This window comes from Staphylococcus pseudoxylosus (assembly GCF_044794325.1).
Lineage (GTDB): Bacteria > Bacillota > Bacilli > Staphylococcales > Staphylococcaceae > Staphylococcus > Staphylococcus pseudoxylosus.
Window position 1 is genome coordinate 2,249,191 of the sequence record NZ_CP085024.1, and the last position, 57,671, is coordinate 2,306,861.

Annotated in this window: 52 protein-coding genes, 1 pseudogene and 1 riboswitch (2 of these 54 only partly in view); of the genes and pseudogenes, 17 read left to right on the plus strand and 36 right to left on the minus strand. The window is 32.5% G+C overall.

Annotated elements, in window-relative coordinates; genetic code table 11:
* The 3 genes from LG295_RS10825 to LG295_RS10835 form a co-directional block, all read right to left on the minus strand.
* On the minus strand, positions 1–114 hold the beginning of the coding sequence (locus LG295_RS10825) for a glycerate kinase (RefSeq protein WP_107531844.1). 1,011 nt of this gene lie to the left of the window's left edge; only the first 114 of its 1,125 coding nucleotides appear in the window; it begins with the start codon at positions 112–114; its stop codon lies beyond the left edge, outside the window.
* Between the two features lie 277 nt (positions 115–391).
* Positions 392–712 (minus strand): bacillithiol system redox-active protein YtxJ, encoded by a 321-nt coding sequence (gene ytxJ / locus LG295_RS10830; RefSeq protein ID WP_107531843.1) that lies wholly within the window; start codon positions 710–712, stop codon positions 392–394.
* 154 nt (positions 713–866) lie between these two features.
* Entirely contained in the window at positions 867–1,760 is an 894-nt protein-coding gene (locus LG295_RS10835; RefSeq protein WP_107557878.1) for an EMYY motif lipoprotein, read from the minus strand.
* Between the two features lie 127 nt (positions 1,761–1,887).
* Here LG295_RS10835 and LG295_RS10840 point away from each other — a divergent pair, with 127 nt between their 5' ends.
* From LG295_RS10840 to LG295_RS10850, 3 genes are all read left to right on the plus strand, one after another.
* Entirely contained in the window at positions 1,888–2,430 is a 543-nt protein-coding gene (locus LG295_RS10840) for a GrpB family protein (RefSeq protein ID WP_107557879.1), read from the plus strand.
* A 230-nt stretch (positions 2,431–2,660) separates the two neighbouring features.
* The gene (gene murB / locus LG295_RS10845) at positions 2,661–3,581 is read left to right on the plus strand and encodes a UDP-N-acetylmuramate dehydrogenase (RefSeq protein ID WP_318833076.1); all 921 of its coding nucleotides are present in this window, start codon (positions 2,661–2,663) and stop codon (positions 3,579–3,581) included.
* A 14-nt stretch (positions 3,582–3,595) separates the two neighbouring features.
* On the plus strand, positions 3,596–3,910 hold the full coding sequence (locus LG295_RS10850) for a CHY zinc finger protein (RefSeq protein ID WP_107531876.1): 315 nt from the start codon (positions 3,596–3,598) through the stop codon (positions 3,908–3,910).
* A 278-nt stretch (positions 3,911–4,188) separates the two neighbouring features.
* Here the strand turns inward: LG295_RS10850 and LG295_RS10855 are convergent, their stop codons facing one another.
* From LG295_RS10855 to nrdI, 8 genes are all read right to left on the minus strand, one after another.
* Positions 4,189–4,515, minus strand: coding sequence for a PH domain-containing protein (locus LG295_RS10855; protein ID WP_107531877.1), 327 nt, complete (start codon positions 4,513–4,515; stop codon positions 4,189–4,191).
* 318 nt (positions 4,516–4,833) lie between these two features.
* Positions 4,834–5,880, minus strand: coding sequence for an ABC transporter substrate-binding protein (locus tag LG295_RS10860; protein ID WP_318833077.1), 1,047 nt, complete (start codon positions 5,878–5,880; stop codon positions 4,834–4,836).
* A gap of 100 nt (positions 5,881–5,980) precedes the next feature.
* Positions 5,981–6,781, minus strand: coding sequence for an ABC transporter ATP-binding protein (locus LG295_RS10865; protein WP_107531879.1), 801 nt, complete (start codon positions 6,779–6,781; stop codon positions 5,981–5,983).
* Entirely contained in the window at positions 6,778–7,737 is a 960-nt protein-coding gene (locus LG295_RS10870; protein WP_107531880.1) for an iron chelate uptake ABC transporter family permease subunit, read from the minus strand. Before LG295_RS10870 ends, LG295_RS10865 begins: the two co-directional genes overlap by 4 nt.
* Complete coding sequence (locus tag LG295_RS10875; protein ID WP_107557883.1) at positions 7,727–8,695, minus strand: ABC transporter permease; 969 nt, start codon at positions 8,693–8,695, stop codon at positions 7,727–7,729. Before LG295_RS10875 ends, LG295_RS10870 begins: the two co-directional genes overlap by 11 nt.
* Before the next feature lie 396 nt (positions 8,696–9,091).
* Positions 9,092–10,060 (minus strand): class 1b ribonucleoside-diphosphate reductase subunit beta, encoded by a 969-nt coding sequence (nrdF, locus tag LG295_RS10880; RefSeq protein WP_107531939.1) that lies wholly within the window; start codon positions 10,058–10,060, stop codon positions 9,092–9,094.
* Positions 10,061–10,175: 115 nt separating this feature from the next.
* Positions 10,176–12,281, minus strand: a complete 2,106-nt coding sequence (gene nrdE, locus LG295_RS10885; RefSeq protein WP_107557884.1) for a class 1b ribonucleoside-diphosphate reductase subunit alpha — start codon at positions 12,279–12,281, stop codon at positions 10,176–10,178.
* A complete protein-coding gene (nrdI, locus tag LG295_RS10890) occupies positions 12,244–12,642 on the minus strand; it encodes a class Ib ribonucleoside-diphosphate reductase assembly flavoprotein NrdI (RefSeq protein ID WP_017722526.1) in 399 nt (132 codons plus the stop codon). The genes nrdE and nrdI overlap by 38 nt, the downstream gene beginning before the upstream one ends.
* Before the next feature lie 721 nt (positions 12,643–13,363).
* On the opposite strand from nrdI, the gene LG295_RS10895 reads away from it, so the two are divergent.
* From LG295_RS10895 to LG295_RS10915, 5 genes are all read left to right on the plus strand, one after another.
* Entirely contained in the window at positions 13,364–14,245 is an 882-nt protein-coding gene (locus LG295_RS10895; RefSeq protein WP_107530447.1) for a DMT family transporter, read from the plus strand.
* A gap of 20 nt (positions 14,246–14,265) precedes the next feature.
* Positions 14,266–14,766, plus strand: a complete 501-nt coding sequence (queF, locus tag LG295_RS10900) for a preQ(1) synthase (protein ID WP_107557885.1) — start codon at positions 14,266–14,268, stop codon at positions 14,764–14,766.
* A gap of 184 nt (positions 14,767–14,950) precedes the next feature.
* A complete protein-coding gene (locus tag LG295_RS10905; protein WP_107557886.1) occupies positions 14,951–16,465 on the plus strand; it encodes a peptide MFS transporter in 1,515 nt (504 codons plus the stop codon).
* A 498-nt stretch (positions 16,466–16,963) separates the two neighbouring features.
* Positions 16,964–18,472: a peptide MFS transporter gene (locus LG295_RS10910; RefSeq protein ID WP_107530449.1), complete on the plus strand. Its 1,509-nt coding sequence runs from the start codon at positions 16,964–16,966 to the stop codon at positions 18,470–18,472.
* 577 nt (positions 18,473–19,049) lie between these two features.
* A complete protein-coding gene (locus tag LG295_RS10915; protein ID WP_241961571.1) occupies positions 19,050–20,012 on the plus strand; it encodes a diacylglycerol kinase family protein in 963 nt (320 codons plus the stop codon).
* Positions 20,013–20,170: 158 nt separating this feature from the next.
* On the opposite strand, the gene LG295_RS10920 is transcribed toward LG295_RS10915, so the two are convergent.
* From LG295_RS10920 to LG295_RS10945, 6 genes are all read right to left on the minus strand, one after another.
* Positions 20,171–20,719, minus strand: coding sequence for a 5' nucleotidase, NT5C type (locus tag LG295_RS10920; protein ID WP_017722532.1), 549 nt, complete (start codon positions 20,717–20,719; stop codon positions 20,171–20,173).
* A 250-nt stretch (positions 20,720–20,969) separates the two neighbouring features.
* On the minus strand, positions 20,970–22,025 hold the full coding sequence (hisC, locus tag LG295_RS10925; protein ID WP_107530451.1) for a histidinol-phosphate transaminase: 1,056 nt from the start codon (positions 22,023–22,025) through the stop codon (positions 20,970–20,972).
* Between the two features lie 188 nt (positions 22,026–22,213).
* A complete protein-coding gene (locus LG295_RS10930) occupies positions 22,214–23,731 on the minus strand; it encodes an ABC transporter permease/substrate-binding protein (protein WP_107530452.1) in 1,518 nt (505 codons plus the stop codon).
* Positions 23,728–24,690, minus strand: a complete 963-nt coding sequence (locus LG295_RS10935; RefSeq protein WP_107530453.1) for an ABC transporter ATP-binding protein — start codon at positions 24,688–24,690, stop codon at positions 23,728–23,730. The genes LG295_RS10930 and LG295_RS10935 overlap by 4 nt, the downstream gene beginning before the upstream one ends.
* A gap of 433 nt (positions 24,691–25,123) precedes the next feature.
* The gene (gene recQ / locus LG295_RS10940; protein ID WP_107557888.1) at positions 25,124–26,902 is read right to left on the minus strand and encodes a DNA helicase RecQ; all 1,779 of its coding nucleotides are present in this window, start codon (positions 26,900–26,902) and stop codon (positions 25,124–25,126) included.
* A 13-nt stretch (positions 26,903–26,915) separates the two neighbouring features.
* Positions 26,916–28,796, minus strand: a complete 1,881-nt coding sequence (locus LG295_RS10945) for an ABC-F family ATP-binding cassette domain-containing protein (RefSeq protein WP_107557889.1) — start codon at positions 28,794–28,796, stop codon at positions 26,916–26,918.
* A 112-nt stretch (positions 28,797–28,908) separates the two neighbouring features.
* Between LG295_RS10945 and LG295_RS10950 the strand changes: the two genes are divergently transcribed.
* A complete protein-coding gene (locus LG295_RS10950; protein ID WP_039068777.1) occupies positions 28,909–29,727 on the plus strand; it encodes a ZIP family metal transporter in 819 nt (272 codons plus the stop codon).
* A 276-nt stretch (positions 29,728–30,003) separates the two neighbouring features.
* On the opposite strand, the gene ltaS is transcribed toward LG295_RS10950, so the two are convergent.
* From ltaS to LG295_RS10980, 6 genes are all read right to left on the minus strand, one after another.
* Positions 30,004–31,944 carry a polyglycerol-phosphate lipoteichoic acid synthase LtaS gene (gene ltaS / locus LG295_RS10955; RefSeq protein WP_107530456.1) on the minus strand — a complete coding sequence of 647 codons (1,941 nt, stop codon included), beginning with the start codon at positions 31,942–31,944 and terminating at the stop codon, positions 30,004–30,006.
* Positions 31,945–32,644: 700 nt separating this feature from the next.
* The gene (locus LG295_RS10960; RefSeq protein ID WP_107530457.1) at positions 32,645–33,649 is read right to left on the minus strand and encodes a biotin-dependent carboxyltransferase family protein; all 1,005 of its coding nucleotides are present in this window, start codon (positions 33,647–33,649) and stop codon (positions 32,645–32,647) included.
* On the minus strand, positions 33,637–34,344 hold the full coding sequence (gene pxpB, locus LG295_RS10965) for a 5-oxoprolinase subunit PxpB (protein ID WP_107530458.1): 708 nt from the start codon (positions 34,342–34,344) through the stop codon (positions 33,637–33,639). Before pxpB ends, LG295_RS10960 begins: the two co-directional genes overlap by 13 nt.
* 341 nt (positions 34,345–34,685) lie before the next feature.
* The gene (locus LG295_RS10970; RefSeq protein WP_107557892.1) at positions 34,686–35,294 is read right to left on the minus strand and encodes an aminotransferase class IV; all 609 of its coding nucleotides are present in this window, start codon (positions 35,292–35,294) and stop codon (positions 34,686–34,688) included.
* Positions 35,294–36,436: an aminodeoxychorismate synthase component I gene (gene pabB, locus LG295_RS10975; RefSeq protein WP_318833078.1), complete on the minus strand. Its 1,143-nt coding sequence runs from the start codon at positions 36,434–36,436 to the stop codon at positions 35,294–35,296. Before pabB ends, LG295_RS10970 begins: the two co-directional genes overlap by 1 nt.
* Positions 36,420–37,013, minus strand: coding sequence for an aminodeoxychorismate/anthranilate synthase component II (locus LG295_RS10980; protein WP_107530462.1), 594 nt, complete (start codon positions 37,011–37,013; stop codon positions 36,420–36,422). The genes pabB and LG295_RS10980 overlap by 17 nt, the downstream gene beginning before the upstream one ends.
* A 109-nt stretch (positions 37,014–37,122) precedes the next feature.
* A riboswitch (PreQ1 riboswitch) is annotated at positions 37,123–37,169 on the plus strand.
* Between the two features lie 99 nt (positions 37,170–37,268).
* On the opposite strand from LG295_RS10980, the gene queC reads away from it, so the two are divergent.
* The 5 genes from queC (at position 37,269) to LG295_RS11005 (ending at position 40,228) form a co-directional block, all read left to right on the plus strand.
* Entirely contained in the window at positions 37,269–37,940 is a 672-nt protein-coding gene (gene queC / locus LG295_RS10985) for a 7-cyano-7-deazaguanine synthase QueC (RefSeq protein ID WP_107530463.1), read from the plus strand.
* A gap of 2 nt (positions 37,941–37,942) precedes the next feature.
* Complete coding sequence (queD, locus tag LG295_RS10990; protein ID WP_107530464.1) at positions 37,943–38,371, plus strand: 6-carboxytetrahydropterin synthase QueD; 429 nt, start codon at positions 37,943–37,945, stop codon at positions 38,369–38,371.
* The gene (gene queE / locus LG295_RS10995; RefSeq protein WP_107530465.1) at positions 38,364–39,080 is read left to right on the plus strand and encodes a 7-carboxy-7-deazaguanine synthase QueE; all 717 of its coding nucleotides are present in this window, start codon (positions 38,364–38,366) and stop codon (positions 39,078–39,080) included. The genes queD and queE overlap by 8 nt, the downstream gene beginning before the upstream one ends.
* 236 nt (positions 39,081–39,316) lie before the next feature.
* Positions 39,317–39,910, plus strand: coding sequence for a hypothetical protein (locus LG295_RS11000; protein WP_107530466.1), 594 nt, complete (start codon positions 39,317–39,319; stop codon positions 39,908–39,910).
* 63 nt (positions 39,911–39,973) lie between these two features.
* Positions 39,974–40,228: a GlsB/YeaQ/YmgE family stress response membrane protein gene (locus LG295_RS11005; RefSeq protein WP_017722549.1), complete on the plus strand. Its 255-nt coding sequence runs from the start codon at positions 39,974–39,976 to the stop codon at positions 40,226–40,228.
* Positions 40,229–40,407: 179 nt separating this feature from the next.
* Here the strand turns inward: LG295_RS11005 and LG295_RS11010 are convergent, their stop codons facing one another.
* The 11 genes and pseudogenes from LG295_RS11010 to norA form a co-directional block, all read right to left on the minus strand.
* Positions 40,408–41,469 (minus strand): glycosyltransferase family 2 protein, encoded by a 1,062-nt coding sequence (locus tag LG295_RS11010; protein ID WP_107530467.1) that lies wholly within the window; start codon positions 41,467–41,469, stop codon positions 40,408–40,410.
* Between the two features lie 371 nt (positions 41,470–41,840).
* Positions 41,841–42,680, minus strand: coding sequence for an aldo/keto reductase (locus LG295_RS11015; protein WP_107557894.1), 840 nt, complete (start codon positions 42,678–42,680; stop codon positions 41,841–41,843).
* Between the two features lie 328 nt (positions 42,681–43,008).
* The gene (locus LG295_RS11020; protein ID WP_107530469.1) at positions 43,009–44,358 is read right to left on the minus strand and encodes a hemolysin family protein; all 1,350 of its coding nucleotides are present in this window, start codon (positions 44,356–44,358) and stop codon (positions 43,009–43,011) included.
* 268 nt (positions 44,359–44,626) lie between these two features.
* Entirely contained in the window at positions 44,627–45,787 is a 1,161-nt protein-coding gene (gene nagA, locus LG295_RS11025; RefSeq protein ID WP_318833079.1) for an N-acetylglucosamine-6-phosphate deacetylase, read from the minus strand.
* A gap of 189 nt (positions 45,788–45,976) precedes the next feature.
* The gene (locus LG295_RS11030) at positions 45,977–47,926 is read right to left on the minus strand and encodes a fructose-specific PTS transporter subunit EIIC (protein WP_318833080.1); all 1,950 of its coding nucleotides are present in this window, start codon (positions 47,924–47,926) and stop codon (positions 45,977–45,979) included.
* Position 47,927: 1 nt separating this feature from the next.
* Complete coding sequence (gene pfkB, locus LG295_RS11035) at positions 47,928–48,851, minus strand: 1-phosphofructokinase (RefSeq protein ID WP_318833081.1); 924 nt, start codon at positions 48,849–48,851, stop codon at positions 47,928–47,930.
* Entirely contained in the window at positions 48,848–49,606 is a 759-nt protein-coding gene (locus LG295_RS11040) for a DeoR/GlpR family DNA-binding transcription regulator (protein WP_107530473.1), read from the minus strand. The genes pfkB and LG295_RS11040 overlap by 4 nt, the downstream gene beginning before the upstream one ends.
* 636 nt (positions 49,607–50,242) lie before the next feature.
* Positions 50,243–50,730: pseudogene (gene ybaK / locus LG295_RS11045) on the minus strand (Cys-tRNA(Pro) deacylase).
* A gap of 106 nt (positions 50,731–50,836) precedes the next feature.
* Positions 50,837–51,706, minus strand: coding sequence for a UTP--glucose-1-phosphate uridylyltransferase GalU (gene galU / locus LG295_RS11050; RefSeq protein WP_107530475.1), 870 nt, complete (start codon positions 51,704–51,706; stop codon positions 50,837–50,839).
* A gap of 183 nt (positions 51,707–51,889) precedes the next feature.
* Positions 51,890–52,624 carry a hypothetical protein gene (locus LG295_RS11055; RefSeq protein ID WP_318833083.1) on the minus strand — a complete coding sequence of 245 codons (735 nt, stop codon included), beginning with the start codon at positions 52,622–52,624 and terminating at the stop codon, positions 51,890–51,892.
* Positions 52,625–53,000: 376 nt separating this feature from the next.
* A complete protein-coding gene (norA, locus tag LG295_RS11060; RefSeq protein ID WP_318833084.1) occupies positions 53,001–54,161 on the minus strand; it encodes a multidrug efflux MFS transporter NorA in 1,161 nt (386 codons plus the stop codon).
* A gap of 204 nt (positions 54,162–54,365) precedes the next feature.
* Here norA and LG295_RS11065 point away from each other — a divergent pair, with 204 nt between their 5' ends.
* From LG295_RS11065 to LG295_RS11075, 3 genes are all read left to right on the plus strand, one after another.
* Positions 54,366–54,785: a PPC domain-containing DNA-binding protein gene (locus LG295_RS11065; RefSeq protein WP_107530478.1), complete on the plus strand. Its 420-nt coding sequence runs from the start codon at positions 54,366–54,368 to the stop codon at positions 54,783–54,785.
* 387 nt (positions 54,786–55,172) lie between these two features.
* Positions 55,173–55,790, plus strand: coding sequence for a DUF1361 domain-containing protein (locus LG295_RS11070; protein WP_318833085.1), 618 nt, complete (start codon positions 55,173–55,175; stop codon positions 55,788–55,790).
* Positions 55,787–56,062 carry a hypothetical protein gene (locus tag LG295_RS11075; RefSeq protein WP_107530480.1) on the plus strand — a complete coding sequence of 92 codons (276 nt, stop codon included), beginning with the start codon at positions 55,787–55,789 and terminating at the stop codon, positions 56,060–56,062. Before LG295_RS11070 ends, LG295_RS11075 begins: the two co-directional genes overlap by 4 nt.
* Before the next feature lie 383 nt (positions 56,063–56,445).
* Here the strand turns inward: LG295_RS11075 and mdh are convergent, their stop codons facing one another.
* Both mdh and LG295_RS11085 read right to left on the minus strand, forming a co-directional pair.
* Positions 56,446–57,381, minus strand: coding sequence for a malate dehydrogenase (mdh, locus tag LG295_RS11080; RefSeq protein WP_107530481.1), 936 nt, complete (start codon positions 57,379–57,381; stop codon positions 56,446–56,448).
* Positions 57,382–57,481: 100 nt separating this feature from the next.
* A protein-coding gene (locus LG295_RS11085) for a DedA family protein (protein WP_107530482.1) crosses the window boundary here: on the minus strand, positions 57,482–57,671 show its final stretch. 422 nt of this gene lie beyond the right edge of the window; only the last 190 of its 612 coding nucleotides appear in the window; its start codon lies off the right edge, out of view; its stop codon occupies positions 57,482–57,484.

The following is a 57,671-nucleotide window of genomic DNA, read 5'->3' on the forward strand; positions in this document are numbered from 1 at the left end:
TTGTACTATGTCTGCTTTTTCAATTTGGCTAGCTACCGCTTCTTCAACATAACGATTCGCTTGATAACTGGAAATAATTCCATTAAATTCATCCATCGCAACTAAAACTTTCATTTTGTCACCTCTAGTATTTTTATTTAAAATTTGTTAATTAATAAAAGTAAAAATTAGGTACATAATCAGTTTTCAATTTTTATACCTCAGTTTATATATGAATGCCATTTGTTTTGTCCATATATGTGTAAACGATAAAATCGTAGTCTACATTTCTTATTCAATTATTTATTATACATGCCAGGCGAAAATTTTTCACATTATAAGAAACGCTTGTTAAACACCTACCTCAATGATAAGCGCTTAACAAGCGTTTAAATCTGTATTTTTTTGTCGTTTATTCTTCTGCGCTTGCTAATGTTGAAACGTTAATGTCACCGTGACTCGCATTCCAAACCGCTTGTCCCTTAACAAAATAAAATGCTTGTGGTGATTCATGTTTCACACTTGTTTTTTCTTCTATATAATCAGATAATTCTCTTTCTTGTTGTACAATTAAATAGTAACCATCCATATCTCTTTCATATAAAAATTTGTTGAATTGGTCAATTGCATTTGCTGAAATTGGGCATGTTTCACTATGTTTCAGTACAAATACATATTTGTTTTCATTAATAATTTGCTCAAACTGGTCAATCGAACTCAGCTTTATAGCCATTCTATTCACCTCTAAAAATATTTAACACACAGTGATCTTTCAAAAAGTGTGAAATTTACACGATATACTCATATCATTGTTTCCAATTATACACAACTCTCTTTTTGTTGTTAACTGTTTATTTAAAATTTTATAACTTTGGTAAAAAACCTTTTTAATTAAAGTCTTCTTTCACATTATTATATTCTTTGTCAAAATCAGCGTCAAACTTCTCTAGGTCTTCACCTTTTTTCGGTAAATCTTTAGTGTTGATTTTATCTAATTGTTCGCTAATATCTATCGTTTCTTTTCGAGTTTCATAATAATTTTGTAAGCTGTAATACATTTCTATAGCATTTTTACGTGCATCATTAACATAATTATTTGTAATTGCTGTTTTATTCAAATCTTTAATCTGTTTATCAATTAAAGGCATAATTTGTGTTTCTATAGACTGTTTTACTTTGGTAGCATCCGTTGAGTCTGCTTCTTTTTCAGCTGTGTTTCTTAACTCTTTATTATTTTGCTCTAATTTGTGTTTAAAATTATTTACATCTGTTGTCGAGCCAGCGTCACTTGCTTTTTGCATATGTGCTTCAACCTGAGATCTATTTTTTTCAAATAACTTAGTATAGTCTAAGATATCTTCATTTGCCTTAACTGCTTGATTGCATAAATCTATGAAGTTTTTCAAGTCATTAATAGCAGCTTTTTTATCTTTCACTGATTTTAAATAGGTTGATTTTAATTCCTTTGTTTCTTCAGAATCTGCAGGTAACTTTTTTGCAGCCGCTTCATAATTGTCGAGTTTAGGGACCAATTTACTATTTACTTTATTTTGCAATTCGTTAAATTCTTTTTTGTTCTTGTCTGTCATATCTGTCTTGCTTAAATCATCTAAACGCTTTAAGTGAATATCATCTATGACTTTTTTCAGTTCATTTTCCTTGGATTTTACGTCATTAAGCGTGCTATCAAAATCTTTAAATTCGGTAGATCCTTCATTGCCACATGCGCTTAGTGTAATTGAAAAACAAAACAATAAAACAATGCAAATTATTTTTTTCATTTCTGCACTCCTTATCATTCAGTATTATACAGAAACTTATTTAACTTGAAAATGATATATGATATATTGTTTCAGAATTTACAGTTTAACAGTTCTATCATAACATTGAAAGGCGTGGACAACCTACATGTATTCTCATATCCAACCATTAATAACAGAAGACCATAACAACATTTATCGACAACGATACCAAGAACTAAGCAATATCCTCTTCAACTTGCTTGATACACCTGTTAAATCAACGCATCATATCGGTGGGACTTCACACTTTAATTATCCAACCGAGCCTATTCTAGATATATTAGTGGGTGTAAATAATTTACATGATATTACATCCTTAGATGAAAAACGTTTGAATTATGAAGGATTCTACCGCTTGCACCATCCATATAATAAAAAAGTAGTTATGGCACAATTTAATAACTTAATAGAATTAAAACAAGTAGCTCGTTTACATATTATACAAAAGGACTCAAAACTTTATAACGACTACTTGCAAACAAATCTGTTACTCAGTAAAAATGACGCTTTAGTCACAACATTTGGCGAAGCAAAACAATCTGCTACACTTACTGCTACAAATATACGTGACTATGAAAATCAGAAGCAACAACTATTCGACAATGTCACAAAACATTTAAGTGACGGCATAAAAAGTACTGATAAGTAATTCATTATGCTTAAAAACTAAAATGACCATATAGAAATAAATAACTTAATTTTTATATCGTACATATGTAATTTAAGTCATTTTAACTTAATAACTAATTTACACAGGGAATTTCTTTAATATTTCATTAAAGTTAAAAAAATCATACATATTTTCCTAAGATTTTAGCCAAGCACGTAAATCATTGGTATAATAAATAAATGAATTCAACAAGAAAGGATGTTCTATAGTTGCATAAAGATAACATCTTAAAGGAATTAAAAGCAATTGTACCATCAGAAATTATTAAAATTGATGAACCCTTAAAAAAGTATACATATACACAGACTGGTGGTAAGGCTGATTATTATCTTTCTCCTACCAAAAACGAACATGTTCAAGCCATTGTTCACTATGCCTATACTAAAGATATTCCTGTGACCTATTTAGGGAATGGTTCTAATATTATTATTCGCGAAGGTGGTATTCGCGGAATTGTTATTAGCTTACTTTCACTTGATTATATCGATGTATCAGATGATGCAATTATTTCTGGTAGCGGCGCAGCAATCATAGATGTTTCACGTACTGCAAGAGATTATGCGCTAACAGGACTTGAATTTGCATGCGGTATCCCTGGTTCTATAGGTGGCGCTGTATTTATGAATGCAGGTGCTTATGGCGGAGAAGTAAAAGATTGTATTGATTATGCGCTTTGTGTAAATGATAAAGGCGAATTAATTACATTAACGAATAAAGAGTTGGAATTAGATTATCGCAATAGTATTGTGCAACAAAAACACTTAGTAGTCTTAGAAGCTGCATTTACACTTGCACCTGGCAATCTAGACGAAATACAAGCGACTATGGATGATTTGACTGAGAGAAGAGAAACAAAACAGCCATTAGAATATCCGTCATGTGGCAGTGTTTTCCAACGTCCTCCAGGCCATTTTGCAGGCAAATTAATTCAAGACTCTGATTTACAAGGTCATCGTATAGGCGGTGTTGAAGTATCTAAAAAGCATGCTGGTTTTATGGTGAACGTTGATAAAGGTACCGCTACTGACTACGAAGATTTGATTCACTACGTTCAAAAAGTTGTAAAAGAAAAATTTGACGTTGATCTCCATCCTGAAGTGAGAATCATTGGAGACCACCCTGTTGATTAATAGGAGTAAAGATTATGATTAATGTATATGGTTCTACAGTAGATAATGAATCTCGGTGTACACATTACCAAACACCATTAGATATCATTGCGATTAAATTCAAATGTTGTAACAAATACTATCCTTGCTACAAATGTCATAATGAACATGAAAGCCATAGCATACAACGATGGGATTCAGATGAATTTAATGAAAAGGCAATTTTATGTGGCGTTTGCCATCATGAAATGACTATAAATGATTATATGATGGTTGAAGCTTGTCCCGAGTGTGATGCACATTTTAACAATCGTTGTAAGTATCACTATCATTTATATTTTTCAGTTTAATTAACCATTTAACAATACGTGTTACATCTTATTTATTAAACAGAAGATGTAACACGTATTTTTTACAGTTTCTTTGATTTCAAAGTCTTGATTATTACGCTTTGCTTATGATACTTTTCTGTGATTTTGGATAAAAATAAACAGCCCCACAAAAATTGAAGGTGCTGTTTATTTTAAGTATTTATATTTATGTACCAAACTATTTCATTTGTTATAACTTCAATTATTAAATTCACAATTTCACTTTTTAATTGATTGCCAATTTTTTAGATATTCAATTAATGATCTATTTTATCACTAACAAATTGAACGAAGGTCTCTACGTCGCCTTTTTGAATATTTTTCATGGGCATTGGTCCAATATTAAATTTAAAATTAATCTTTTCGCCATCGTAATCAATTGATTCTATTTCGTTATACGCGATGCTTCTATAATAAAATTCACCGTTCATATCTACATTCAAGATAACTCTTTCGCTTGTAGCTATAAAAGCACCTTCAAATTCTGAAGAACCTTGTACAGCATATTCTATTGTACCTAATACATTAGGTCCCTTTTTCTCAGTTGGATATAAATCATTTGGATTAACATTGTCTAATATCATGTATTTCAATCCCCCTACATTCGTTGTTTTGATTTTTACAAGTTGATGTTAGAGGTTTGTTTTCTAAAAATCACCTTGTATTCGTTCCATTATTATAACATTACTACCTTAATGTTTAATAATATATTGATCTCGCTTAAAATCAATATCATACACATATTCAATTATCATTTGCAATATTATTATAAATTTGATTTAACTCAGCGATTTTATTACTTCTTAATAGTGCATTAGACTAGTTTTGCAAATTAAAAAGAGAGTCTGGAATTTACCAGACTCTCTTTTTAGACGTGCCCCCACAAATGACATCCTTTAACTTTATTTTTCTAAAGCTTTCTCAACTTCTTCAATTTGTTTAATTGCTGTTGTTGTAGAACCGCTTGCAAAGTACCAAAGTTTAGGATCTAGCTCATACACTTTGTTATCTTTAATTGCATCTACATCTTTAATTACATCATTACCTAATGCATTTTTAGCTGTTGATTTACCACCAATTGCTTGTCCACGGTCCATCGCAAAGATAATGCTCGGATTTTTCTCTGCTACATATTCATTAGTGACATTTTGACCATGTTTACTATTTTTTATATTATCATCAGCTGGTGTGAAGCCCATTGTGTCGAATATCATTGCACCGAAACGTTCACCTGATCCGAATGTTGATAATTCACCTTCGTTTACTAATAAGAATAAAGCTTTGTTATCTTTTAAATCTTTTGTTTTATCTTTGATGCTAGCAATTTTATCATCTAATTTTTTAGTTAGTGATTTGGCTTTGTCTTCTTTATCATAAATTTTACCTAAAATTTCAGTATTCTTTTTCAATGAATTGATTTCATCTTTATCGTCTACACCAACGTAAACGACTTTTGCATCTGGTGCAGCTTTTTTAAATTCATCTAGATTTTTTTGATTTGCTGTACGTCCAGAAATATAAATAACTTCTGGTTTAGCTTCAGCAACTTTATCAAAATCAACTTCTTTTAGACTTCCAGTATTTAAATATTTTTCATCTTTGAAATCACTTAAGAAATCTGGCAATGATTTATTACCTTCACCTTTAGGAAGTGCTTTAACTTTATCTTCAAGTCCCATTTCTTTCATTGTATCTAATGTTCCATAATCAAAAACAACTGCATTTTTTGGGTTTTTAGGAACTTCTACAGTTTCCTTAACCGCTTTAGCATCACTACCATCACGTTTCTCTCCACTTGCTTGATAGTTATTTTCAACCTTTACAGTTTTATTTGAACTTTCACCTTTTGAATCAGCTTCTGAATTCTTTTTGTCGTCTGATCCGCCATTATTACATGCTACTAATAAAAACATTAACCCTACTACTAATAATAAACCTAATTTTTTCATGTACTTAACTCCTCCTGGATTTCTAAATGATGTATTCCTTTTATGTCCCTAAAAGTTAACAACGTTACAGTTGCATCACTCCCCTCAAAGTCGGCATTAATTACATTGAATGTGCCAATACTAAATTTTGATGTGCTGTTAACTCATCGTAATAAACACATATACGTTGACCTCGAATTTCTTCAATTCTGACATCCATATCATATAATGTTTTTAACACATCTGTTTGGATAACATCATTTTTCGTACTTGCTTTTACAAGTTGACCCTCTTTTAATGCGATGATGTCATCTGAATAGCAAGATGCAAAGTTAATATCATGAATCACAACGACTATCGTTTTGTTCAAGTCTTGTGCCAGCCTACGCAGTGTTTGCATAATCTGTACTGAATGTTTCATATCAAGATTATTCAATGGCTCATCTAACAATATGTATTCCGTATCTTGAGCAATCGTCATAGCTACATAAGCTCGTTGACGTTGACCGCCAGAGAGTGTTTTTAAATAGCGATTTCTTATTTCATTTAATTGTAATAGATCTAAGGCATATTCAACTTGATCTCTATCTTCTTGTTTTAATCGACCTTTTGAATGTGGAAAGCGTCCAAATTTTACAAGTTCTTCAACAGTAATATTTAATTCTGTATGATTAGTTTGTTTTAAAATTGCTATTTTTTTAGCTAAATCATTACTTTTATAATCTGTAATTAATTTTCCTTCAATTTCAATCGTACCTGCTTCAAAATCTATCAACCTTGTTATAGCTGATAGGAGTGTACTCTTCCCTGCACCATTTGGACCTATCATAGTTGTCAATTTCCCTTTGTTGATTTCAACGTTTATATTCTGCAAAATCGCTTTATCTTGTATCGTCTTATTAAGGCCTTGAACTTTAATCAATGCGCATGTCTCCTTTTTATTAACAGATAAATGAAGTAACTTCCACCAACTAAATCAATGATTATGCTAACTTGTGTAGTTGCTTCAAAGAAATTTTCAACGACTGCTTGAGCTAAAATTAAACTTAACCAACTAATACAAATCGTTGCTGGCAAAATATACTTATGTTGATATGTTTTCATTAATTCATGTGCTAAATTGACTGTTAGTAATCCCAAGAATGTGATAGGGCCAACTAAAGCTGTTGATATTGATACCAACACTGACACTAGAATTAATAATAATCGTGTTAACGTTTTATATGATATACCTAAGTTAATTGCTTGGTCTCGACCTAATAACAGTACATCTAAATACGGTATTGCATAAACAGTAATTATAATAAGAATGATCAGTATAATGCCACATAGGATTACGAGCTTACTGTTAGAAGCATCAAAATTTGCAAACATCGCACTTTGAACTGCTAAGAAATCTTCTGGATTTATAATTAATTCTAAAAAACCTGTAATACTTCTAAAGAAAGTTCCTAAAATGATGCCAACCAGTAATATGAAATACACTGATACATCACCAATTCTAAAAATACCTTGAAATAGTAATAAAGAAAATCCAATCATAACTATTAAGGAAATTAAAAAGCTTAAGTATATATCTGTAACGAATACTGATTGTACACCGAATACAAATACAATAAGAACTTTTACAAACATATAAATTGCATCTAATCCCATAATAGAAGGTGTTAATAACCTATTAGTCGTAATTGCTTGGAAAATAACTACAGATGCCGCTATTGCGCCACCTACTAAAACCATAAGTATGAGCTTTCTCAAGCGACTAGTAAATTGATATTGGAATATTTCAAAATCAATACCTATGACAAGGTAAACCGCTGCTACTATGACTGTACATGCAATTAAGATGTACATTTTTGTTTTAGCGCTAATTTGCATAGTTATGTCTTCCTTTCATTAGCAAGATTAAGAAAATAATAGTGCCAAAGACTCCAATTGTTAAACCAATATTAATCTCATATGGATAAACAATCAGTCTGCCGACAATGTCTGAAAACATAACAAAAATTGCACCTAACATCGCTGTATGTGGTAAAGCATTTTTTAAATGATCTCCTCTAAAGATCGAGACAATGTTTGGGACAATAAGTCCTAAGAAAGGTAATGTTCCTACAGTAACAACAACTAAAGCTGTGATTGTGGCTGTAATAAATAATCCAATGTTAATAATTCTTTCATAGTTAACACCCAAATTATTACTGAAATCTTTCCCCATTCCTGCGATTGTAAAATGATTCGCAAAAATATATGTAATTATTAGTAACGGAATACTTAAGTATAAAATTTCGTATCTTCCACTCGTAATAATGGCAAAATTACCATTTAACCAGTTACCGATACTTTGAACGGTGTTCGTTCTAAGCGCTATAAAAGTTGCAAAACTCGAAACAATACCACCGAGCATGATGCCTAATAGCGGAATAAAAATAACATCGGTAAAGCGAATATATTGAACTAATTTTACAAATAAAAAAGTACCCGCAATACTCAAGACTACTGCAAAAACTAATTTAATCATGATATTTTCTTGAGGGAAAAATATCATTGATATTAGGATACCTAGTTTCGCCCATTCCATAGTTCCAGCTGTAGTTGGACTTACAAATTTATTTTGCATCATTTGTTGCATGATCAAGCCAGCAAGTGCTAGCGTACTACCCGATATTAATATACTGACAGTTCTTGGAATTCTACTTGAGACAATAATATTCATTTGCTCTTTAGACAGTGTGAAAATATCAGTAATAGAAACCTTACTCACACCTATAAAAAGAGAAAGGATAGTAAGTAATGATAAAATGATAGCTAAAACTATACCATTTAATAAGAATTTCATAATGATGTACCTCTAATCCTTTCATAATTGCGAATTATTCATGATGTTAACCAATGGTTATGATAATCATTATCAGTGATTATAATAAAATTTTACCATTTTTAAACGTAAATTCAATAGTAATCAGTGATTTAAATAAAAGTATTTAATTGCAAACTATATACAAAAATATTAAATTTACTATTTATCAGTTGTTCGAAATTTTATTCTATTGATATTAGTTGTTTAACTATTTATTTGGATAACTTCCCCTTTAATTTCTTGCTGAAATATTTAATGGGCTAAAAGTAGCTACTCATTACCATATAAAATAAGCCTTCTAAAAGTTAAACTTTTAGAAGGCTTATTGGTTTTATAATCATTATTAGCACACTAGGCTAATCTTATATTTATACTTTAGTCTTCGAAAACAAAGTCTTCGTCTTTTAACGCTTCAACATTTAAAGCTAATGTGTAGCCATCACCTTTTACGGAGAAGAAGTCATGGTTTTTAGTAGTAGTGTCTAAAGCATTTTCAATGATTGGATTAAATTCACGTTCTTCGAAATATGGATCAAATCCTAAGTTGGACAGTGCTTTGTTGCCATTATACCTAACATAGTTCAGTACATCTTCAGATAGACCAATATCATCATAGAGTGAATGTGTGTAAGCAACTTCATTTCTATATAAATCTTCTAATAATTTATACATTTCTTGATCTGCTTGTTGTTTTTCACTTTCTGAAAGTTCATTGCGTAAACTTTGTGCATCCATACCAGTAAATACACCATGAATAGATTCATCTAATAATATTTTGCGGATGATTTCTCCAGATGTAGTCATTTTACCTTGTCCTGCAAGATATAATGGGTAATAGAAACCAGAATAGAATAAGAATGTTTCTAAGAATACGCTTGATACGCGCGCCATATATTGATCATAAATCGAAGCTTCTTTGCCCCATAATTTATGATAATTATCAATAATTTTATCTGATTTATATTTCAAATGAGGTTCTTCAATAACCCATTTGTCTAATAAATAATTTGTTTCACTAGAAGGTAGTAATGTAGTAAAAATATGCGAATAACTTTTAGCGTGAATTTGTTCCATCATCGCCATAAATGAATAAACGGCTTTCTTACGTAAATCTGTCGTGTGTAACATGATAAGTGGCATACCATCATCTGCTTGATGCGTATCTAAGCCTGTTAATCCTGCTAAAGCTTTTTTAAATGCTTCTTTCTCAGGTTCAGATAATGTCTTCCAGCTTGCAATATCTTTAGATACTTTAAATTCTGTTTCTACCCACATTTGTGAAATATTTTGTCGCCAAAACATATTGGTCATGTCTTCTTGTGTATTCCAATTGACTGCTTTCATTTAGATAATGTCCCCTATCTAGTAAAAATTTAATTAACGCAGTGATTTACAGCCTAATCTGATTCTTAGACTAGACTGTTCTATATAATCACTTAACTTGGCTCTTATTGCTAAATTATATTGAACAACTTGTACATTCTTCAACACTCAATAATTTATTTCTAGTGTAATATAAAGATTTTAATCCTTTATGATGGGCATATACATAAAGTCTAGATAGTTCACGTGTAGAAATTTCAGAATTCACGTATAAAATTGTTGAAATACCTTGATCCACGTGAGTTTGAATTGTTGAGATTAAATCTATTAATTTCATTTGATCTGTATTAAATGCAGATTTATAGTACCACATTGTCTCTGGTGATAAGAATGGCATTGGATAGAAAGTTTCTGCATTCCCATAAGTACGGCGTTCAATTTGGTCAACGATTGGCATAACAGAACTAGTTGCATTTTGTACATATGAAATACTTTGTGTAGGTGCAATAGCTAAACGATATGCATGGAATAAACCATGTGTTTCTACTTCTTTTTGTAAAGCTTTCCAATCTTCAGCTGTTGGAACATCAAAACCTTCAAATAATTTACGAACTTTTTCATATTTTGCTTCAAAGTTTTGAGTTGTATAGAATGCGAAGTATTTACCGTTTGCGTAATCAGATTTTTCGAAGTCTTTGTATACTTCTTGTCTTTCTTTAGCAATTTCCATTGAACGTTCAATAGAATAATAGTTCATCATCATAAAGAAAATGTTAGCGAAATCTTTCGCTTCTTCAGATTCGTAACCAATTTTATTTTTAGCTAAGTAACCATGTAGATTCATTACACCTAATCCTACTGAATGTAACTCCCTATTAGCTTTTCTAACGCCAGGCGCATTCTGAATATCCGCTTCATCACTAACAACCGTTAAAGCATCCATACCAGTGTGTACTGAGTCTTTGAATTTACCTGATTCCATCACATTAACAATATTTAATGAACCTAGATTACATGAGATGTCACGCTTAATTTCATCTTCAGTGCCATAATCATTTATTATAGAAGTCTCTTGTAATTGGAAAATTTCAGTACATAAGTTACTCATTTTAATTTGTCCAATATCAGAGTTAGCATGCACTTTGTTTGCGTTATCTTTAAACATTAAATATGGATAGCCTGATTGTAATTGTGTTTGTGCAATCATATTTAACATTTCACGTGCGTCTTTTTTCTTCTTATCAACATTTGGGTTAGCAACAAGTTCATCGTAATATTCATCTAAGTTAATATCATCTAAAGTAACACCGTATTCTTTATAAACTGTATGAGGTCCAAACATATGGAAATCTTTGCCTTCTTTTGCAAGATCAAAGAACTTAGATGGCACAATTAACCCTGTTGAAATTGTAGACAAACGTAAATCTTCATCAGCGTTTACTTTTTTCGTATCTAAAAATTCTTCAACATCGTAGTGGAAAATATTTAAATAAACTGCACCCGCGCCAGGACGTTGTCCAAGTTGATCTGCATAGCTAAAGCCACCTTCAAGTGATTTTGCAACTGGAAGTACACCTTTGGCAACGCCTTTGATACCTTTAATCGCTTCGCCACGTGCGCGTAGCTTAGATAAATTAATAGCAACACCGCCACCAATTTTACTTAATTGTTTAGCTGTTGAATCAATGAAATTAATTGAATTTAAACTGTCATCTGTTTCAAGTAAGAAACAAGATACAAGTTCACCTCGACGAGCACGACCAGCATTTAAGAATGTAGGTGTTGCTGGTTGGTAACGTTGTTCAACCATTGCTGAAATAAATTGTTTAGCTGTTGCTTTATGACCATTTGCTAGATATAATGCTACGATTGCTACGTGTTGCTTATAATCTTCTAAATATTGACTTTTATCGTTTGTTTTTAAAGCATAATCTTTGAAAAACTTACTTGCAGACATGTAACTCGCAAATTTAAAGGGAATACTTTTAGCGTAATCTGTTATTTCTATCAAATCTGCTTCTGAATATTTTGCAAATAAGTCAAAATAGAAATCATTATCAACGAGATAGTGAAGGCGTTCGATTTCAGTATCAAAGTATATCGTTTTGTCTTCTATTTCTTCTAAATATACTGCTAATGCTTCTTGATCCTTTTCTAAATTGAAAAAGCCATTATCTTTACGTTTAGTAACCTCGTTATTTAACTCAATATGATTGTATTTCTTCTCGTCCATAATCTTCATTGAAATGCCCCACCTTATCTTTAAATTCGCTAATATCATTTTGTGTTCCTTGTACTTCAAATTTCATTAATAAAGGAACTTGATATTTTTCTGAGATAGACCGTCCAGCTTTCGCAAAGTTTTGACCCCAATTGCGATTTCCGCTCGCTGCAACGCCTTTTAATAAATTTTTATTTACATCTAAAAATGACTGAACTGGTTGTGGTACCTCGCCAAATCCTATCGTTCCAGTGACCAATATGAATGGTTCTTCAATTTTCTCAGAACAATTACTTTGTGTAATTTCCATCACATTCGTAAGCTCAGTTTTTTTGATGAATCTGCGCACATTACCGGAAAATGAAAAATAGACAACCTTCATAGGACCACCTTCTTTCTTAATTTAACTCATATTTTATTAATGAAAAATCACAACTATAAAATCTCACTATTACAATTCATACTTAAGAAATGATAACTAGTATTAACTTTTTGGAGTGAACCACTATATATAGTAAACTTGTTATCTATATGTTGGTATGTAAAAAATCATTAATTAAGTATTTATGCTTGATTTGTCATTATTAAACGCTCTCAATGGTGTTATTTTACTTAAAATTTGGTTTATTATAAATAAAGTGACTACGTATATAAAACACAATATATTGTGTTTTATCTTGGTCATCAATACTATATTATGTGTTTCATTATACATAATTCAGAACCTTATTTAAAGACCTTTGTTTTTGACAAAATGTTGAAGATGAGAGATAAATGGCACCAATTCAACTTTAAACAGATGTTTTTAGTTACAAAAAAATTTTTTTCAGAATTTAAGGTGTTTTCATTTGCTTTTTAAAAAAATCTTGTAACGCTTGATTTAGCGTGGTTTAGGTATTAAAACACTTCGCATTGCCCACAACACATATCACACAAACTATAAATTCTATTTAGATAAATTGTAAATTACCATACTAAAAACAGAACGTTTGTTCGTTTATATAAGCATAATATAGTTTCCTCAGAGTTTCAAGGATATATACATATTCTAGAAATATATGCTAATATATATACGTTAAAAACTAACAATTGAGGCGATACATGTGAATCCTAAAGTTAAGGGTATCATTGCCATACTTATTTCAGCAGTTGGTTTTAGCTTTATGTCTGTTTTCTTCAGACTAGCTGGTGACTTACCGGTATACCAAAAGTCACTTGCTCGAAATTTAGTAGCAATGTTTATACCTATGTATTTTATTTTCAAATATAAACAACCCCTATTTGGTAAACTCAGCAGTCAACCCCTGTTGATTTCGCGTTCAACCTTAGGTTTGATTGGTGTTTTGCTAAATATTTATGCAATAGATCATATGATTCTAAGCGATGCTGATACCTTAATGAAGTTAAATCCATTTTGGACTATCTTACTTAGTTTAATATTTTTAAATGAAAAGGTTCGTAATTATCAATTTATAGCTATGATCGTAGCTATAGCAGGCATGTTATTTGTGGTAAAACCAGAATTTTCATCATCTATGTTTCCAGCTATAGCAGGGTTATTATCTGGTATATTTGCAGCAAGTGCTTACACTTGTGTCAGGGCACTTAGTACACGCGAAGCACCCTATACGATTGTATTCTATTTTTCATTCTTTTCCATTATTGTTCTGATACCATTTACTATATTTACATTTGAGCCAATGACAATGACTCAGGTATGGTATTTAATCGGTGCTGGTCTATCAGCTGCCGCAGGTCAAATCGGTATTACGCTTGCTTATAGCTATGCACCTGCTAAAGATATTTCTATCTTTACTTATGCATCTATTATCTTTACCGCTTTATTTGGCTTTATCTTATTTGGTGAATCACCAGACTTTTACGCAGTACTTGGCTATATGATTATCATTGGGTCTAGTTACTATATGTTTGAAAAAGCAAGAAGACAACCTACTACAATTCAAAAAGCAGAACAAAAACCATAAATTTAAAGGAGTTTTCAATTATGAGCGAAGGACGTAACACAGAAGATTTACAAGATATTACTTTACTTGGCAATCAAAATAATAAATATGAATTCGACTATGACCCAGCAGTCCTAGAATCATTTGATAACAAACATCCAGGACGTGACTACTTTGTAAAATTTAATTGTCCAGAATTCACATCACTTTGTCCAATTACGGGCCAACCTGATTTTGCGACAATTTATATTTCTTATATACCCAATGTAAAAATGGTTGAGTCAAAATCATTAAAACTATACTTATTTAGTTTTAGAAATCATGGTGATTTCCATGAAGATTGTATGAATATCATTATGAAAGACTTAATCGAATTAATGGACCCTCACTATATCGAAGTTTGGGGGAAATTCACGCCTCGTGGTGGTATTTCAATCGATCCTTATACGAATTATGGTCGCCCAGATTCTAAGTATGAAAAAATGGCAGAACATCGTTTAATGAATCATGATTTATATCCTGAAAAAATAGATAATCGTTAATTCTCTATTTCCATAAACTATCAAAGAAACTTAACTACATGACATCTTTGATAGTTTATTTTTTTATACTTTTTTATCGTTAATTAACTGATTATTCATTAAATTTTGTACTTTTCATATATACACTTGTTATTTTTGTAAAAACGGTATAGAATAAATCCAACCGTTTAGGGGGAGGGAATTTATGAAAAAGATTGATTACACACACGAAGAAATAATGAAAAGTATTCCAAACAAAGGTTTCTTCGGACATCCAAAAGGACTAAGTACACTATTCTTCACTGAATTTTGGGAGAGATTCAGTTACTACGGTATGAAAGCCATTTTAATCTTTTACCTATACTATAGTGTAGCTGAAGGTGGTTTCGGATTAAGCCAAGCCGTCGCGATGCAAATCGTTGCAATATACGGTACCTTAATCTACATGTCGGGCGTGATTGGCGGTTGGATTGCCGATAGGATCACCGGCACTCAAAATGCCGTCTTCTATGGTGGTATCCTGATCATGATTGGTCATTTATTACTATCATTACCAAATAATTTAACATTAGTCATGATTGCATTAGCTGTCATCATTGCAGGTACAGGTTTGTTAAAACCAAACATCTCAACTACAGTTGGTGAATTATATGACCGTAATGATGTACGCCGAGACGCTGCATTTACATTATTCTATATGGGAATCAACTTAGGTAGCTTACTTGCACCGTTATTAACTGGTTTCTTACAAACTAGAATTAGTTTCCATGCAGGTTTCTTAGCTGCTGCAATCGGTATGTTCTGTGGTTTAGTTGTCTATGCGATTAAACGTAAGAAAAACTTAGGTTTTGCTGGACGTAACGTCCCAAATCCATTAACAAGACCAGAGCTTAAGAAATTCGGTTTTATATCTGGTGGTGTCATCTTATTATTCTTAGTTTATTTATTAGTTTTGCATTTATTCAATGCACTGACGCTTGAAAACTTCAGTTTCTTAATTACTATTTTAGGTATCGTATTACCTATTTACATTTTCATTAACATGATTGTAAGTAAAGATGTAACTAAAGATGAGCGTTCACGTGTATATAGTTACGTACCACTGTACATAACATCTGTAGCTTTTTGGATGATTCAAGAACAAGGCTCAACAATTTTAGCAACGTTTGCAGATAAAAAAACACAATTAGAAATGTCAGTCCTTACCAATGGATTATTTGACTTTACAATTCCAGCAGCTTGGGCACAATCCTTAAATCCAATATTTATCGTTGTATTAGCACCAGTATTTGCAACGTTATGGATGAAATTAGGGAAACACAACCCGCCTACTGTATATAAATTTGCATTTGGTGCAATTATTGCCGGTCTATCATATTTAGTAATGATCATTCCGTTAGCTACAGGCAATGAGTTAGTTAATCCATTATGGCTTGTACTTAGTTTCTTATTGATAACAATTGGTGAACTTTGTATCTCACCTGTTGGTTTATCAACAACTACAAAATTAGCTCCTATTGCATTCACAGCACGTATGATGAGCTTATGGATGCTTAGTAACGCAACTGCACAAGGACTCAACGCACAACTCGTTGTTGTCTATACTAAGATGAATCAAAGTGATTACTTTATGTATTCAGGTCTTGTTGCAGTAGTCATTGGTGTATTATTACTACTCATTTCACCAAAAGTAAAACGCGCAATGAAAGGCGTTTATTAATTAACTTAATTGAACAGATGACTAGGAGAAATAATTTTATATACGGTGTAACTATGCTCCTGTCATCTATCCTTAACTTGATTAACAGCCCAAGACAATATTGTCTTGGGCTGTTTTGTCTTACGTTCAATTCTGACTACCTTTAAAAAGCAGTTGATTTGAAATATCCCTGCCTTATATCTTTATCCCACTAATACATTGCTGATCCTTACACATATGCTCTGTAGCCAGATTACTCCTAACCGCATCTCTAACCTCTTTCAGCGTGATCATATCATTCTTAACTAAAAATCCAACACAAGCATTACCAATTTTATGCGTCCTGTGAACACTGTTAATTATATTTACTGGAATATAATTATAGTTGTATATTAATTATAATTTATCAGAACATTCAGAATATTGCTATTTTGAGAATATTATTGCAATTAAATTTAATTAAGCGTAAAATCTTTTTTATACATTTTTATTGGGAGCAAGGAAGGACGGGAATGTTTTATGCAAGATAAGTATACATCACAAGATCCAACAGTCGAATCAATTCCTCAAAAAGGTTTTTTTGGTCACCCTAAAGGACTCGGTGTTTTATTCTTCGTAGAATTTTGGGAAAGATTTAGCTACTATGGTATGCGTGCATTATTAATCTTCTATATGTATTTCGCTATCAAAGACGGTGGACTTGGTATGGATAAAAGCACTGCACAATCAGTAATGGCTGTGTATGGTGCATTAATTTACATGACCTCAGTACTTGGAGGTTGGATTTCAGATAGAATTACTGGTACACGTAAAGCCACATTTTATGGTGGTGTATTAATTATTATTGGTCACATTTTCTTAAGTTTACCATTAGATGTTATCGGACTATTTATCTCAATGTTTTTCATTATAATTGGTTCTGGTTTAATGAAACCAAGTATTTCAAATATTGTTGGTAGATTATATCCAGAAAATGACACGCGTATAGACGCAGGTTTTGTTATTTTCTATATGTCAGTAAACTTAGGTGGATTACTTTCACCATTAATTTTAAATCAATTTGTAGATAGCGGGAATTTCCATGCCGGTTTCTTAATTGCAGCCATTGGTATGGCACTTGGTTTGATTTGGTACATACTTTTCAATAAGAAAAACATTGGTGATGTTGGTACAAAACCTACTAATCCATTAAACCAACAAGAGAAGAAAAAATATGGTTTAATATTTGCGGTTGTAACGCTAATTATTGCTGCTGTATTAATTATTACTGGTTTAACAGGTACACTTTCATTTAGTATCGTCAGTACAACTGTATTAGTACTCGGTATAGCATTACCTATTATTTACTTTACAATAATGATACGCAGTAAAGAAGTAACAGACGATGAACGTTCACGTGTTATTGCATTTATACCGTTGTTTGTTTTAGGTGTTTTATTCTGGTCTATTCAAGAACAAGGGGCAAATGTACTTAACTTATTCGCTTTTGAAAGCAGTGATATGAAATTAAATATTTTTGGATGGAAGACAGACTTTGGGCCAACACTTTTCCAATCCATTAATCCATTATTTATCGTATTATTAGCTCCAGTTGTGTCAATCATATGGGCCAAAATGGCTCGACGCCAACCAAGCATAGCGACAAAATTTGTTTTAGGTGCATTATTAGCTGGTGCTTCATATATCATGATAGGTTTAATCGGACATTCATCAGATGGTTCAATGTTAAGTGTTAACTGGGTTATCCTTTCGTATATCATCTGTGTGATTGGTGAACTATGTTTATCTCCAACTGGTAATAGTGCCGCTGTTAAATTAGCGCCAAAAGCGTTTAACACACAAATGATGAGCTTATGGTTATTAACAAATGCATGTGCACAAGCGATTAATGGTACACTTGTTCATTTAATCGAACCACTAGGCTATAAGAACTATTTCTTATTCTTAGGTGTTATCGCAATTGTCGTAAGTCTTATTGTCCTTGCTTTTGTACCAAAAATTGTTAGAGGCATGAGAGGCATTAAATAATTTCAATTCGAACATAAACAAACCTTAGGTGATGGTTCGCCTAAGGTTTATTTATGTTCGTATAGTTATTTTTCAAAATAGCTCTGATCTTTCAGACCAAAAGTTGCTGCTTTTATCCATTAATATATTCAACATAATAAACACTGCCACTGTTTAATTTATATATTATAATCTTTTTCGTATAATATTAGCAGTAATTGGGGACGACTCCTACGGGAAAATCCCTAGCTAAAGACTACGGGCTAAGGCAGTGTCCGCGGAAAGCGTCTACCAAAAAGCTACCAACAAAGTCGAAGACTTTGTCGACAGTCTAAAATAAAATACACACTGCTTTCATTTTTTATATCAACCAATATCAAACTTACACATTAACTTTAGAATATCTTAATATATGTACGTAAAAAGAATGCAATACATCATCTCACTACGAGCTCATATTTATAAATATAACTTGCTATTTGCTTACTAGATGATTAAAGTCTATACTTTAGTCTCTGAACGTTATGTATTTATTTTATAAGAGAATCGGGTACATAATAAAATAGAACGCAAAATCAAAAGAAATATGGTGAATAGATTGACTATAGCAAAATACAAACACGGTGTGTTATTTTATCATGAACACTCAGGTATAAAAGATATTTACAGAGGTTTAGGGGATGTGGCATCTTCTTTAACAACATTTTGTAAACATTTATCTATCCAATTAAGTGAAAATGAAGGTGATATCATCACTTTCTGCAAAAAAATAAAAGACCAAAGCTATAGCGACGATGTTGATATTATTTTCATTCTTGGTGGAGATGGTACAGTAAATGAACTGATTAACGGACTAATGCAAAGCGAATTAGACATCCCTATTGGTATTATCCCTGGCGGCACGTTTAACGATTTCGTAAAAACATTAAATCTTAATCCACGTCATAAAGCGGCTAGTCAGCAATTAATCAATTCAGAATTGCAATCTTATGATGTAATGAAGATAAATGATCAATACGCGCTTAACTTCGCCGGATTAGGTCTTATAGTGCAAAATGCAGAAAATGTACAAAATGGGAATAAAGATGTTTTCGGGAAACTGAGCTATGTCGGTTCTACTGTTAAGACATTACTCAATCCAGAGCACTTTGATTATAAAATGACCGTAGATGGAAAAGAAATTAATGGCAATACAGCAATGATTGTTGTAGCAAATGGTCCATTTATAGGTGGGAGTCGTATTCCGTTAACAGACCTCTCACCTAGTGACGGCTATTTAAATATATTCATTTTTGAAAAGCATAGTTCAAGTGTAATAGCTGATATATTTAAACAACGTGATAGTATGAATTGGAATAACATGACGGATGGTATTAAACACATCCTAGCTAAAGAAATCACTATCGAAGCTGATCCACAAATGAAAGTAGATATAGATGGAGAAATTGCCTTAAATACACCACTTAACATTGAAATTGTACCTAGCGCAATTAATATTCTAACTCTACCAGACTCAAATATAGATACACAACAAGCAGACGAAGATGAGTACAGGTACTGATTTACAATCTAATAACATATGTAAATAAGATTTTATTATTGGCTATGATGTCATTAATAAAATCTTATTTTTAATGCTTGCACCGTGCTCAATAAACTCATAAATAAAAGCAGCAAAGAAGGCAACAAGATTCACCCTCTTCACTGCTAAAAAAGTATTTAAATTTTGTATTCGCTATCTCCTAAAAAATACTGCTCTACATCTTTCCAATTATTAACGCGTGCAAATCTATCATCATTGATATTATGTGTTGCTGTGTACATAATTGGTGTTCCAGTAAAGATACTTAACTGTCTTGGATTATCATCAATTAAATAATCTGCGTTAACAATATCTTTTCGACCACAAAACACAAAATGCTGAGGGTCTAGAAACGGGAAATACTCTCTTAACCAATTATATTTATCATGAAACGACGTCGGTACATCCATTGCAGCAGTCGCGATAAACACATCATAATGTTCAGTTAACTTCTTCACAACTTCTTGTGCATCAGCCATCACTTCTAATTTTTTGAAAAATCCAGGTTCTCGTAAAATTTCAGTCAGTAAGCCATCATGTTCAGGCATTGCATGTCTTAATTTAATACCATCTAACATATCTATAGAAATACCTAAATCTGTACGCTTATTTACATCTTCAATTAATGCACCCACTGTATCAGCAAGTACCTCATCCATATCAATCGCTATTGATTTTCTAGTCATGTACTACTCTACTCCCTTTTCCTACTTAATATACTTTAATTTGTAACGTACTCTAGACGCATAACAAATTTATCCCTATACGCCTCAATTATAGCAAAATACGTTCAACTAAACCAAAATTGAACATGGCATTATTATAATCATCTTCAAGTATTTTACTAGGCCCATAGGATAGCCATATAATAAACACCCTACTTATATTAATCAAATGCCAAATTTTGTATCGTTGAACGTTCATTAAGAATTATTTTTAGAAGTTAAACGCTTTAAGTACTTCTATCATTTTTGCATTTTGCTCTGGGAATCCAATTGTAATACGCACACCTTTAGGGAACTCTCTTGTAATACATCCTACATTTAACAATGCTTCATACAAATCGTGTGGTTTATCTGTTTTCACATATATAAAATTCGTTTGACTAGGATAAAACGCATCACTTTGAGATAATTCAAAGAATTTCGCTCTCTCTTGAGCATTACGCTCACGTATAGAAGCTAAATATGCTTGATCCTCTAATGCAGCTAAGGCAGCATATTCTGATAGACGGCCAACATTAAATGGCGGACGTATAATGTTGTATTTTTCAATAGCTTCTTTAGCAGCTACAACATATCCGATACGCATACCCGCTAAACCATATGCTTTTGAAAATGTACGTAATAAAAAGGCATTGGCAAATTGTTGTTGTAATGCTAACGTATCTGGGAAATCATCAGCAGTTACAAATTCCACATATGCTTCATCAATAATAACCGGGATATCACTCGATACACGTTCTAAAAAGTGCTGTAATTCATCATGTGAAAAATAAGTACCCGTCGGATTGTTTGGATTACATAACCAAACTAACTTAGTGTCTTCATCAATTTCCGATAAAATACCTTCTAAATCAAAATGACCCTCTTGGAGTGGCACTTGTGTTACGTTTGCAGATTCTACGATTGCATTATGATAATATTGTCCAAACGTCATTTCACTTGTCACAATTTTATCTCCAGCTGTCAGTACTGCACGTGAAATCATTAAGATAACTTCATCTAAACCAGCACCGAATAATATACGTGATGTTTCTACATTTAAGTGTTTGCTTATGGCTTCTTTTAATAATGGAGAACCTGTCTCAGGATAAAATTGTAGCTCATCTAAATGTGCTTGAATTGTCTCATTAACTTTTGGCGTTGGACCATATAAATTCTCATTAGAAGCTAATTTATATAACTCACCTTCAATTCCGTATTGTTCTTTTAATGCTCGAGGTGATAGTCCTGGTTCGTAAGCTGATAATTGTTCAATTTGTTTCTTCATAGTTGCTTCGGTCCTCCTTGAATTTACAGAAATTTCAAAACTTAGTAACTATTATAAACCTTATAACAGACTAAAATCAATGCATCATTATAGAGCCTATATTTTATAAGGATAAAAAATATGAGACCACATAATTTAGTATTATATTTAAATACTAAGTTAGTAGCCTCATATTATCTTATTAATATTTATTTATCGATTAAATTATGTTCCTCTAAATAATTTTTTGCAACATTATATGGGTCTTTCTTTTTCACTGTTACATCATAATTCATAGCTTGCATATCTTCGTCTGAAATTTTGCCAGCTAAGCGATTTAGTGGTTTTTTAATTTCAGGATGTTCTTTCAGATAAGATGTTTTAAACATAGGCGCTCCTTGATAAGGAGGGAACACATGTTTATCATCTTCCAACACAACCATATCATATTGTTTTAATTCGGCATCTGTTGAATAAGCATCAATCAGATTAATATCTCCATTCTCGACCGCTTGATAACGTAATTTGGGTTCCATTGTTTTCACATCACCTACATCTAGATCGTAGGCTTTTTTAACAGCTGGATATCCATCTCCACGATCATTAAATTCCAATGTAAAGCCGGGTTTAATCTCATCGCTTACTTTATTCAAATCGCCAATTGTTTTTATGTTATGTTTTTCAGCAAAATCTTTTTTCACTGCTAATGCATACGTATTGTTGTATTTCATAGGTTTCAACATCGTCATATCATATTTATCTTCCAAACTAGATTTCGCTTGATTATATACTTTTGTTTCTTGCTTAGATTTTAAATCTTCTTTAGTTAATTCTCCTAATACTGTGCCAGTGAATTCTAAATAACCATCGATGTCATCAGATTTTAGCGCGTTAAAAAGAAATGAAGTTTTACCCATGCCATCTTTAACTTCTACTGTGTTGTCCGTATCTTCTTCAATTAATATTTTATACATATTAGTTATTACAGATGGCTCTGAACCTAATTTTCCAGCTAAAACAATTTTGTCCCCTTTTTGAGCTAACAATGGTGCAATAATTACTAACAATAAAATAATAACAATCGCACTGAGTGACACCAAAAGTTTTTTATATGATAGTTTTTGCATAAAACGTAACACTAAATCGAATAAAATAGCTAATAATGCCGCTGGGATGGCACCAATTAAAATAAGGGATGAATCATTTCTATCAATTCCTAATAAAATTAAATCACCTAAACCACCCGCACCAATAAGGGCAGCTAATGTAGCTGTACCAATAATTAATACCATTGCCGTACGGATACCAGCCATAATGACTGGCATAGCAATTGGTAATTCTACTTTAGTCAATCTTCTACCCGGTTTCATACCGATACCTTTTGCCGCTTCAACTAATGATGCATCTACTTCATTAATACCAGTATATGTATTTCTTAAAATTGGTAACAATGCATATACAACTAACGCTATAACCGCCGGAACTTTACCTATACCAAACAACGGTATCATTAGCCCTAACAATGCTAATGAAGGTATTGTTTGAAGTATTGCCGCGATATTCATAACAATTTCGGAAAGTTTACGTGTTTTTGTTAAAAATATACCTAGCGGCACACCAATTAGTGCTGCAATCAAAAGTGCTATAAAAGATAATTGTATATGTTCAAATATTGTTGTTATTAATTGTCCTCTACGCTCTAAAAGTGTATTAATGAAGGTATTCATTCATTATGACCTCCTTTACGCTCTGACAAAATTTGAAAAATATCTTGTCGTTTCAACACGCGCTGTGTTGAGGTAGCTGAATCATTAATAATAACGGCCTCATTGTCTATCAAATCTGTATATACGTCTTTAACATATAAATTACTTTCAACGATTGGATAACCTTCTTTTGTCTCTCCTTCTTGGATAGATAGCTGATCTATTATTTCGGAAAGTTTTAATTCATTAACTGATCGGTTTAATTTGTCACCCATAAATTGTTTAACAAAGTTATTTTTAGGATTTGTAACAAAACCTTCTGGTGTGTCTATTTGTTCTACATGTCCTTTATTCAACAAACATATGCGGTCACCCATCTTCATTGCTTCTTGAATATCATGAGTTACAAATATGATTGTTTTTTTGATTTTTTGTTGTAGCTCTATTAAATCATCTTGTAATTTTTCACGGCTAATTGGGTCTAGGGCACTATATGGTTCATCCATTAAAATGACTGGCGGATCAGCTGCCAGTGCACGAATAACCCCTACACGTTGCTGTTGACCACCAGAGAGTTCATCGGGTTTACGATCTTTATATATTTCAGGTTCTAGTCCTACCATATCCATTAATTCATCAATACGTTGGTCTATATCTTCATCTTTCCATTTTTTCATTTGTGGCACTTGTGCAATATTCTCTTTAATTGTCATATGCGGGAATAATGCAATTTGTTGTAAAACATAGCCAATATCCCAACGCATTTCATATATTGGATAATCACTTATCGGTTTATCTTTAAAATAAATATAACCTTCAGAAAGAGAAATTAATCGATTTATCATTTTTAACGTAGTCGTTTTACCGCAACCTGACGGCCCGATTAAAACAAAGAATTCCCCTTCTTTAATATTAAAACTAATATCATCAACAGCTACTTTATCACCGTAGCGTTTAACTACATTCTTAAATTCTATCACTTTGTCACCTTCATTATCGTATATTCATTTAACAAAAAATTAGATTTTCAATCAAATGACATATTCCCTATTTATATTGATTTTATGTATAATTCAATTAATTTATTCATAGTATTTAACTAACAAGTCATTATTCTAATCATTTTAAAAAAGCGAAGTTAATTCGAAATAAAATTATATCTATGACTTATGATTTTGCATAGTATATTAATTATTGTCAAATTAACTTCGCTTGATAATTTTAGTTTACTTGTTATTCATTTATGATAATCAGCAGACGGAGAACTATCTATTTTTTATTAATAAGATAGTCGTAAACGTTAGGCTACAAGGAAACCATATTTTTAGTGCACATACCGTCGTTAGCAACTTAATAGCGTATAAGTGACTCGTTCTATTGCTGGGTTTCACACATATCAGTTGCTTGATTCTATTAAATTTTAGATTTATATGATTGAATTTTTTCCAAAAACATCGGGCAATAATGTTTTAATTTATAACTACCTACACCTTCAATTAAAATCATTTCTTGCTTTGTTTCTGGTTTTCTTTTAGCAAATTCTTCTAGTGTAAAATCTGAGAAAATGCTAACAGGTGGTATACTCAAACTCTCACTTAATTCTTTACGGACACCAATTAATTCGTCAAATAATGCACGGTCCACGCCTTCTACCGTATTTATATTTACTTTTTCTCTTGTTTTACGTTTGAATGGCGTTGTAAATATTTCAATTTGCCCACCGAGCAAATCCTTAACAGATTGATCACACGTTAAAATCTCATCGTGTTCATTTAAAAATCCTTTAAATCTCAATTCATCTATCAAATGACTAAGTTCTGACGTTGTGTAATTTTGCATAATGCCATGTGTTGATAATTCGTTATAATCACAATAACGAATGTAATCAGAATCTTCGCCTCTTAACACCTGTATAATGACACTATAGCTCTCTTTTTGTTTCATACGAGCAATACAACTTACAATCATTTTCGCTTCATCTGTCATATTATAAGTCTTATTCTCAATGACGCAATTACTACATTGCTCACATTCTTCAAGTTTTTCATTCGGTTCAAAATAATGAACTAAAGTCGCCTCTAAACATTTTTTCGTTTTAGTATAGAGAATCATTTTCGTTAATTTTTCACCCATTTTATCTTTGTAGTCATCATCGGCTTTTGACGATGAAATAAAATATTGATGTAACCCAATGTCTCGTTCACTAAATAATAAGATACAGTCACTGTTCAAGCCATCACGACCGGCACGTCCCGCTTCTTGATAATATGATTCTAAATCACCAGGCATATTATAATGTATAACAAATCTCACATTGGATTTATCTATACCCATACCAAAAGCGTTCGTTGCGACAACAACTCGTACACGATCATACACAAAATCATTTTGCGCTGCTTCACGTTCTTTATTTGTTAATCCAGCATGGTAAATCGTGCTGTTGATATCATTACTCCTTAAAGCTTCATGTAATTCTTCAACTTGTTTACGTGTAGAGCAGTAGATAATGCCTGCTGCCTTTTTATGTTGCTTTACATACTCCATCACAAATTTTTGACGCTGATAAGTAGGATTGACTTGAAACACGAGATTTCGTCTTTTTGTACTCGTTTTCACCTCATCATTTTTCCCTATATTCAAACGTTCCATGATGTCTTTTTGTACTTCAATAGTTGCTGTTGCAGTTAGTGCAACAATCGTAAAGTCTTGTGGTAATGCAAATACTTTATGGATTACATCTTGATAACTTGGTCTAAAGTCATGACCCCATTTAGAAATACAGTGCGCTTCGTCAAAAGCAACTAAATGAATTGATAGTTGTTGTAATAAGCTAATAAAATAAGCATTATCAAAACGTTCTGGTGCAACATATAAGAATTGAATTTCACCATTTCTTAATTGTGTTTCAATTTCTTTTTGCTGCTTTTGGGTTAAACTACTATTTAAATATGCTGCACGAATACCCATGGCCTTTAATTGATCAACTTGGTCTTTCATCAATGAGATTAATGGGCTGATTACAATTGTTGTGCCACCCAACATTAATCCTGGTACTTGATAACAAATTGATTTTCCCCCACCGGTAGGTAAAACGCCGAGCACATTTTGATGATCTAATACTTTTGATATGATTTCTTTTTGACCAGGACGGTATGTGTCATAGCCAAAATAATGCGATAAAGTTGACTCCATGTTATAAAATCCCTCATTGTTCTTTTTGTTCTTCAAGTTCGCTCCATCTTGCAATATCTTCTTCATACAACGCATTTAATCTTCGTTGTTCTTCACTTAGTTCTTTAATCTTGGCATAATCAGAGGTTGCCTCAATCATCTCTTTTTCTATAGTTTCTAATCGTTCTTCAGTTGTATCAATACGTTCGATAATCATTTCATACTCTTGTTTTTCTTTAAAAGATAAACCTTTTCTCTTTTTCTTGTCAGATTGTTGTTTAACTTTAGGTTGTTGACGTTTTTGCTCGTTTAACTGATGTTGTTCCTTTTTGTAAGCTTCATAATCTTCAAAAGTACCTATGATGCGCTCCATTTGACCATCATGAATATACCAATACTCTTGCGCTACTTTATTTAAGAAATATCTATCGTGGCTAACTGTGATGACGGCGCCACCGAACGTTTCAATATAATCTTCAAGAATTGTTAGTGTTTCTGTGTCTAAATCATTTGTTGGCTCATCTAGCAGAAGTACATTCGGTTGGTGTACCAATAATCTTAAAAGGTATAACCTTTTTTGCTCTCCACCTGATAATTTATAAATCTTTTTACCATGAGTTGCACTTGGAAATAAGAATCTTTCGAGTAATTGAGTGATAGATACCGACGTGCCATCTTTTTCTTTAGCAACTTCACTTTCTTCTCTCAAATAATCAATCATTCTTATATCACGATCTAGCCGTTCTTCAGTTTGTTTAAAATAGGCGACTTTTACCGTTTGACCGATTTTAAGCTCACCTTCAAAATCTTTATCTTCACCATTTAGGATATTCAGTAACGTTGTTTTACCTGCACCATTAGGACCAACAATACCAATTTGTTGCCCACTTTGGATAATTTGAGTTATATCTTCAAATAAAGTTTTTTGGTTAATACGCTTCGTTAAGCCGTCTAATTCAAAGACCTGTTTTCCTAACCTAGAATAAGCAAGGTTTAAAGATGCTTTCTCTTGTTGGTGTTGATTTTTGACATCTTGCTCTAGGTCATTAAATCTATTTTTACGAGCTTGCTGTTTAGTCGTACGCGCCTTAACACCAGCACGCATCCATTCAAGTTCTTTCTTATACAAGGATTGCTGTTTCGCTTGTTGTTTTTGTTCTATAATTTCGTTTTCTGCTCGTTGAGCTATATAATCTTCGTAATTCCCTACATAGGTAGTAAGCTTACCTCTATCTAATTCAATAATACGCGAGGATACTTCATTTAGGAAATAACGATCATGTGTGATAAATAATACTGTATGCGGATATTGTTTCACATAGTTAATTAGCCAATTGATTGATTCAAAATCTAAATGGTTTGTTGGTTCATCTAATAGTAATAAATCAGGTTGTTCGATAAGCGTTTTAGCTAAACCAACACGTTTTTGTTGACCTCCTGAAAGTTCACTCACTTCCTTGTTTATATCATAGATACCTAATTTAGAAAGAATCGTTTTAATTTCAGCGCTATAATCCCATGCTTGATAATTATCCATTGCTTCTTGCGCTTGCATCATTTTTTGAAAATCTTCATCACTTTGGGTAGCTGTATATTGCGCCAAAGCATTTTCATACGTTCTAATAACCTTAATCGTTTCAGTTTCTGAAGTTAATACCGCTTCAAACACCGTCATATTTTGATTAAAATCATGTTTTTGAGAAGAATATCGGATGCGATAAGCATTTGGATGTGATACTTCTGCTTCAAAGTCTTCATCCAATCCAGCGATTACTTTCAATAATGTACTTTTACCCGTACCATTTATACCTACAAGTCCTATTTTTTCACCTTCAGAAATTGACAACTGCAAATTATCAAAAATGGTTTTATCGGCATATGATTTATGTAAATGTTCAATTTTGTATGCTTCCATTGCCCAACATCCTTTTTAATATCGAAAATTATAATTATTTCTGTTAAACTTAATTTCAGTTCTACATATTATACACCTTTTTTAACTCAAATGATACAAAGGAGCAATGCTTATGTCGGAATTTTTCCAAAACTTGCCTCCTTATATCCAAGCATTAATAGCAGGTATTATTACATGGCTACTTACTGCATTAGGAGCTGCAGCTGTTTTTATTTTTAAGAGAGTAAATGATAAGATTTTAAATTCAATGCAAGGTTTCGCTGCAGGTATAATGATTGCAGCTAGCTTTTGGTCACTCTTACAACCAGCTATTAATTATGGCGAAGGTACATCATTACCATGGTTACCAGCTGCTATCGGTTTTCTATTGGGCGGAGTATTTATTCGTGCACTAGATTTAGTTATCCCACACATACACCCAAACACCCAAGACACAAACCAATATCAAGAAGGTGTAGGTACCAAAAAACTCAATAAGAATACGTTACTCGTTTTAGCTATAACGCTACACAATATACCCGAAGGTTTATCTATTGGTGTTGCCTTCGGTGGTATCGTGGCTGGCAATGGGCAAGCTACATTTTTAGGAGCCCTTGGTTTAGCTATAGGAATTGGTATCCAAAACATTCCTGAAGGAGCAGCCTTGTCTATGCCAATAAGAGCAGCTGGCGCTTCTAGATGGAAAGCATTTAACTATGGTCAAGCGTCTGCTATTGTTGAGCCTATATTTGCTACAATTGGTGCAGCTGCTGTATTGATTGTTACTCCAATGTTACCGTATGCCCTTGCTTTTGCTGCAGGCGCAATGATATTTGTAGTTGTTGAAGAACTTATTCCTGATTCTCAAGCTAGTAATAATACTGACCTTGCAACAATGAGTCTCATGCTAGGTTTCACTATTATGATGATCTTAGATGTTGCACTTGGATAAGGACAAACTATACGATTTGATGTTATTATTTTTCAAATTAAACATTACACAAGGCGACATAATTTAACAGCCCGAGACATATATTAATGTCCCGGGCTTTTTCTTACGCTTAAAATGTCAAACGTTTCTCAATTTGACTCTTTAAGCAATATACAAAGCATAGCATAGTCAACACCTCTTATTTTATGATCACATTAGAACAAACTATCTCCAGTAGGTATCTATAATAAATAAAAAATACCGACGACTCTAAAATAGAATCGTCGGTATTTTTATTTATTTTTTCTCTTGTCCTTTTGGCCCTGATTTGTATTCATAATCTGAAGGCTTAATTTTATCGAAATCGGGATTATCATAGAATCTCAATAAATCACCGTTGAGGACATCATCACTCATTTGTAAATCTTTCTCAGATTGTTGTTTACGCTTATCAAAGTCTTTAGGTTTTTCTGTCATAGGTTCATTATTCTTATTATCATAAATTCTACCATTAACATATTTATAATCTTTTGTTACAAAGTCACCATTTCTAAATGGTACTGTATCATTGTGATCTTTTGATAATAAATCTGTACCCATCATTAAATAGTTCTTCGTATCGATACCCATTAAGTGTAATAATGTAGGCATTACATCAGCTTGTCCTGCATAAGTTTTATCTACAGTACCTTCCTTACCAGGAATTTTCAACCAGAAACCTGTACGGTTTAAGTCGTTGAATTTAGCAGGTGTAATTTCTTCACCTAATAATTTTTCCATTGCTTTATTATGGTTTTCAGAAATACCATAGTGGTCACCATAAATCATTATTACTGAATCATCATATATACCTTTTTTCTTCAGTTCATTGACAAACTCTTCTAATGATTCATCAAGGTATCTTGCTGTTTGTACATAACCATCTACTGTTGAATCGCCTGTGTTTGGTTTGTCAATTGATGCATCTTCTGGTTTCACAGTGAATGGATAGTGGTTAGTTAACGTAATTAAATGACTATAGAATGGTTCTTTTTCTTTTGCTAAATAATCTGCTGATTCTTTAAAGAACTCTTTATCTTTAAGACCTAAGTTTTCAAGATTCTCTTCAGACATATCGTAATAAGTTGCATCGTAGAATTTATCTACGCCAAAGTGTTTGTAAACTTGGTCACGGTTCCAGAATGTTTTGTAGTCACCATGCATAACACTAGACGTATAACCTTGCTGTTGATCTAGTATAGCAGGTAGTGATTGGTAAGTGTTATCGCCTTTTAATGAATAGGCTGAACCTTGTGGTAAACCAAACAAGCTGTTATCCATAGTAAACTCTGAATCCGATGTTTTACCTTGTCCTGTCTGATGATAGAAGTTTGGATAATATCTGTATCCTTCATTACCAGACGAGAGTTTATTTAAGAATGGTGTAACTTCTTCACCATTTACTTTTTTATTTATTAAGAAAGTTTGGAAACTTTCTAAATGAATTTTAATAACATTTTTCTTTTTAGCAGCACCGAAATATTCTTTATTGGGTTCGGTTTGCTTTTGTTTCGTATAATTCAATACCTTAGTTAAATCATCTTCATTAGCCAACGCTTTTTGTTGGTTATTTTGAACTGTTTTAACACCATCATATACAGTGAAATTATACGGCCCTAAATATTTAACTAAATATTTATGGTCAAATGTACGTGTTAATAATTCTGGGCGATCTGATTCAGCAAATGCTAAGTTTAAGAAGAATAGCGCAACTGACGCAGCCATTACTACTGGCACAAACTTTTTGCTAAATACACGCTTATCAAACCATTTTTGTTTAAAAATCAAAACAAACAGATACACAATAGTATCTATAAAGTAAACGAAGTCATACCATTTGAATGAAGCTGTTACCGCTCCACCCATTGATTCAACATTCCCAACCTGGTTTAATGTGCTGAATGTTAAAAAGTCAGAAAAGAATCTGAAGTATACAACGTTTGCGTATAATAAGAAAGTTAATAAAAAGCCACCAATAAAGATGAACCAAAAAGCTTTCTTACCCTTGAAAAACAAGAAAATACTCAATACTAGTGCAATTAAACTGTATGGATTCATTAACAAGATTAGGTTTTGAACTAACCCTTTAACGCCTAAAGAAAAATCAACATAATATGAAAAATATGTTTTTAAGGTGACTGTTAGCACCGTTAAAATAAAAAACCCAAAAAGAGTTAATTTCTTTTTGTGTATACTCATGTTCTTATCCCCCGATATAAATTAATATAGGCTAGAACGCTTACCTAACCTTATAAAAAGTGGCAAAGTTACTATCTTATAACACTTATTAGCGATGTTAATATCTCTAATAAACGAAAGTCGTTATTGGCTTGGGTAAATTGTTTTAGAATCATGCTTTAGTGTCATCTTTAATCATTAATTTAAAGTACACTGTTACAAGCATGCATATGTTGCAATTTTTAAGTTTTATTTGATATCTATATTATGAATCATTGATATTTGACTATATTAATTCCAATCCTTATGACTCATAATCATAAGTTGAAATTATATTTACAATTTTTATCATTTTGTAATATGTTCGTAATAAAACGCACATAGTTCAATTAATAAATATAAAGCAATCATAGCTAAATATCAAGTAAAAAGACACTTTTTTATGTGATTTGGTATCAAACAAAAGCTTTATTAACGCCTTGTTAAACGGTCATTAACTTACTATTAAGTATTTATATGTTTTTTAATTATATCTTTATTGGATAGTATATTAATCGGACTATGGTCGTATTAGCAATTTAGCTAATACACGCTCTAACTTCTATGCACTTATATATTTGAAATCACCCCAAAATTTAAAGGAAGAAAATAGAAAAAAGCAGCAACCCAAAACCTAGACATATATTTGGCGTTACTGCTTTCAATTATTTATATATACTGGCTATTTCAACATCTCTAATTGCATTCTATATTCAATGCCGTGAAATAACTGATTCAACCAGTTTGTATATTTGATTAAATTCTTCTCCGCGCTTTCCACATCTATAAATTGAAATTTCAATTTAGTTCCTTGATGTTTTTGACCTAGTTTTGTTAAATGATAACTTGCAATCGTCCCAATTTGTGGGTAGCTGCCTAAAGTATAATGATCATTTAATAAAATAATCGGTGTGCCATCTCGTTTTACTTGTATCGTACCGATTTGTACTGATTGATGTTCTGGCATGTCTTCGTAAAAAGCTTTTACAGGTTCTCCTTCTAGATACATGCCAACTCTATTTGCTTTACTTGTCACTTTATATTCTCCAGAAGTAAATCGATTCAATACTTTAGGTTTAAAATCTTCTGTTCCTTTATTCTTTATTACATGAAAAACATCTGACATATAATTGAAAGATAACGCGTAACCATCAATTCCCCAATCTGTTTGATGTGTTTCTTTTAAGTTTTCAAATAATTTATGATGACGCTCAGTGTAGTCTCGTTTCATGTTAACTTCGTCACCTTTTTGTAGTTTACGACCATGGAAACCACCAATTTTCGACTTAAAGTCCGTTGAAGTTGACCCTAACCATTCATTAAGTTCAAATCCACCGCCTACTGCCAAGTATACTCTGGATGTACGATTCGTTTCTGTAAACACAAGTACATCACCTTTTTCCATCAAATACAACTTATTGGGGAGCACTTTCATATGTTCAGTTTTAGCTTTAAAACTCCCTCCGCTCAATGCAATAAGCGTCGGTTCAGTAAAACGAAAACTCGCCATTCTATTTGTCATTTCTAAAGTAGCTTCATTCTTATCATTAGCCACAAGTCTATTTGCTATTTCATGAGATAGAGGATCTAAAGCACCACCAGGGATAACACCATCGTGTTCATATCCTTTACGACCAAAATCTTGAAAACTTGAAAATAGCCCTTCACCTTCTATTATGATTGACATGGTTGAAACCCTCCTAAATCCAGCGCTTCCTCTTGAATCGCACAAAATTTAACATTATCTCCTAATTTTAATTTTGTGAAATTTTCTAATTCCGGATTAAACAATCGAATAGGTGTATACCCTATCACTAGCCAATCACCATGTGTATCTGTTGTAGTGATTCCTGTCTTTTTACCTTCAATAATTACAGAACCCGCAGGAATAAATGTCTTTTTCCCACCTGTATGATTTACAAATAAACGCTTATTCATGCCGGTTAAATAAGGAAATCCTGGTGTATAGCCCATCATCGACACAAAATAATTTTGTTCCGTATGTAATTTCACAAATTTTTCGAAATCCATTTTATAATAAGTTAGTAAAACGTCTAAATCAGGGCCATATTTCCCACCATACACGACTGGAATTTCAATAGGTTCAACTATTTCTTCTTCATGCTTAATTTCCATTTGTACCGTTTGCATTAATGCTTTCATATATAAAAATGGAGATTGAATATGATGATGTTTAATCATGTCCCTTGCATCATAACAAATCATCATGTCTGATTCTGTAGGTACAATTTCTGTTATAAAAGGATACTGTTTGTCTGATAAATATTTTTTCAAAGCTAACAGATCTTCAGTCAAATCTTTAGAGACTTCTTTTTCTATAGAAACCACTATTGCTTGGTCTCCTTGACTATATATCTTCATAGTTTCACCTCATAAATTGTTACTAACGATAAAATACATCAAATGCTTGTATCAAATAATATACGAGTTCTTTTACTAGGAAATAGACAAATATAAATTGAAATATGCAGGATACTGTAATGACGAAACGTGTTAAATAAACACATTGCCGTTTCAACAATTGATTTACGCCCCATTTGGTAAGCACAGAAATTATAATAATTGTAAATGCCCAAACCAAGATCATCATTTTGCCTCACTCACTGTTTATAAATTTTGTCTTTACTATTCTGTTTATAAAATTTGATTATTTTAAATTGCGTATGCGCTATCAATGACGCCATGTTTATACTTTCTATATTCTATAGATAAATTTCTACCTCGGCAACCTCTCGCAAACTATTTATTAGAAAAATCTGTATCATATTACTGTTTATTTTATCTTTTAATTCATTTATATCATAATCTTTTTCTATTAACTCACCTTTATCTAATAATTCTTGACGCATACAGCCACGTAAAAAATCTTCATTATAAAATGGTGTGTAGTAATGGCCGCCTTCTCTTATCATTATATTCCCTATATCAAATTCTAATATTTTACCTTCTTCATTATATAATAGAACAAGATCAGTTTGATGATTATGCTCTAAATGTGCTCTTTGTGTCGTCTTGTGAACTACGACTTGTTTATTCACATCAGCCGTTAAGGGTATCAGCTTTGCTGTAAATGTTGACTTTTCTGGTAAAGGGGCTGCAACGTAATGCATTGTTCCATCTTTATTCAACAAAATTTTTATGCGATAAACACCCGTTGCATATTGTTCACTAATTGATGTTGTAAGCTCTGACCAAGTCGACTCATCAAACAAAAACCCTAATTGTTCAGAAGCGTTTTTTATTCTTTTTTTATGATAAGAAATTCTTGGGAACAAACCTGACTCTAATTTCATCGTTTCAAAAAGTTGCATTATAATCCCTCCAATATCTTTGTTTTGTCTATAAATTCTTGAACTTCCTGCTCAGGTATAGAGTCAATTGTAATACCTGCACCGACTCCATAAATGGCTTGGTTATTTAAGTATTGTATTGTTCGAATCGGCACATTAAATATTGATTTACCATCTGGAAGTAATAAGCCAATCGCACCGCAGTAAATATTTCGTGGTGTTTGTTCTAATGCTTTTATATAGTTCATCGTATTAAGTTTTGGGGCACCTGTAATTGAACCACAAGGGAATAATGCACTTAGTATCTGATTTAAACTTGTATCTTTACGTAAAGTGGCGGTAATCATTGATGTCATTTGAAATACTGTTGGATATGGTTCGATGTGAAACGGTTTATATACATGAACACTGCCAGTTTCTGCAATTCGACTCATGTCATTACGTAGTAAATCTACAATCATTACATTTTCTGCCCTATCTTTGCTTGAGTGACTTAAAGTGTTTAGATTATTCCTATCTTCTGTTTCATTACTACCTCTTGGCATCGTACCTTTCATGGGTTTACTTAACAATATATCTTCAGCTGCTTTAAATGGTCCTCGTTGGAAGAATAATTCTGGTGATAATGAAGCAACCTGTAACTCATCAGTTTCAATAAGCGCTGAATAAAAGCCGTGATTATCATTTAATAGATGATAGTATAATGTTGCTATAGAATGATGAATTGAATCTACTAATCTCGTTGTATAATTTACTTGATAAGTGTTTCCCTCCACAATAGCTGATTGTATCGTCCGAATATGTTTGATAAGTTCAGCTCTATTTAATTGGAATTGGAAGCTACATTGTTGTTGATATATCGTATCCTCAAGGTCATTTTCAGTTTCTGATGTATTTTCAAAAACATATGCTGCCGCGTATACATAATTTTCTTCAGTCGGCACTGTTGCCATGTCTTTATTGAAGTAAGTTGCCGCTTCATAAGGTAAATATAAGGCTACATAGTAGCCATCATTTTGATAACTTTCTGCAAAGCACACGATATCACCGACTTCTTCTATTGTATATGCCATTTTTTTAGCAATACATTGCGTGAATAAATAACGATACGTCTCATGCGTCGTTTCATCAGTTATGTAACGATAATTAAAGTGTATTTGCATGGTAGGCCTCCACTATATCTATAAATATTCGAATCTGTTTAAGACCATATTCACTTAATATGGATTCTGGATGGTATTGTACTCCATAAATAGGTAAAAATTTATGTTCCACAGCCATTATAATGTCTTGATAATTCGTAGCTGTCACAGTTAATGTTTCTGGAAAGGATGATTGCTCCGCTTTTAAAGAGTGATAACGCATCACATCGAATGATTCTGGCAAACCATCAAAGATACCTATGCCATTATGTTTTATGCGTGTTGTATGACCATGAATAGGTTTATCACTTTTTACTATATTTCCACCGAAATAAGTCACAATTTGTTGAAACCCTAAACAAACGCCTAATATAGGCCCCTCTGTTGAAAATGTTTGAATTACTTCATTTAATATTGGATAGTCCTCAGGAGAACCTGGCCCCGGTGAAATTACAATTGCATCGGGTTGATGTAAATGAATTCGTTCATTTGTCACCGTTTCTACATCAATAACCTCAACTTGCCCTCGATAACTTTGCTTAATATAATCTACGATGTTATAAGTGAACGAATCTTTATTATCTATAATTAGTATCATTTCGTCGCCTCTTTTTAAATATCTTCGTTATTCTGTTATACTTATTATCACAAATATTAACTTGATTTTACAGTTTAAATATATTATTCTAAATCACGTTATAAATGAATACAAAGAGGTTCCTAGCTGATACCCTCTATAAAAAACTAGACACATGATTTTCGTCTGTCTTTTTTATAGAGATGGACGTTTTTTTATGCCGTCATAGCATGAGTTATAACAGCTAGTTTGACAATATGAAGGAGTGCAAGCAATATGACGCAACAATCTTTAGATAATAACAAGGCTATCGTAGTATTTAGTGGCGGACAAGATAGTACGACTTGTTTATTTTGGGCTAAAAAATATTTTGAAAGTGTAGAACTAGTTACATTTGCATATGGCCAAAGACACGATACAGAAATTGAAGTAGCAAAACGAATTGCAGAAGAACAACACGTTAAGCACCACATCTTGGATATGTCTTTACTTTCACAACTAACACCTAATGCACTTACACAACATGATATGGATATTAAAGTAGGAGAAGATGGTATACCTAATACATTTGTTCCTGCAAGAAATTTACTGTTTTTATCTTTTGCTGGTGCCTTAGCATACCAAACAAACACAAAAAATATCATTACCGGTGTATGCGAGACAGACTTTTCAGGGTACCCTGATTGTAGAGATAGTTTTATTAAATCAATGAATGTAACGTTATCACTTTCCATGGATAAAGATTTTGTAATTCATACGCCTTTAATGTGGTTAGATAAAAAAGCAACCTGGGCATTAAGTGATGAACTCGGAGCACTAGACTACATTCGTTACAACACGCTTACTTGCTATAACGGCATCGTTGGTGAAGGCTGTGGAGAATGCCCTGCTTGCGAATTAAGAGCGCACGGTTTAAATACGTATTTAGCTGAAAAAGGAGAGAATTAATTATGTTCCAACAAAATTATCCTAGCGTACAACATCCATATACTTTCGAACTAAACAAAGACTTTAATTTTTCTGCAGCGCATTATATACCAAGTGACGATGCAGGCAAATGCATGCGCACACATGGTCATACTTATTTTGTAAATTTAACAATTGTTGGCGATTCATTAGATCACAATGGTTTTTTAGTGAATTTTAGCGAGCTAAAGCAATTAGTTCACGGCCAATTTGATCACCATTTACTTAATGATTTACCACAATTCGAAGGAAAAAGCCCTTCTACTGAAATTGTAGCTCAAACTATATATGAAATGGTTCAAAGATCTTTAAACCAACGCAATAATCAACCTAAATGTGTACAAGTCTACGTAAGAGAAACGCCGACAAGCTATGTCGTATATAGACCAAAGGAGCAACGTAATCATGAGTAAAATACCTGTACTAGAAATATTCGGTCCAACCATTCAAGGTGAAGGTCGTGTCATAGGCCGCAAGACTATGTTTGTTCGAACTGCCGGCTGTGATTACCGTTGTAGTTGGTGTGATTCTAGTTTTACTTGGGACGGTAGTGCTAAAGAAGATATTCGTATGATGACTGCTGAAGAAATTTATGATGCTTTATACGACATTGCTGGAGACTCTTTTAACCACGTGACAATTTCTGGCGGTAATCCTGCCTTAATCAAAGGTATCCAACAATTAGTTGATTTGTTTGATGAAAAACACATACAAAGTGCTTTAGAAACACAAGGTAGTAAGTTTCAACCGTGGATGACTCAAATAGATGACTTAACGATCAGCCCCAAACCACCAAGTTCAAAAATGAAACCAAACTTACCTATATTAGACGAAGTCATTGAACAATGTGTACCAGAATCACTAAATCTAAAAGTTGTTATTTTCGATGACGAAGATTATGAATTTGCTAAAAAGATCCATCACAGATACCCTACTATCCCTTTTTACTTACAAGTAGGTAACCCTTACTTAGATGGTGAATACGTAGAATCACACACTAAAAAGTTATTAACGCTATATGAAACGCTAGTAGACCGCGTAATGGTCAGTAGCGATATGAACAATGTATATGTTCTACCTCAATTACACACATTGCTTTGGAGTAACAAAAAAGGTGTTTAAATTGTGTAATCTATGCGATCCGTTGTATAATGCTCTTTGTCTATATAACGAATCGCTTTTTAGTGATGCAAAAATATATAGTTGGTCATCACTGTAAAATTATTTTTATTATGCATTTAACATCATTTTTGATCACATTTGAATGATGATACTTTGAAGAAATTATGTAATTAAATGATTAACTTTCACTTAATTGATATAATGTTGCAGTGAAGTATCTAGGTTAGGAGAGCATCATGCTAATTAATATAATTATAAATATAGCTACGGTATTAATTGTGCTCGGCATTGATTTATATCGTCAGAATTTCAAACAACTAAAGTTTAGCTCTATACTGATTGCAATAACACTCAACGGTATTATTAATTTATTTTTAGTCGGTGAATATGATTACATCGCCTTTTATACAATTACACAATTATTTATTTGGACTTTATTACAACTTTATTTAAATCGTAAGATAACTGCTTATAAAATTACAGATCAAAAATTCATTGCAGTTATTTTAACAATTATCATGAGTACATCATTAATCCTTACATATAGCACTAGCCATGACTCGTATTATATGTCTATTCCATACTTAGCCCCTGCTATTTTCCTAATTGGCGCAATCTTACTTTTCTATAGTACTTTTCAGCCAAATGAAAAAGAGCAACTTAAGCTATTACAACGTATCAAGCACCCAATTCTAATAGGTCAAATATGTATGATTGGTGCTTTTACGATAATGATGCTATTAACACCTTACTGGTATGCCTTTATTATAGTTCATTTGCTATTTGTATTTTTCTTATTATGGCAGAATATATTTTTTTCACATAAATGATTAACATATTATATTTTGTGGTATAAATAAACAGTTAAATGATTTCTTAAAGGAGGTTAAATTATGTTTGGCTTTATACTTATGTTAATTGTCGGTGGCTTAATCGGCTGGATAGCTGGTGGCATCGTTGGTAAAGATATCCCAGGTGGGATTTTAGGTAATATTATTGCTGGTATCGTAGGTGCAGCATTAGGTTCATGGATTTTTGGTGACTGGGGTTGGCACTTAGGTGGCATTGCAATTTTCCCAGCATTAATCGGTACAATCATTTTAGTTGCAGTCGTTTCATTCATTTTCGGTAAATTACGTAAAAAATAATCAACCATAATGAATTATAATGATTTACTAAAATTAATATGGGCTGGCTCACAAAAATCTACTCGATATTTTGTGGCTGCCGAGGCAAAAGCGTCCGAGACATAACAATTGTCTCGGACGCTTACTTATTACTTTGTCTTTTATAAATTCATAGTATTTTAATCAAGGACCATTAAAATTCATCTATTTTTAATGAGTTCTTTTTTCTTTGTATCTTGTGTTTTTGAAGACTTTCTACGCTCACTGCTTCCTACATCATCATTGATATCTTGGGTGATATTTTGATGATTTGTTTCATGAGCACATTTGAAATTAGAAGCCTGTACAATATATTTTGGTCGTTGTTTTACTTCGTAATATATACGGCCGATATATTCACCGACAATCCCTATTGAAATGAGTTGGATACCGCCAAGCAATAATATGGCAGCAATTGTAGAGAAATAACCAGGTGTTTCAACACCTCTGATCATAATACCTACAGAGATATAACCGATATATAACAAACTAATAAAGAATACAATTAGACCAAGATAAATCATTGCACGTAAGGGTTTATTGTTGAATGAAATCAGACCGTCAATGCCATAATTTAATAATTTACTAAATGACCATTTAGATTCTCCATCTTCACGCTCAACATTTTCATAGGTAAAGACTTTGGTATTATAGCCTATCCATTCGTACAGTCCTTTAGAAAATCTATTATATTCATCTAATTGGGTCAAAGATTGTACTGCACGTTGGCTTAACAATCTAAAATCTCCAACGCCATCTTCTAATTTAATATCTTCTACAAAATGATTTATTAATTTATAATAAATTTTTGTCATCATTTTTCTAGATTGCTTTTCACCCGTTCTATCTCTTTTGGCTATAACTTGGTCGTAACCATCCATATACCCTTCTATCATTTGAGGTATTAATTCAGGTGGATGTTGCAAATCTGCATCAATCATAATGACGCCGTCACAATTTTCACTATGTTGATATCCAGCAATCATTGCTGATTCTTTACCAAAATTACGGCTAAAGGAAATAAATTTAACATGTTCATCTTTCGTGGCCATCTCTTGAATATAATTAATGGTCTTATCTTTACTTCCGTCATCTACAAATAATAAATCATAGTCATAATGATGATTCTGACTATCTTTCGATAATATTTCAGTCAATCGTTCATACGTCTTTACTATTACTTCACCTTCATTATAACAAGGTACTATAACTCTTATTTGCATATATAAACACCTTCATTTCAATTACTTCAATTTTTACTTTATCAATTCCCACCATCATTATGCTATATAAATCATTTAGATTTACATAATCTTTATATAGCCTTAATACTAGATATTAAAACTTAACTTTTAAGCGAAGATTTTTAAAAATGAATTAATTTCAAGATGATTTTTAAAAAATAAAAAAATCATTCATCCATTGAATTTTTAATCAAAATGCTAATATTGACTGAAATATAAACTTATAAAAGTTATAAATTGTTACTTTAAGTCTATCAATTATTTCCATTATTTGAAAATAAAAACCATCAACACAATAAAGAAGAGACTATGTATTCAGAAATGAATTGAATACATAGTCTCTTTCAAAATTATTTTAATGTGCCTATACGAACCTTATCAGGATCATTGCCTTGTCGCTCATCTTTATTTAAGCTATCAATTTCAGCAATATCAGTAAGTTCTAAATTAAAATCAAAGATATCATAATTTTCTTTAATACGTTCAGGCGTCTTAGACTTTGGAATCACTAGTCTATTATGCGCTAGATGCCAACGTAGTACAATTTGAGCTGGTGTTTTATTATAACGTTCAGCTAATTTTGTAATGACATCATATTCAAGCAACCCTCTATTTCGCATTAACGGCATCCAAGCAGTAACTGCAATATCATGGTTATCACAATATTCTTGTAATGCTTGTTGGTTGAAATTAGGGTGCACTTCTATCTGATTCACAGCAGGTACAACTTCAGTTGCTTCCATAAGCTCTTCTAAATGATGTTGGTTAAAGTTACATACGCCAATGGCACGGATACGTCCCTCTTCATATAATTTCTCCATTGCTTTATAACTCTCAATAAACAACCCATCCGCTTCACATGGCCAATGTATTAAGAATAAATCTAAGTAATCAGTACCAAGGTTTTCAATTGATTTGGTAAAGAATTCAATCGTTTGATCATACCCTTGATAGTCATTCCATAATTTAGATGTAATAAATAGATCTTCTCTAGGTACGTCTGATTTTTTCAATGCATTACCTAATGCAATTTCATTTTTATAGAAATAAGCTGTATCAAATGCACGGTACCCAGCTTCTAACGCTGCTGTCACAGCTTGATCCATCTCTTCTTCTGTAATTTTATAAACACCTAAACCAACTTTAGGCATTGGGTATCCATTATTCAAATAATATACGTCTTCTATCATTGTTAATCCCCTTTCCGATTACTTTATTTGTATAAGTAATATCTTTATTTTAATACGCATAGATATAAAAATATACTATCTATCACTTTTATCTTTAACAGTGTACAACATGTAAGGCTTTTGAACTTGATTACTTGCTGTATATTGAGTTCTCCTATTAAGAAAAGTCTATTGAAATATGAAACCTCAAAATTAACCAAAACGTCTTCGACGAATCTTTTTTAACTTTATTATCAATACAAAAAACAGGAGAGAAATCATTTTATCAAAAATTGATTTCTCTCCCGCTTCATCATTAATATGATGCTTCTATATTAACAAGTGTATTTTAATTGTTTTCTTCTTCCTCGACTTCTTCTTCTAGTGTTGGTCTATTTTTATGATATTCTAATTCTAAAATAACAGTAATGATTTGATGGTTATCAATTTCAGAAATAACCCATCTATCATATTCTGTATCAACATAATCATTCTGTTGTAAATTCGTATTGTGTGCCTGTAACCAACCACCAATTGTATCAATGTCCTCTGAATCTTCAAATTCAATATCTAGTTGATCTTGAAGATCGTCTAATAATACACGACCATTGATTTGATATCTACTGTCAGTTATTTTCACAATATCATTGACTTCATCATCATCGAATTCATCTCGAATTTCACCAACAATTTCTTCTAAGATATCTTCCATTGTTAAGATACCAGCTGTACCACCATATTCATCTATGATAAGAGAAATATGGACATGTTCTCTTTGCATACGGACTAGTGCGTCACTAATACGTGTTGTTTCTGAAATCATAGGTAAGTCATGTACATAATTACTAACTTTCATTTGTTTACCTGAAGCATATTCAGTTAAAAACTCTTTCACATTAATAAAACCTTTTACATGGTCTTTATCGCCATCAGCTGTAATAGGATAACGCGTAAATTGATGTTTTTTGATTGTATCTAACAATTCATCCACGTTAAATGGTTCATTCATCGTTATCATTTGCGTACGCGGCACCATAATATCTTTAGCTTGTCTTTCATCAAATGAAAAGATATTTTGCATATAAGCTAATTCAGTCTGATTAATCTCTCCACCATTATAGCTATTGTTGATTATTATTTTTATTTCTTCTTCTGACATTGCGTCATTATTAGCATCAGGATCAACGCCAAACATACGAATAATCATTCTCGCTGAACCATTCATTAACCAAATCAAAGGTTTCATAATAACACCAAAATAAAATAATGGTCTTGAATAGAACAGTGCTAATTTTTCAGTATGTTGTATTGCTAGCGTTTTAGGTGCTAATTCACCGAGCACTACATGTAAATAGGTTACAATAATAAATGAAACAATAAATGATATTGTTGTCGTTAACGGATCTGGCAAATGGAGCGCTTCGAATAACGGGTGCAATAGTTTATTAAAAGTCGGTTCACCTAACCAACCTAATCCTAAAGATGTTACGGTAATACCGAGTTGACATGCAGATAAATAATAGTCCAGATTTTTAATCATTTTTTTAACTACACGTGCGCTACCATTACCTTCCGATGCAAGTTGATCAATTCTAGAACTGCGGACTTTTACCAAAGCGAATTCCGAGCCTACGAATACCGTTGTTAATGCTATTAAAAGAAAAAATATTACTAAATTCATTATGGTCACAGTTTCCAATTAGTTCCCTATTTCTAGGGATTCACCTCCAAAATATCGTGTCACAATAGGTGACCGAACATAAGTATTTATATTATTAATGATTACATTTTGACTTACTACATCCTTCCCATTGTGACACCTCCCTAAAAATACGCATTTCTTTTATCTTATCACAAAATGAACATTTCTTGTAATTTTTGCAATCAATAATTTCGTTATTCTAATTCATTATTGAAACGTAAATCTATGTTAAAGTCAATTTTTAAAAATTTTTTAGCCACAGCAATTATGAGTTAAAGTTGTGCACTTTACCTGATTTAATAGTTGTTAAAACTTGAATATCATCATCGACAACTACAATATCTGCGTCTTTCCCTATAGCTATACTTCCTTTGTCACCTTCAATCTTCAATGCAATTGCTTGGTTTAAACTCGTTACACGCCACAAGTCATCTAATGACGCTCCTGTAAATTCAATTAAGTTCTTTAAGCCTTCATTCATTTTCAAGATACTACCTGCAAGCGCACCAGACGTCAGTCTTGCTTCTGAACCTTTAACTATAACATTCTGTCCACCTAAATCATATTCACCATCTGGCATACCTTTTGCCCTCATAGCATCAGTAATCAAAAAGAAACGTTTATTCCCTTTTTGTTTATAGGCTATTTTTATTGACGCGGGATGTGAATGAATGCCATCAACGATTGATTCTGTACTAAGCTCATCGTTTACCCAAGCAGCACCAGATAAACCTGGGTTTCTATGTTCGAATGCTGTACCGGCATTATAAAGATGTGTCACATGCTTCGCACCATGTGCTACCGCTTCGTTTACTTCATCAAATGTTGCCACTGTATGACCAATAGAAAAATTAATTTGATCATGTAATGTTGATAAGGTTTCATCTGCACCTTCTACTTCTGGTGCAAATGTCATTACTTTTATTTGATTGTTAGCAATTTCTTGAAATTGTTGTACTTTTTCAACTGAAGGACGTTGAACGTATGCTGGATTTTGAGCACCTACTTTATACTCAGATATAAATGGTCCTTCTAGATGTATCCCTACAATACTAGCTGCATTTAATGAATCTTGTTGTGCTTGATAGTTCACAATATTTTTTAAAGCTTTGATAATATTGTCATCAGACTGCGTCATTGTTGTAGCCAAGAAACTCGTTGTACCTTCCGATAATAATGATTCTGATAAATGCTTTAAACCTTCAAATGAAGCGTCCATAGCGTCTTCGCCATAGCCACCATGCATATGTATATCAATAAAACCAGGTAACACATGTTGCCCTTTTACATCTATGGTTGTTAAGTCTCCTTGATATTCACCTTCAGTAATTTGTATAATTTTGCCATCTTCAACCAAAATGTAGCCTTGTTCTATCGTTTCGTTTTCAGTATAAATGCGTCCATTTGCAATAACATATTCACTCATTTTTCTACCTTCTTTACGTTAATTTAATCTCATTAATTTCTTTGCAACTTTATTAATATTTTACCAAATTCAATCACTTAATTATATTCAAAACTTTTCACTTCTAGTCATATCATATAAAAAGCCAGAAAATGAACTCAATTAAATGAGTATTTTCTGGCTTTTCTTAATTGCTATCAAACGTATATTTTAATCATTCATAGCTTCAGAAGTATGAATTTCGTCTTGTGTTAACTTAGGTTTTAATAAACCGTAGATAATTGCTGCAACTAATGAACCGATAATAATTGCAATTAATGATTGAAGTACGTGACCAAAGTCTGTACCTAATATAACGATAATACCACCATGTGGTGCTTGAATTGCAGAACCAAGTCCTAACGCAATAGCACCAGCCACACCAGATCCAACCATCATTGAAGGTATAACTCGAATTGGGTCAGCAGCTGCAAATGGAATAGCACCTTCCGTTATAAATGATAAGCCCATGATATAGTTCGGTAGTACAGAACCTTTTTGTTCTTTTGTAAATTTCTTACGGAAGAGAACCATTGCTGTTGCAATAGCAATTGGAGGAACCATACCACCAATCATTGCTGCCGTAATCGGAGCAGCATTACCACTTGTCAACGCTGCTACAGAGAATACATAAGCAGCCTTATTAAATGGACCACCCATGTCAATGGCCATCATTGCACCAACAACTAAACCAAGTAACATGATGTTTGTACCTGATAAACTTTCTAATCCGTTCAATAATGTATTATTCAGCCATGATGCTGGTGGATTAATGACATAAATCATTAATAATCCTGTGATTGTAACTGAAAGTACTGGGAAAATAAGTGTTGGTTTTAAACCTTCTAATGATTGAGGCATACCTGAACATAATTTTTTAATACCTAATGTTAAGTAACCTGCTAAGAAACCTGCAAGAATGCCACCAATAAATCCTGAATCGCCTGTGCTTGCTAGGACACCACCGACAAGACCTGCTGCAAATCCTGGTTTATCTGCAATACTGCGCGCAATGTAACCAGCAAGTATCGGAATAATTAGCATGAATGCACTCTTATTACCTATATTCCATAATTGTTCAGCAAAAGCATTATATTCTGAACTTTTTGGATCAAAAGAATTAGCACCAAATAAGAACGCAATTGCCATCAAAATACCACCAGCAATAACAAGCGGTAACATATTAGATACACCATTCATTAAATGTTTGTATATCGTTTTACCAACACCTTGTTTTTCATTGCTTGTTGATTGACCACTCGCCTTATTGCCACTACGCGCTACAAATGGCTTACGAGATGTATCTTGCGCCAAGTTAATTAATTCTTCTGGTCGTTTTATACCATCTGCAACCGGTACTTCTACAACGTTTTTACCTTCAAAACGATCTGTCTCAACATGTACGTCAGCGGCTACAATAACACCTGCAGCACGTTGAATATCTTCATCTGTAAGGTGATTTTTTATGCCGCCTGAGCCATTTGTTTCAACTTTAATCTTAACATTCATTTTCTCAGCTTGTTTTTTCAAAGCGTCACGTGCCATATAAGTATGCGCAATACCTGTTGGACATGCTGTTACTGCTAAAACGTATGGTTCACTTGAATTCTCATTATCTGTGGCAATACCTTGAGCCGCCTCTTCAGATGCTTCTTCTTCAGTTGCTTCATCATCAGCTTCATCTATAATTTGTAATACTTCTTCAGGTGAATTGGCATGAAGTAATGATTCACGAACTTTTTCGTCCATCAGAATACCTGACAATTTAGCTAATGCATCTAAATGTGTTTGTGCTCCGCCTTCCGGTGCAGCAATCATAAAGAATAATTGTGCTGGTTGCATATCTAAACTTTGATAATCTACACCTGCTTTTGATTTCCCAAATGCAATTGCTGGTGTAGTAACTGCTGAAACCTTAGCATGAGGTATCGCTATACCTTCACCAATACCTGTTGTACTTTGAGATTCACGATTATGGATTGCTTCTTTAAAAGCAGTCACATCATTTAGTTTTCCAGCTTTATCTAATTGATTAACTAGTTCGTCAATGACACCATTCTTTTCTGTTGAAGAAAGGTCCATTGCAATTGTATCTTTTGTTAATAATTCGGTAATTCTCATATTATTCACTCCCGTCTAGTGTCGTAATCACAACTTGTGTTTTAATGTCTTCAATTGCAGTTTTCGTAGCTAAATCATCATTAAATGCTGTAGCAGTACCTGCTGACACAGCTTGTTTAAATGCTTCTTCAATTGTCAGACCAGCTTCTAAACCTGCAACCATGCCTGCTACCGTACTATCTCCAGAGCCAACAGTATTTACAACATGACCATTTGGTACACTTGCTTTATAACTGTATTGTTCATCGACATATACGGCTCCTTCTCCTCCCAATGAGATAATTACAGATTTAGCACCTTTTGCTAAAATTTCACGTGCAAATTGAATTACTTTTTGATCAGAATCAATTGTAGTATTAAACATTACTTCTAATTCATCTTTATTAGGTTTAATAAATAACGGATTATATTTTAATACAGATTCAACTAAATCCTTTTCAGCGTCTACGACTAGTTGTGCGCCTGTTGCTTTTGTAATCTTACCTATTTGTTCATATGCATCATTAGGCACACTTTTAGGAATACTACCAGCAACAATCACTGTATCTTTCTCGGTTGTCTCTTTGATTTGCGATAATAACGTTTCAAACTGCATATTCGAAATTTCTGGACCTGGTGCATTAATTTCAGTTTCTTCACCCGTTTTTAATTTAACGTTAATTCTCGTGTCCTCATCTACTTGGACAAAATCAGTGATAATATTTGCTTTTGTTAAGGTGTCTGCAATAAATTGTCCTGGAAAGCCTCCTGCAAAACCAAGTGCAGTAGATTGTACGCCTAACGTCTTTAATACTCTGGAAACATTAATACCTTTGCCACCAGCAAATTTATATGTTTCTGTAGCACGATTTAACCCATTAAGTTCAAAATCACTTGCAAACATAATGTAGTCAATAGAAGGATTAAATGTAACTGTATAAATCATAATGTTCCTCCAATAAAGTTATATTTCTCAGCAAATAATCTAAAATATTTATTTGTCATTGCCTTGTTAGATGTAATAAGTGATACATTAGCTTCTAACGGGACATGAGCAAAATAAACTTTTTCATATTTAGCATGGTCGATTAATACATAAACTTGTGTTCCTAATTCCATGGCATGATGCTTAATGATGGCTTCTTGTTCATCAGGTGTTGTTAAACCATATTTTAAATCGATACCATTCATTCCCAAAAATACTTTGTCAAAGCGATAACGCTTCAATGTTTCTAATGCGCTCGCACCGACTGTAGCAAATGTAGTGGATTTAACTTCCCCACCAATTATCAAAGTTCTAATCCCATATTTAAGGAGCTCCTCAACATGCGTTAGACCATTTGTCACTACGATTATGTCACTTGCGTTAATAAAAGGAATCATTTCGAGTGTAGTAGATCCTGCGTCCAAAAACACACAGTCGCAGTCTTCAATTTGACCCGCAGCGATTCTGCCAATTTCTTGTTTTTCTTTTAAATTAGTACCTCGTTTATCTGCCAGATTAGGCTCTAACACTGATGATTGATTGAGTGTCGCGCCTCCATGCAATCTTTTTAATTTCCCAAAATTTTGTAGCTTTGATAAATCACGGCGAATTGTCGAGGCACTACAGCCAGTTCGATCGATTAATTCTTGTAATGTTAAAAAATCTTTTTTTGACAATTCAGTCAAAATTAACTCGTGGCGCTTTTCCGTTATCATACATTCACCTCAGCTCATTGTCATTATAATGTTTCCGCTTTCTTTTTTCAATCATTTTTTGTCAAAAACAATCAAAAACAGTCAATTATTAGTTGGAAATTTCATATTTACGTTATATTTTGTTCTTAATATATGTTCCTGCTTTAATTTTGTATACATTAAATTTAATAAAAGAAAGATTTGTACCTAAACCCCTCTCAAATATAAACATCATTTTTAACATGGTCTTGGAACATAAACCACAGAAAAATAGCACTCAGATGAATTTATTCAATTCATCTGAGTGCTATTTTTTATATTCAATACTTCGTATTGTTGACTCACTTTCTTAAAAGACCGATTTAGCCTGTAGTTCAGTTTGTCCTGTTCCCTCAAGAGCCTCTTGAAACTACATCGCATCCATATGTAATTTTACACCTAAATACTTTTTTAAAATAATGTGTTACGTATCATTTAATAAATACAGCTAAAGTAAATTAAAGAAGTACCTTATAAATAGAGGTTATAAAGTGACTTAACATACACCGTTAATAAACGCTTTAACATTCATACCTTTTATAGTAGAAAAAGCTAATTTCTGGCTAGTACACTTTAACTTGTATATTAAATCTATTCAATCACAATGTTATATCCCTGTTACATTGTCTCTTGTGTGATATGCATTACCTGTGCTTGCGTTATTGCAATTAAATCTTTTACATGTATATTAATTTGAACACCTCGGTCTCCACCACTTATATATATATTGAATCTAATGCTTCAGCATTTTGCTCAATTACTGTTGGATACTGACGCTTCATTCCTATTGGAGAACAACCACCTCTAATATAACCAGTAACTTTTTTTAAATGATCAAGCGGCATTAAGCTTAACTTTTTTTCTGCCACTGACTGGGCTGCTGCTTTCATATCTAATGTTTTATTTACTGGTATAATAAATACGAAGTACTCATGCGCTGCATTTTCTAATACAAGTGTTTTATATACATGATCTGGGTCAACACCTACTTTTTGTGCTACATGTTCCCCATCCATATGTTGTGTACTAATATCATATGTATTCACGCTATAAGCTATAGCTTGTCTGTCTAATATTCGCATCGCGTTTGTTTTCTTTTGTTTCATTTCATCACCTCATAGTATATCAACGCTTTCAGTCGATACATATTACAGCACAAATGCTCGGATTTTATCCTTATCTATGATGTTTGAATGATTTTAGCGCAAGGATTTAATCTATTTTCAAACGTTTAATAAAATCTACTAATTCATCACGCATTGATTCATCTTTCAAAGCATACTCAATCGTAGTTTTCACAAATCCTAATTTTTCACCAACATCGTAACGTTCACCTTCAAAATCATAAGCATAAACTTGATCGTCAGTGTTTAAACGTTCAATTGCATCTGTAAGTTGGATTTCACCACCTGCGCCTTTACCTTGCGTCGCTAAGTAATCGAAGATATCTGCAGTCAATACATAACGTCCCATGATGGCTAAATTAGAAGGCGCTGTACCTTGTTTTGGCTTCTCAACAAATTTCGCCACTTCATATTTTCTACCTGACTTTTTCATAGGATCGATAATGCCATATCTATGCGTTAAGTTTTCTTCAACTTCTTGGACACCAATCACTGATTTCCCAGTTTCTTCGTATGCATTCATCAATTGTTTAATCGCTGGCGTGTCAGATTCGACTATATCATCACCTAATAATACTGCAAAAGGTTCATTGCCTATAAATTGACGTGCGGAATAAATTGCATGTCCTAATCCTTTTTGCTCTTTTTGTCTAACATAAAATATATTAGCAAGCTCTGTAGAGTATTTTACTTTTTCAAGTAACGCTTGCTTATCTTTTTCTTCTAAAATCATTTCCAATTCTTTTTGATTATCAAAATGATCTTCGATAGCCCTTTTATGTTTACCTGTTACGATAATAATATCTTCAATACCCGCACGAGCCGCTTCTTCAACGATATATTGAATTGTCGGTTTATCTAAGATTGGCAACATTTCTTTCGGCATAGCTTTCGTAGCCGGCAAAAACCTCGTACCCAAACCAGCAGCTGGTATGATTGCTTTCTTTATTTTCCTCAAAACGCTCATCCTTTTCTCAAACAAAATTTATATACTGATTGAATATAATCTACGCTTCATTATTCATTTTAATCGTTAATATTATCATAACATTGAAACGTTTCACTTAATACTTTTTTCATTTGTAAAAAAAGAGCCACATAAACGTCACGGGTTAACGTTTGTGTGGCTACCTTTTAAGGATTAATCAAGTGCTGGTTGGCGAATGACATCTCCCGTTTTATTCACAACAACTTTATAGTCTTTTTCCTTCTTATATTCATGGAAAGTATAAAACATTCCATCTTTCGATTCTTTTACATCTTTTAATACTGCATTTTGACCTAGTTCATCAATAGCATATTTTTGCGCTATAACCTCAGATTCTTGAGGAGAGATATTAGGTTTATCATTTTGCTGTTTGATTTGATAAGATTTATCAAAAACATTTGCTTTATTATCTTCATCTACAGTTACGCGATAGTACGTATTTGGCTTACTTTTATTTTCAAATGTAAAGATGTAATAATGAGCGCCCTGGCATGTTGTATCTATACCATAATCATTATAGGCGTTTGAATCATTATTATCTTTATCCACTACTGTTTGTGCTTTTTTTAATGCATTGGAAAATGGAGGTAAATTTGCTTTTCCAATTTCGTCATCTTTTAAATCATGTGTTGTCAATTTGGCAATCGGTTTATAGTTTTCAGCGTTATATGGTTCTTTATTTGTTTCTTCTTTCGTTGCTGCTTTTATCGGATTCTCACTTTTTTCTTTAGTTACATCTTTAGCTTCTGCAATTTCATCCACAACAGAAAAACTAGAAATGGTTTCATGAACTTTGGCTAAGGCTTGTTGATTTGTAGCTATAAAAAGAAGAAAAGCTAAACAGCAAGCGAGAAGGAAAGCCATGATAGTTAAAATTAAATTTTTCAAGTTTATCCCCTTACTTACAATTATTACATTTCCTATCATGTTATCACAGATTATTGACGAAAAACTTATATAGAACACAATTTAAAAGAATCGTAACCTTTATTACATGTTTATTACGTAAAGCCTATCTTATTTAATACAAGTGTCATATTCACCACTTTATTCGACACAAATAATATAAATATCACCGCTGATACAATTAAATTCCTATGTAAAAAAGCGGGGCAACGAAAGCTATTGACTGTGATCAGCTTTTGTTGTCCCGCTTTTATTAAAAACAAAATTTATTTCAAAAAATATCACTAACACCTATAACATATATAGGATCTGGACATATCATTCACATTATAATCTATTCGTTCTTTCTTACGTTGAATTATGTTTTTCTGACGCGTGATCTTAGCTGACTCTCTATAAAGATGACGAACATACCTAAAACCATAACGAATATCGACATGTATAATGGAAATTCAAAATTAATATCATATAATGTACCTGCAACTAATGGACCGATAAAATTCCCCATACTAGTAAACGTAGAATTTAATCCACCTGCGAAACCTTGTCTATTACCTGCTATATTCGAGAAATAATTTGTAATGGCTGGACGAATCATATCAAAGCCAATAAAAACAATAAAGCTAATAAACATGATCGACCAATAGCCATGAACAAAAGTTAATGCTAGTAGAATAATTGCTGAATATAGTAATGAATAAGTAATAAACGTTAATTCTTTAAAATAGTTCATAAACTTATCAAAGAAGAATACTTGAAATACTGCACCTAAAATACCGCCACCTGTGATAGCAAACGAGATATCAATAGGAGAATATTGTGCTTTGTCTGCAGTATAAAGTGGAAACAGTGTTTCAAATGAAGACAACCCGAAAGCTAATACTAACGTTAAAATGATTGGCGTGAGAAAAACTTTCCAATCAATTTTTGTTAGCAACTCAGGTTGATATTTAGTAAATCCATCTTGCGTTTCATGTTTCGGATTTTTAATGAGTATAATTGAAAGTATTAAGGCTAAACAGCCACTAAAACCCGCTACATAGAATGGTAATCTATGTGAAACTTCTGCTAATAAACCACCAAGCCCTGGTCCTAAAATAAATCCAGAATTAATTATTGCTGACATATATCCAAAGTTTTTAGCTTTATCTCTACCTGAAGAGATATCTGCAATCATGCCTGTGACACCTGGCATAACCATACCTGCACTAAATCCACCAAGTATTCTAGAAACAATTAGAAGTGAGAACGTATGACTTGCAGCGAATAAGAATTCTGAAATCGCAAACAGGCCTAAGCCAATACAGATGATTAACTTTTTACCTAATTTATCTGCGAGTGTACCACCAAATGGTGAGATAATCATTTGAGCTAAAGCAAATACAGCTACAAGTATGCCTAAATCGCTACCTTTTAAGCCTAAATCTTTTAAATAAACAGGAAGCACAGGAACGACTAAACCAATACCTAAAAAGACAAGAAAAATATTAAAATATAAAATAATAAACTGCTTCTTCACGTTGCTCGCTCCTTTCTTTTTATAAATTGTTTAAAGTGGCTTTCAATTCTCTAATATACGAGAACAATCCTAATATTAGAACATTTTATAACAGTTTCATGAGAAATGACAATAAAAAATTTATTTTCTAATCACTATCATATAATATCGTAATTATAACTTGTATAATAAAGATGTATTTAATTTTCAGAATGGGGGTTTCCTATGATTTATCAAGTAGATGGTAAGACGATTGTTTTAGTATTAGAACAAGGTGAAGACATTGTATCTGCAGTAACAGATATTGCAGCAGAACAAGGTGGGCAATTTGGTACAGTTAGTGGCATCGGTGCATGTGCTAGCGCAGAACTTAACTTCTATAATTTAGAAACCAAAACTTATGAAAAGAAAACCATCGATGAACCTTTAGAGCTCATCAGTTTAATGGGTAATATTTCTCATATTGACGAAAAGCCTTTTGCGCATTTACATGCGACATTCGGAACTAACCAATATGAAACACTGAGTGGACACTTAACTAAAGCCGTCGTTTCTGCTACAGCAGAAATTGTAATCACAATGACAAATTTAGATATAAACCGCAAACACAATGAAACAATTGGATTAAACTTGTTAGATTTATAATTTGTTAGTCAAAGTAAGAAATATAACTTTAGATTAAACGTCGCTCAATCAACAAGATGAGTAGTAAGCATAAGCAGAGGTGTTTCAATATAATAGAAACATCTCTGCTTTTATACTTGCATTTATCCTCCTATAAATCACATGCTTCAACACGCTAATACAGAGTTATATCTGTTTGTTTAACGTGTATAGCTTAAGTTAATAATTGAAATTTATATTTAAAAAATGTATCATGTAGTCTCATATTTCAAAAACATAGGTTAATATTTATCTTCGCCTATTAGCACAAAATAACTTTTAGATTGCATTTACTCATGTACAATCAAATTACAATTCATTAGTAATCTATTATATTAGCGCTTAATTAAAAAGAAAGTAGGTGTATTTATGCAAGCGCGTTATATCGCTAGAAGCATTTTCCTTATATTGATATTAGTTTCAATATTTTTCAATAATTATTTCCAATTTATGACGCTTAATCTATTTCTAGCGTATGTGCCGTTTGAACTATGCTTACTGTTAAATTTATTTAAACCAAAGTACAAATATGAGTGGCCATTATTCATTATTTTCACACTTATTTTTGTCTTGATGGTACCAAATACTTTGTATATGATTACCGACTTAATACATTTAAATCAGTTTAATTTCAATTTCTATCAAGGTTTAATAATTAGTGAATGGGCATATTTTGCATTCCTTGTATCTGCCGTATTACTAGCTATTTACCTATTAATTCTAATGTTTTTAGAAATGGAACAATTCACGCAACATCTCTGGCTCAATAGATTAATTATTGTAGTTATGATGTTCTTAAATGGTCTCGGTATATTTATTGGACGCTTCTTACGTCTACATTCAGTTTATCTTATTCATGAACCGCTTCGTATTTTTAATGAAGTATCTTCGAGCTTAAATACTGATACGTTACGTTTTATTTTATTACTTATTGCATTACAAGTGATCATATTCCTATTTGCGAAAGGAGTGCGTAGCGTAAAATGACTTTGAATATTTTAGTTCTCATTATTGTTTTAATTCTATGTCAATTAATCATCGGACACTTATTACATGATGTAGGTTTTTCATATCTTCATAGCATTATATTGATGTTGTTCCCGTTAGGTATTGGTTTATTTTATCTACAACTATTTTATTATGAACGTCATTACCCAAATTGGAGCGTTCCTATCAACGTAAAATTAAGATTGAAATATATGTATATATTGACATTTTTTGAATACGTAACTTTATATATTTGTGTCTTTAGATTTTAATAGATTTACGAAGCATTTATTCTTATGAATATAAACAAACGGTCTCATACCTATAAATATATGTAATAATTTATATTCTTTCCTAAATAGAACTCAGCTGTCGACAAGTCCAAAGCATTTGTCGACAGCTTTTTATGTGTATATACATTGGTTCATCCATTAAGATAATGTGATTAATAATCTATTCATTTTTCTAAATAAACCAACTACATTCTGTCAGGTTTTCATACTTTTATTAGCTGAGCAAACCTATATTAACGAATCTTTATTACTACTTTATCGTTATCAAAATTAAGGGCTGAGGCATGTTATTATGCCCCAACCCTTAACTTAAGCGTTATATATAAATCACTAATTTAAATGATAGTATTATGCCATAAATTTTAAAGCTTTAATGCTTGTTTAACTTCTTGAACTGACTCTGCAGAAACTTTTAATTGTTCATATTCATCATCAGATAAATTTAAATCTACAATACGTTCAATACCATTTGAACTTAATATTGTTGGAACACCTAAGCATATATCTGTAAATTGATATTCCCCTTCTAGTAGTGCAATACTAGGCAGTAATCTATGTTGGTCCTTCAATATCGCTTCAATCATACTGTATACTGCTGAAGCTGGCGCATAATAAGCTGAACCATTTCCGAGTAATTCTACGATTTCTGCACCACCCTTACGCGTGCGTTCAACAATTGCCTCAATTTGTTGTGCATCAAGTAGTTTATGAAGTGGTACACCATTAACATTAGTTGAATCTACTAACGGAACCATCGTATCGCCATGACCACCTAATACTAAACCTTTGATATCTTTAATAGAAACATTTAAAGCTTCAGCAATAAACGTTAGATATCTTGATGTATCTAATACACCGGATTGTCCTATTACTCTCTCTTTCGGAAATCCAGAAGCTTTTAATACTGAATAAGTCATAGCATCTACAGGATTTGTAAGTACGATAATTTTACAATCAGGTGAATATTTGACTATTTCTTTTGTAACATCATGCATAACCGCCTCATTAACCTGTACTAAATCATCACGACTCATTCCTGGTTTACGTGGAACACCTGCTGTAATCACTACAACGTCTGAATCTTTTGTATCAGTATAATCAACGGATCCTTTTACATTTACATCAAAGCCATAGACCGGACTACTTTCTAAAATATCTAGTGCTTTCCCTTTAACTTGACCTTCATTTGTTGGACGGTCAATCAGTACAACGTCAGCCAACTCTTGTTGAGCAACAATAAAAGCCAATGTTGCACCCGTATTGCCACCACCGATAATTGAAACTTTTTGTTTTGTCATAAAAGCAACTCCCTCATACAATCTCGTGATTACGTTACTTAAATTATATCATCTCTAACTACCGATAACGATTTCATTTCGTTAAGTTAAATTATCAAATTTACTTATGTGTTTTTTGCCTTTTAATCCATTTCCAAATTATAAAAATGACTAAAACAATTAAAACGAAATAAATAATTTTGGAATAGATATCCATGTAGTAAACAATTGCATGCCAATTTCCGCCCACAGCTTGTCCTAAATAAATCAACACGATATTCCAAATTAACGTACCAAGTGTGGTAAACAAA

Bases quoted from the DNA above. Each gene is read 5' to 3' on its own strand.
- LG295_RS10870 (WP_107531880.1), bottom strand. From the start codon at position 7,737: ATGCAAATTAGCGCTAAAACAAAAATGTACATCTTAATTGCATGTACA.
- LG295_RS10835 (WP_107557878.1), bottom strand. From the start codon at position 1,760: ATGAAAAAAATAATTTGCATTGTTTTATTGTTTTGTTTTTCAATTACA.
- pxpB (WP_107530458.1), bottom strand. From the start codon at position 34,344: ATGAAGATATATAGTCAAGGAGACCAAGCAATAGTGGTTTCTATAGAA.
- queC (WP_107530463.1), top strand. From the start codon at position 37,269: ATGACGCAACAATCTTTAGATAATAACAAGGCTATCGTAGTATTTAGT.
- LG295_RS10970 (WP_107557892.1), bottom strand. From the start codon at position 35,294: ATGCAACTTTTTGAAACGATGAAATTAGAGTCAGGTTTGTTCCCAAGA.
- LG295_RS10850 (WP_107531876.1), top strand. From the start codon at position 3,596: ATGATTAATGTATATGGTTCTACAGTAGATAATGAATCTCGGTGTACA.
- LG295_RS10855 (WP_107531877.1), bottom strand. From the start codon at position 4,515: ATGATATTAGACAATGTTAATCCAAATGATTTATATCCAACTGAGAAA.
- LG295_RS10910 (WP_107530449.1), top strand. From the start codon at position 16,964: ATGCAAGATAAGTATACATCACAAGATCCAACAGTCGAATCAATTCCT.
- LG295_RS11030 (WP_318833080.1), bottom strand. From the start codon at position 47,926: ATGAGAATTACCGAATTATTAACAAAAGATACAATTGCAATGGACCTT.
- LG295_RS10840 (WP_107557879.1), top strand. From the start codon at position 1,888: ATGTATTCTCATATCCAACCATTAATAACAGAAGACCATAACAACATT.
- queF (WP_107557885.1), top strand. From the start codon at position 14,266: ATGAGCGAAGGACGTAACACAGAAGATTTACAAGATATTACTTTACTT.
- queD (WP_107530464.1), top strand. From the start codon at position 37,943: ATGTTCCAACAAAATTATCCTAGCGTACAACATCCATATACTTTCGAA.
- LG295_RS11005 (WP_017722549.1), top strand. From the start codon at position 39,974: ATGTTTGGCTTTATACTTATGTTAATTGTCGGTGGCTTAATCGGCTGG.
- LG295_RS10920 (WP_017722532.1), bottom strand. From the start codon at position 20,719: ATGACTAGAAAATCAATAGCGATTGATATGGATGAGGTACTTGCTGAT.
- pabB (WP_318833078.1), bottom strand. From the start codon at position 36,436: ATGCAAATACACTTTAATTATCGTTACATAACTGATGAAACGACGCAT.
- hisC (WP_107530451.1), bottom strand. From the start codon at position 22,025: ATGAAGAAACAAATTGAACAATTATCAGCTTACGAACCAGGACTATCA.
- LG295_RS10930 (WP_107530452.1), bottom strand. From the start codon at position 23,731: ATGAATACCTTCATTAATACACTTTTAGAGCGTAGAGGACAATTAATA.
- LG295_RS11075 (WP_107530480.1), top strand. From the start codon at position 55,787: ATGACTTTGAATATTTTAGTTCTCATTATTGTTTTAATTCTATGTCAA.
- recQ (WP_107557888.1), bottom strand. From the start codon at position 26,902: ATGGAGTCAACTTTATCGCATTATTTTGGCTATGACACATACCGTCCT.
- LG295_RS11065 (WP_107530478.1), top strand. From the start codon at position 54,366: ATGATTTATCAAGTAGATGGTAAGACGATTGTTTTAGTATTAGAACAA.
- LG295_RS11010 (WP_107530467.1), bottom strand. From the start codon at position 41,469: ATGCAAATAAGAGTTATAGTACCTTGTTATAATGAAGGTGAAGTAATA.
- LG295_RS10860 (WP_318833077.1), bottom strand. From the start codon at position 5,880: ATGAAAAAATTAGGTTTATTATTAGTAGTAGGGTTAATGTTTTTATTA.
- mdh (WP_107530481.1), bottom strand. From the start codon at position 57,381: ATGACAAAACAAAAAGTTTCAATTATCGGTGGTGGCAATACGGGTGCA.
- nagA (WP_318833079.1), bottom strand. From the start codon at position 45,787: ATGAGTGAATATGTTATTGCAAATGGACGCATTTATACTGAAAACGAA.
- nrdI (WP_017722526.1), bottom strand. From the start codon at position 12,642: ATGAAGGTTGTCTATTTTTCATTTTCCGGTAATGTGCGCAGATTCATC.
- pfkB (WP_318833081.1), bottom strand. From the start codon at position 48,851: ATGATTTATACAGTTACATTTAATCCTTCTATTGACTACATTATGTTT.
- ltaS (WP_107530456.1), bottom strand. From the start codon at position 31,944: ATGAGTATACACAAAAAGAAATTAACTCTTTTTGGGTTTTTTATTTTA.
- nrdF (WP_107531939.1), bottom strand. From the start codon at position 10,060: ATGAAAGCAGTCAATTGGAATACACAAGAAGACATGACCAATATGTTT.
- LG295_RS10875 (WP_107557883.1), bottom strand. From the start codon at position 8,695: ATGAAATTCTTATTAAATGGTATAGTTTTAGCTATCATTTTATCATTA.
- queE (WP_107530465.1), top strand. From the start codon at position 38,364: ATGAGTAAAATACCTGTACTAGAAATATTCGGTCCAACCATTCAAGGT.
- LG295_RS11070 (WP_318833085.1), top strand. From the start codon at position 55,173: ATGCAAGCGCGTTATATCGCTAGAAGCATTTTCCTTATATTGATATTA.
- LG295_RS11000 (WP_107530466.1), top strand. From the start codon at position 39,317: ATGCTAATTAATATAATTATAAATATAGCTACGGTATTAATTGTGCTC.
- LG295_RS10950 (WP_039068777.1), top strand. From the start codon at position 28,909: ATGTCGGAATTTTTCCAAAACTTGCCTCCTTATATCCAAGCATTAATA.
- LG295_RS10980 (WP_107530462.1), bottom strand. From the start codon at position 37,013: ATGATACTAATTATAGATAATAAAGATTCGTTCACTTATAACATCGTA.
- LG295_RS10945 (WP_107557889.1), bottom strand. From the start codon at position 28,796: ATGGAAGCATACAAAATTGAACATTTACATAAATCATATGCCGATAAA.
- LG295_RS10905 (WP_107557886.1), top strand. From the start codon at position 14,951: ATGAAAAAGATTGATTACACACACGAAGAAATAATGAAAAGTATTCCA.
- nrdE (WP_107557884.1), bottom strand. From the start codon at position 12,281: ATGAAGATTATGGACGAGAAGAAATACAATCATATTGAGTTAAATAAC.
- LG295_RS11015 (WP_107557894.1), bottom strand. From the start codon at position 42,680: ATGATAGAAGACGTATATTATTTGAATAATGGATACCCAATGCCTAAA.
- ytxJ (WP_107531843.1), bottom strand. From the start codon at position 712: ATGGCTATAAAGCTGAGTTCGATTGACCAGTTTGAGCAAATTATTAAT.
- LG295_RS10960 (WP_107530457.1), bottom strand. From the start codon at position 33,649: ATGTCAATCATAATAGAAGGTGAAGGGCTATTTTCAAGTTTTCAAGAT.
- LG295_RS11040 (WP_107530473.1), bottom strand. From the start codon at position 49,606: ATGATAACGGAAAAGCGCCACGAGTTAATTTTGACTGAATTGTCAAAA.